Annotated in this window: 51 protein-coding genes and 1 pseudogene (1 of these 52 only partly in view); 29 read left to right on the top strand and 23 right to left on the bottom strand. The window is 71.3% G+C overall.

The genetic code is table 11. The features are described 5' to 3' along the window. The 3 genes from ACA514_RS30100 to ACA514_RS30090 form a co-directional block, all read right to left on the bottom strand. A protein-coding gene (locus tag ACA514_RS30100) for a family 78 glycoside hydrolase catalytic domain (protein WP_375044635.1) crosses the window boundary here: on the bottom strand, positions 1-1749 show its 5' portion. Its footprint begins 972 nt before the window's first position; 1749 of the gene's 2721 nt are visible here — the first part of the coding sequence; its start codon is at positions 1747-1749; the stop codon falls past the left edge of the window. Positions 1750-2117: 368 nt separating this feature from the next. Beyond that, positions 2118-2906 (bottom strand): DeoR/GlpR family DNA-binding transcription regulator, encoded by a 789-nt coding sequence (locus ACA514_RS30095; protein ID WP_375044634.1) that lies wholly within the window; start codon positions 2904-2906, stop codon positions 2118-2120. 182 nt (positions 2907-3088) lie between these two features. Next, entirely contained in the window at positions 3089-4564 is a 1476-nt protein-coding gene (locus ACA514_RS30090; RefSeq protein ID WP_375044633.1) for a carotenoid oxygenase family protein, read from the bottom strand. A gap of 109 nt (positions 4565-4673) precedes the next feature. Here ACA514_RS30090 and ACA514_RS30085 point away from each other — a divergent pair, with 109 nt between their 5' ends. Further along, entirely contained in the window at positions 4674-5285 is a 612-nt protein-coding gene (locus ACA514_RS30085) for a TetR/AcrR family transcriptional regulator (protein WP_375044632.1), read from the top strand. A gap of 117 nt (positions 5286-5402) precedes the next feature. Here the strand turns inward: ACA514_RS30085 and ACA514_RS30080 are convergent, their stop codons facing one another. Then, the gene (locus ACA514_RS30080; protein ID WP_375044631.1) at positions 5403-6533 is read right to left on the bottom strand and encodes a sugar ABC transporter substrate-binding protein; all 1131 of its coding nucleotides are present in this window, start codon (positions 6531-6533) and stop codon (positions 5403-5405) included. A 152-nt stretch (positions 6534-6685) separates the two neighbouring features. Between ACA514_RS30080 and ACA514_RS30075 the strand changes: the two genes are divergently transcribed. The 3 genes and pseudogenes from ACA514_RS30075 to ACA514_RS30065 form a co-directional block, all read left to right on the top strand. Further along, the gene (locus ACA514_RS30075; RefSeq protein WP_375044630.1) at positions 6686-7924 is read left to right on the top strand and encodes an ROK family transcriptional regulator; all 1239 of its coding nucleotides are present in this window, start codon (positions 6686-6688) and stop codon (positions 7922-7924) included. A 103-nt stretch (positions 7925-8027) separates the two neighbouring features. Next, a complete protein-coding gene (locus tag ACA514_RS30070) occupies positions 8028-8675 on the top strand; it encodes a class I SAM-dependent methyltransferase (RefSeq protein WP_375044629.1) in 648 nt (215 codons plus the stop codon). 215 nt (positions 8676-8890) lie between these two features. Further along, a pseudogene (locus ACA514_RS30065) lies at positions 8891-9184 on the top strand (SAM-dependent methyltransferase); the annotation flags it as partial. A gap of 263 nt (positions 9185-9447) precedes the next feature. On the opposite strand, the gene ACA514_RS30060 reads toward ACA514_RS30065, so the two are convergent. Next, positions 9448-10023 (bottom strand): helix-turn-helix domain-containing protein, encoded by a 576-nt coding sequence (locus ACA514_RS30060; RefSeq protein ID WP_375044628.1) that lies wholly within the window; start codon positions 10021-10023, stop codon positions 9448-9450. A 166-nt stretch (positions 10024-10189) separates the two neighbouring features. On the opposite strand from ACA514_RS30060, the gene ACA514_RS30055 reads away from it, so the two are divergent. Then, entirely contained in the window at positions 10190-10879 is a 690-nt protein-coding gene (locus tag ACA514_RS30055; protein ID WP_375044627.1) for a Clp protease N-terminal domain-containing protein, read from the top strand. An 82-nt stretch (positions 10880-10961) separates the two neighbouring features. Here the strand turns inward: ACA514_RS30055 and ACA514_RS30050 are convergent, their stop codons facing one another. Next, entirely contained in the window at positions 10962-11888 is a 927-nt protein-coding gene (locus tag ACA514_RS30050; RefSeq protein ID WP_375044626.1) for an alpha/beta fold hydrolase, read from the bottom strand. Between the two features lie 220 nt (positions 11889-12108). Between ACA514_RS30050 and ACA514_RS30045 the strand changes: the two genes are divergently transcribed. The 3 genes from ACA514_RS30045 (at position 12109) to ACA514_RS30035 (ending at position 14002) form a co-directional block, all read left to right on the top strand. Then, positions 12109-12699 carry a TetR/AcrR family transcriptional regulator gene (locus tag ACA514_RS30045; protein ID WP_375044625.1) on the top strand — a complete coding sequence of 197 codons (591 nt, stop codon included), beginning with the start codon at positions 12109-12111 and terminating at the stop codon, positions 12697-12699. 86 nt (positions 12700-12785) lie between these two features. After that, positions 12786-13130 (top strand): PadR family transcriptional regulator, encoded by a 345-nt coding sequence (locus ACA514_RS30040; RefSeq protein WP_375044624.1) that lies wholly within the window; start codon positions 12786-12788, stop codon positions 13128-13130. Beyond that, positions 13127-14002, top strand: coding sequence for a hypothetical protein (locus ACA514_RS30035; protein ID WP_375044623.1), 876 nt, complete (start codon positions 13127-13129; stop codon positions 14000-14002). The genes ACA514_RS30040 and ACA514_RS30035 overlap by 4 nt, the downstream gene beginning before the upstream one ends. An 83-nt stretch (positions 14003-14085) precedes the next feature. Here ACA514_RS30035 and ACA514_RS30030 read toward each other — a convergent pair whose 3' ends face one another. Continuing rightward, positions 14086-15795: a SulP family inorganic anion transporter gene (locus ACA514_RS30030; RefSeq protein WP_375044715.1), complete on the bottom strand. Its 1710-nt coding sequence runs from the start codon at positions 15793-15795 to the stop codon at positions 14086-14088. Between the two features lie 256 nt (positions 15796-16051). On the opposite strand from ACA514_RS30030, the gene ACA514_RS30025 reads away from it, so the two are divergent. The 3 genes from ACA514_RS30025 to ACA514_RS30015 are packed head-to-tail and all read left to right on the top strand — an operon-like array spanning position 16052 to position 20155. Beyond that, positions 16052-17329, top strand: coding sequence for a cation:proton antiporter (locus ACA514_RS30025; RefSeq protein WP_375044622.1), 1278 nt, complete (start codon positions 16052-16054; stop codon positions 17327-17329). 57 nt (positions 17330-17386) lie between these two features. After that, positions 17387-19744: an arylsulfatase gene (locus ACA514_RS30020; protein WP_375044621.1), complete on the top strand. Its 2358-nt coding sequence runs from the start codon at positions 17387-17389 to the stop codon at positions 19742-19744. 12 nt (positions 19745-19756) lie between these two features. Then, a complete protein-coding gene (locus tag ACA514_RS30015) occupies positions 19757-20155 on the top strand; it encodes an SHOCT domain-containing protein (protein WP_375044620.1) in 399 nt (132 codons plus the stop codon). A 238-nt stretch (positions 20156-20393) separates the two neighbouring features. On the opposite strand, the gene ACA514_RS30010 is transcribed toward ACA514_RS30015, so the two are convergent. Beyond that, a complete protein-coding gene (locus ACA514_RS30010; protein ID WP_375044619.1) occupies positions 20394-20942 on the bottom strand; it encodes a hypothetical protein in 549 nt (182 codons plus the stop codon). 84 nt (positions 20943-21026) lie between these two features. Then, positions 21027-22037, bottom strand: coding sequence for a formylglycine-generating enzyme family protein (locus ACA514_RS30005; protein WP_375044618.1), 1011 nt, complete (start codon positions 22035-22037; stop codon positions 21027-21029). A 151-nt stretch (positions 22038-22188) separates the two neighbouring features. Here ACA514_RS30005 and ACA514_RS30000 point away from each other — a divergent pair, with 151 nt between their 5' ends. The 7 genes from ACA514_RS30000 to ACA514_RS29970 all read left to right on the top strand — a co-directional run bounded on the left by ACA514_RS30000 (position 22189) and on the right by ACA514_RS29970 (position 31251). Continuing rightward, entirely contained in the window at positions 22189-24858 is a 2670-nt protein-coding gene (locus tag ACA514_RS30000) for a hypothetical protein (protein WP_375044617.1), read from the top strand. Further along, the gene (locus ACA514_RS29995) at positions 24855-25106 is read left to right on the top strand and encodes a hypothetical protein (RefSeq protein ID WP_375044616.1); all 252 of its coding nucleotides are present in this window, start codon (positions 24855-24857) and stop codon (positions 25104-25106) included. The genes ACA514_RS30000 and ACA514_RS29995 overlap by 4 nt, the downstream gene beginning before the upstream one ends. After that, positions 25103-25705, top strand: a complete 603-nt coding sequence (locus ACA514_RS29990; protein WP_375044615.1) for a potassium channel family protein — start codon at positions 25103-25105, stop codon at positions 25703-25705. Before ACA514_RS29995 ends, ACA514_RS29990 begins: the two co-directional genes overlap by 4 nt. Further along, positions 25695-26783, top strand: a complete 1089-nt coding sequence (locus tag ACA514_RS29985) for a YbhN family protein (RefSeq protein WP_375044614.1) — start codon at positions 25695-25697, stop codon at positions 26781-26783. The genes ACA514_RS29990 and ACA514_RS29985 overlap by 11 nt, the downstream gene beginning before the upstream one ends. Before the next feature lie 49 nt (positions 26784-26832). Next, positions 26833-28248 (top strand): DUF2252 domain-containing protein, encoded by a 1416-nt coding sequence (locus tag ACA514_RS29980; protein WP_375044613.1) that lies wholly within the window; start codon positions 26833-26835, stop codon positions 28246-28248. 97 nt (positions 28249-28345) lie between these two features. Beyond that, entirely contained in the window at positions 28346-29353 is a 1008-nt protein-coding gene (locus ACA514_RS29975) for a hypothetical protein (protein WP_375044612.1), read from the top strand. 11 nt (positions 29354-29364) lie between these two features. Continuing rightward, positions 29365-31251, top strand: a complete 1887-nt coding sequence (locus tag ACA514_RS29970; protein WP_375044611.1) for a glycoside hydrolase family 15 protein — start codon at positions 29365-29367, stop codon at positions 31249-31251. Here the strand turns inward: ACA514_RS29970 and ACA514_RS29965 are convergent. Next, complete coding sequence (locus ACA514_RS29965; protein WP_375044610.1) at positions 31244-32770, bottom strand: MFS transporter; 1527 nt, start codon at positions 32768-32770, stop codon at positions 31244-31246. The two genes, ACA514_RS29970 and ACA514_RS29965, sit on opposite strands and share 8 nt — an antisense overlap. Positions 32771-32839: 69 nt before the next feature. Beyond that, positions 32840-34174 (bottom strand): diacylglycerol/lipid kinase family protein, encoded by a 1335-nt coding sequence (locus tag ACA514_RS29960; RefSeq protein ID WP_375044609.1) that lies wholly within the window; start codon positions 34172-34174, stop codon positions 32840-32842. A 119-nt stretch (positions 34175-34293) separates the two neighbouring features. Between ACA514_RS29960 and ACA514_RS29955 the strand changes: the two genes are divergently transcribed. Both ACA514_RS29955 and ACA514_RS29950 read left to right on the top strand, forming a co-directional pair. Next, the gene (locus ACA514_RS29955) at positions 34294-34797 is read left to right on the top strand and encodes a DUF6069 family protein (protein WP_375044608.1); all 504 of its coding nucleotides are present in this window, start codon (positions 34294-34296) and stop codon (positions 34795-34797) included. Then, positions 34794-36239 (top strand): hypothetical protein, encoded by a 1446-nt coding sequence (locus ACA514_RS29950; protein ID WP_375044607.1) that lies wholly within the window; start codon positions 34794-34796, stop codon positions 36237-36239. The genes ACA514_RS29955 and ACA514_RS29950 overlap by 4 nt, the downstream gene beginning before the upstream one ends. Here the strand turns inward: ACA514_RS29950 and ACA514_RS29945 are convergent. Next, the gene (locus tag ACA514_RS29945; RefSeq protein WP_375044606.1) at positions 36217-36693 is read right to left on the bottom strand and encodes a hypothetical protein; all 477 of its coding nucleotides are present in this window, start codon (positions 36691-36693) and stop codon (positions 36217-36219) included. The genes ACA514_RS29950 and ACA514_RS29945 overlap by 23 nt on opposite strands. Positions 36694-36726: 33 nt before the next feature. Further along, positions 36727-37164, bottom strand: coding sequence for a hypothetical protein (locus tag ACA514_RS29940; protein WP_375044605.1), 438 nt, complete (start codon positions 37162-37164; stop codon positions 36727-36729). 270 nt (positions 37165-37434) lie between these two features. On the opposite strand from ACA514_RS29940, the gene ACA514_RS29935 reads away from it, so the two are divergent. The 3 genes from ACA514_RS29935 to ACA514_RS29925 are packed head-to-tail and all read left to right on the top strand — an operon-like array spanning position 37435 to position 40618. Beyond that, positions 37435-38049: an HdeD family acid-resistance protein gene (locus tag ACA514_RS29935; protein WP_375044604.1), complete on the top strand. Its 615-nt coding sequence runs from the start codon at positions 37435-37437 to the stop codon at positions 38047-38049. Further along, on the top strand, positions 38046-38276 hold the full coding sequence (locus tag ACA514_RS29930; RefSeq protein WP_375044603.1) for a hypothetical protein: 231 nt from the start codon (positions 38046-38048) through the stop codon (positions 38274-38276). Before ACA514_RS29935 ends, ACA514_RS29930 begins: the two co-directional genes overlap by 4 nt. A 53-nt stretch (positions 38277-38329) precedes the next feature. After that, entirely contained in the window at positions 38330-40618 is a 2289-nt protein-coding gene (locus ACA514_RS29925) for a LuxR C-terminal-related transcriptional regulator (RefSeq protein ID WP_375044602.1), read from the top strand. 18 nt (positions 40619-40636) lie between these two features. Here the strand turns inward: ACA514_RS29925 and ACA514_RS29920 are convergent, their stop codons facing one another. From ACA514_RS29920 to ACA514_RS29910, 3 genes are all read right to left on the bottom strand, one after another. Then, the gene (locus tag ACA514_RS29920; RefSeq protein WP_375044601.1) at positions 40637-42943 is read right to left on the bottom strand and encodes a LuxR C-terminal-related transcriptional regulator; all 2307 of its coding nucleotides are present in this window, start codon (positions 42941-42943) and stop codon (positions 40637-40639) included. Positions 42944-43371: 428 nt separating this feature from the next. Beyond that, complete coding sequence (locus tag ACA514_RS29915) at positions 43372-44313, bottom strand: universal stress protein (protein WP_375044600.1); 942 nt, start codon at positions 44311-44313, stop codon at positions 43372-43374. Between the two features lie 154 nt (positions 44314-44467). Continuing rightward, on the bottom strand, positions 44468-44857 hold the full coding sequence (locus ACA514_RS29910; protein WP_375044599.1) for an SHOCT domain-containing protein: 390 nt from the start codon (positions 44855-44857) through the stop codon (positions 44468-44470). 357 nt (positions 44858-45214) lie between these two features. On the opposite strand from ACA514_RS29910, the gene ACA514_RS29905 reads away from it, so the two are divergent. The 3 genes from ACA514_RS29905 (at position 45215) to ACA514_RS29895 (ending at position 46433) form a co-directional block, all read left to right on the top strand. After that, the gene (locus tag ACA514_RS29905; protein WP_375044598.1) at positions 45215-45487 is read left to right on the top strand and encodes a hypothetical protein; all 273 of its coding nucleotides are present in this window, start codon (positions 45215-45217) and stop codon (positions 45485-45487) included. A gap of 259 nt (positions 45488-45746) precedes the next feature. Further along, positions 45747-46190 (top strand): universal stress protein, encoded by a 444-nt coding sequence (locus ACA514_RS29900; protein WP_375044597.1) that lies wholly within the window; start codon positions 45747-45749, stop codon positions 46188-46190. Positions 46191-46202: 12 nt separating this feature from the next. Beyond that, positions 46203-46433, top strand: a complete 231-nt coding sequence (locus tag ACA514_RS29895; RefSeq protein WP_375044596.1) for a hypothetical protein — start codon at positions 46203-46205, stop codon at positions 46431-46433. 204 nt (positions 46434-46637) lie between these two features. Here the strand turns inward: ACA514_RS29895 and ACA514_RS29890 are convergent, their stop codons facing one another. The 6 genes from ACA514_RS29890 to ACA514_RS29865 all read right to left on the bottom strand — a co-directional run bounded on the left by ACA514_RS29890 (position 46638) and on the right by ACA514_RS29865 (position 53041). Continuing rightward, positions 46638-47630, bottom strand: coding sequence for a tetratricopeptide repeat protein (locus tag ACA514_RS29890; protein WP_375044595.1), 993 nt, complete (start codon positions 47628-47630; stop codon positions 46638-46640). Next, positions 47627-48931, bottom strand: a complete 1305-nt coding sequence (locus tag ACA514_RS29885) for an MFS transporter (protein ID WP_375044594.1) — start codon at positions 48929-48931, stop codon at positions 47627-47629. The genes ACA514_RS29890 and ACA514_RS29885 overlap by 4 nt, the downstream gene beginning before the upstream one ends. Before the next feature lie 40 nt (positions 48932-48971). Then, positions 48972-49187 carry a hypothetical protein gene (locus tag ACA514_RS29880; protein ID WP_375044593.1) on the bottom strand — a complete coding sequence of 72 codons (216 nt, stop codon included), beginning with the start codon at positions 49185-49187 and terminating at the stop codon, positions 48972-48974. 280 nt (positions 49188-49467) lie between these two features. Then, on the bottom strand, positions 49468-50037 hold the full coding sequence (locus ACA514_RS29875) for a hypothetical protein (RefSeq protein WP_375044592.1): 570 nt from the start codon (positions 50035-50037) through the stop codon (positions 49468-49470). Positions 50038-50286: 249 nt separating this feature from the next. After that, positions 50287-52005 (bottom strand): GAF domain-containing sensor histidine kinase, encoded by a 1719-nt coding sequence (locus tag ACA514_RS29870; protein WP_375044591.1) that lies wholly within the window; start codon positions 52003-52005, stop codon positions 50287-50289. A 28-nt stretch (positions 52006-52033) separates the two neighbouring features. After that, positions 52034-53041 carry an Acg family FMN-binding oxidoreductase gene (locus tag ACA514_RS29865; protein WP_375044590.1) on the bottom strand — a complete coding sequence of 336 codons (1008 nt, stop codon included), beginning with the start codon at positions 53039-53041 and terminating at the stop codon, positions 52034-52036. A 196-nt stretch (positions 53042-53237) separates the two neighbouring features. Between ACA514_RS29865 and ACA514_RS29860 the strand changes: the two genes are divergently transcribed. The 3 genes from ACA514_RS29860 to ppk2 all read left to right on the top strand — a co-directional run bounded on the left by ACA514_RS29860 (position 53238) and on the right by ppk2 (position 55500). Continuing rightward, the gene (locus ACA514_RS29860) at positions 53238-53939 is read left to right on the top strand and encodes a response regulator (RefSeq protein WP_375044589.1); all 702 of its coding nucleotides are present in this window, start codon (positions 53238-53240) and stop codon (positions 53937-53939) included. An 89-nt stretch (positions 53940-54028) separates the two neighbouring features. Further along, positions 54029-54430, top strand: coding sequence for a hypothetical protein (locus ACA514_RS29855; RefSeq protein WP_375044588.1), 402 nt, complete (start codon positions 54029-54031; stop codon positions 54428-54430). A gap of 248 nt (positions 54431-54678) precedes the next feature. Further along, on the top strand, positions 54679-55500 hold the full coding sequence (gene ppk2, locus ACA514_RS29850) for a polyphosphate kinase 2 (RefSeq protein WP_375044587.1): 822 nt from the start codon (positions 54679-54681) through the stop codon (positions 55498-55500). A 342-nt stretch (positions 55501-55842) separates the two neighbouring features. On the opposite strand, the gene ACA514_RS29845 is transcribed toward ppk2, so the two are convergent. Next, positions 55843-56328: a pyridoxamine 5'-phosphate oxidase family protein gene (locus ACA514_RS29845; protein WP_375044586.1), complete on the bottom strand. Its 486-nt coding sequence runs from the start codon at positions 56326-56328 to the stop codon at positions 55843-55845. Positions 56329-56724: the final 396 nt, after the last annotated feature.

Below are 56724 nucleotides of genomic sequence, written 5' to 3'. Positions count from 1 at the left end.
CATGGCGTCGAGGTTGCGTTCGAGGAAGCGCTCGTCCCCGTACACCCGGTAGAGATGCCAGGGCACGAGGACCCCCGCGTCGCCCCAGCCGGGAGCGCCGTCGTCGGCGACCCCCGCGAGCCTCGGCGCCACGTTGCCGAACGCGCCGTCCGGCGACTGCGCGCCCCGCACCTCGCGCAGCCAGCCGTCGAAGAACGCGGCGACGTCGGCGTTGAGGCACGCGGTGGGCAGGAAGACCTGCGCGTCGGCCAGCCAGCCGAGCCGCTCGTCGCGCTGCGGGCAGTCGGTCGGGACGCTGACGAAGTTGGAGCGCTGTCCCCAGCCGATGGCCTCGTGCAGGCGGTCGACGTCCGGGTCCGAGCACGTGAACTCGCCCGCCCAGGGGGTGTCGCTGTGCAGCACCACGCCGGTGATGTCGCCGGTTCCGAGCGTGCTCAGCCCGGTCACCTCGGCGTACCGGAAACCGTGGTAGGTGAAGCGGGGCTCGAAGACGGACTCGGCGGGCCCGGCCGCGATCAGCACGTCCGTGGCCGCGGCGGTGCGCAGGTTCGCCGTGTACAGCGCGCCGTCGTCGTCCAGGGTCTCGCCATGCCGGATGACGACCCGGTCGCCCCGGGACGCGCCGCGCACCGTCAACCGGACCCGGCCGGCGAAGTTCTGCCCGAAGTCGACCAGGAACCGGTCCGCGCCGACGCGGGTCACCGACCTCGGCGCCAACTCCCGGACGGCGCGGACCGGCTGCGCGACCGACGCGGTGAGGCGGCTCCGATCCGAACCGGTCACCCGGACGGGCCGCCACGGCCCGGCCCCCGGAACGTCCGCGCCGGCCCCTTCGTCGCCGGCGCCACCGCTCGGCAGGTCCCAGCCCGGCGTCTCGCGGCGGAGGTCATGGCACTCCCCCATGAGCAGGTCGGCGTACCGGATGGGCGAGCGGGCGCTCTGCCAGTCGCCGCCGGTCGCGACGACGTCGCTGGTCCCGTCGGCGTGGAAGAGGTGCAGCTCGGCCAGTAGCTGCGGGAACGTGCCGTAATGGGCGCCCGAGCGGCGCGGATCGAAACCGACGAATCCGCTCCACCAGCCGTCCGCGATCGTGACGGCGAGGACGTTCCCGCCCGTCCGCAGCAGGTCGGTCACGTCGTAGACCTGGTAGTCGATGCGGTCGCGGTAGTCCGTCCAGCCGGGGGCGAGTTCGGCGTCACCGGCGCGCACGCCGTTGACGCGCGCCTCGTAAAGGCCGCGGGCGGTGACGTACAACCGGGCGCGGACCGGGGCGGCGGGGACCGCGAACGCCCGGCGCAGCCGGACGGCCGGCTGGAGCCCGTGGTCGGTGAGGGCGAGCGCGCCCTCCTCGGGAGCGTCGACCACGTCGAGATCGGACGGGTCGTGGGCGATCCAGGCGGCCGTCCACGCCGCCGGGCCCATCATCCCCGTCTCGAACCAGGACTCCCGTTCGGCGGAGGCGCCGTCCTCGCCGGTGACCGTGACCGTCCAGCGATAGCGGGTGCGGGGCCGCAACCGGCGCCCCTGGTAGCGTGCGCCGACCGCCGCCGGGTCGGCCACGTCCCCGGTGTCCCAGACCTGCTCGCCGTCCTCCGCCCGTACGCGCACCCGGTACGCCGCGGGTGCGTCGCCGCGCCGGCCAGACGCCAGCCGCCACGACAGCAGCGGCGCGGCCTCGTCGATGCCCAGCGGCCGGACCCGGTGATCGCAGCGGAGGCCGTACGGCGCCACACCCTGGGACTCGGCCACTGACCCACTCCGATCACGATCTCAACAACAAAACTGTGAAGATAACGCCCAAAAATGTGAGCTTGAGCGTAAGAGGCCGCTGATCGGGGTGTCAAGATGTCGGCTGGGTCACTTCCGACGTCCTGCGGCGAACGCCGCCGCGGGGCGCCGTCGCACCCTCGAGTCGGCCCACTTTTACCGGACTGACCACACCACTCGTGGTCAAGACGCATGAGAAGACGCTCGGCGGCCGACCCGGACGACCCCAGGCCCCACGCGGGCTCACGGAACGTGAGATAAGAACAACCGAAAACGTTAACAAGCTCCGGGCCACGGTACGGCCGAGGCGGCGAGCAGCGCGCCGCTCAGGTCGCCGCTCAGGTCGCCCCTCAGGTCGCCGCCACCTCGTAGGCCGCCTTCTCCTCCGCGAGATCCCGCAAGGCCTCGGCGTCGGCACCGTCGTCGACGATGACACGGTCGAACGCCGACAGCGGCGCCACCCGATGCAGCGCCACCCGGTTGAGCTTGGAATGGTCGACGAGGAGCACGCTGCGCGCCGCGGCACGGAGCATGGCCCGCTTCACCGGCACGATGCGTTGCTCCTGGTGGTAGGCGAAACCACCGCCGACCGCGGAGGTGGACACGAAGCAAAGGTCCACGTTCAGCGCCTCGATCGCGTCGACGCACGAGACACCGAGGAAGGAGTCGTGCAGCGGATCATAGTCGCCGCCGAGCGCCATCAACCGGATCTCCTGCTCGCGGGCGAGCAGGTTGACCGCCTGCAGAAAGTTCGTGACGACCGTCAACGGGACGATGCCCACCAGCCGGCGGGCCAGCGCCAGCGCCGTGGTGGAGTCGTCCAGCATCACCGCCATCCCGGGCTCGACCAGCTCGGCGGCCCTCCCGGCGATGGCGTCCTTCGCGGTCCGCATCGAGTTCAGGCGGTAGGCCACACTGCTCTCGAACACCCCCGACGGCTGGGCGGTGACCCCGCCGCGATACTTGCGGACGATGCCCTGGCGGGCGAGTTCGTCCAGGTCACGGTGGATCGTCATGAGGCTGACGGCGAAACGCTCGGCCAGTTCCGCCGCGGTGACCGAGCCGACCGACAACACGACACCGGCGATGTCCTGCCGGCGCCGCTCCGGACCGCGCGGGCCCCCGCCGTCCTCGCTCATGGTCGATCCCCCCGTGGCCCGCACCGCGCGACCGGCTGCCGGCAGAGACGGGACGGCACCGAAGATAACAGCCTCAGCTGCGCTCTTAACAAGAAGTACCGGGGCGCCCGCACCCGCCCGCCGTCCAGTACGGGGACGGCAGCGACGGGTTCGCGGCGTGCTTTGCCCCGGGCACGGGCGTGTCAGGTGCCGGCGATCCAGCTTCCGTGCAACCCGAGCGGGATCCGGCTCGGCAGGTGGATCTGGGCGATCGGCTTGCCGGTGAAGTCCTGCGCCGCAAGGATCACCAGGTCGGAGGCGTTCCGCTCGGGATTGTGGACGTACGACAGGACGTAGCCGTCGTCCTCGGCGCGGGCGCCGGAACGCGGGACGAAGACCGCCTCACTCGCGCTCGCGTGCTTCGGGAACCGGTGGAACTGGGACCGTCCGGTGGCGAGGTCGTGCTTGACCAGGCCGTTGCTGAACGCCGAGTCGGGGGTCGAGCCGTGCCCGTAGGCCTTCAGGAAGTCGGCGGTCGCGGCGGTGTAGCCGTACCGGTGCCTGCGGCCGACCCGCGCGTCCGGAACCCGGGGGAACTCCTGCGGCCGGTCGTCGAGCAGGGTCCGGCGGACGCCGCCGCGGGCGCGGTCGATCGTCCAGCGCACCAGTGCGGGCGGCGCGCTGGTCGACAGCCGGTCGGCGCTGAACGGCGCGGGGAACTCCACGAAGTCGACCACGATGTCGCCGCCGTCGTCGTAGGAGTTGAGCGTGTGCGAGATGTAGGAGGGGGGCACGGTGATCCAGGTGACCGCTCCCCCGGCGCGCGGGAAGTATCCGACCCGGTTGGGGCGCTTGGTGTCCCAGACCCAGGGGATCTTCTGGCCGTGCTCCATGGCGTCCAGGTCGAACAGGATCGGCTGGTCGTAGAGGACGACGTATTTCTCGGTGAGGGCGAAGTCGTGCATCAGGAGCGTCCCGCCCATGGGGATCTTGCGGGCCGACCTCACCTCGCCGGCCGCGCTGATCACGACGTACTGGACGTAGTCGGTGCTCTCGTCGTAGCTCACCGAGTGCAGCTCGCCGGTGCCGGGATCGAGCTTGGTGTGGGCCGACATGGTTCCGGCCCATGTGCCGTTGAAGTCGCACGGTCCGACCGTGTAGAGCTCGTCGGTGAGTTCTTGCGGACGGGCGGTTCCCTCCTGTAGCGCGAGGGTCTTGCCGCGGAATCCGATCACGTTGATGTTCGAGGCGAAGTCGGTTTCGGCGGGGACTCCGCGTACCGGCTCGCCGAGTTTTTCGGCGGTCCCCTTCGCGCGGACCCAGCGGCTGCGGTACCACTCGGCCTTGCCGTCGCGGAGCTGGACGCCGTGGACCATCCCGTCGCCGACCAGCCAGTGGTGGGCGAGCGGGTCCTCCAGCCCGAGCACGTTGGGGCCGTTGCGCAGCAGGCGGCCGGTCAGGTCCTTGGGGACCGTGCCGGTGACCGTCAGGTCGAACTCGGTCACCTCGAACGGGACCGGCGCGAACTCGCCTTCGAGGAAGGGGTTTCCGCTGTCGCGTCTGCGCGGGGCGGGCTGGGCCGCCATGGCCGGCGCCACGCCGATCGCGGTGGCTCCGAGCGCCGTGCCGGCGGCGAGGCCGGCGGCCAGCGCGTGGCGGCGGGACATCTGCTGGGACATCGTTCACCTCCGAGAGGGACGAGACAAGACGTCTCGTTCCTGCGAACGCTAGGCCCAGGACGGCCCCCGGTCAAGACGAGCCGTCTCGTTCCCTATAGACTCACTGGTCATGGCCACCGAATCCGCGAACCCGCGCTACCGGAGCGAGCGCTCCCACAAGGCGATCCTCGATGCCGCGCTGAAGCTGTGCCTGGAGCAGGGTTTCGCCAGGACGAGCGTCGACGCGATCGCCAAGGAAGCCGGGGTGGGCAAGCAGACGATCTACCGGTGGTGGCCGTCCAAGGCCGCGGTGCTGGTCGAGGCGATCGACCGGCAGAGCGCATCGTCCGTCGAGTTCCCCGACACCGGCGACATCCACGCCGACCTGCGCGGCCAGATGGTCGCCGTCGCCGAGTACTTCCATACGACGCAGTCCTCGACCTACCGGGAGGTCATCGGTGCTGCGCAGTCCGACCCGGCGGCGGCGAAGGCCATCCTGGACACGCTGGTCAATCCCCGTGTCCAGAGCTGTCGGCGTCGGCTGGAACGGGCGCAGCAGCAGGGTCAGATCCGGGCCGACGTCGTGCTGGACGACGTCGTCGAACTCATCTACGCCCCGCTCTACTACCGCCTGCTGCTGGGGACCCGTCCGAACACGCCCAGGCAGGTCGAGGACATCCTGAACCTGGTGTTCGACGGCCTCCGCCCGCGAACCCCGAGCCCCCCGTCCGCCGACGACTGACAGTGATGACGCAGGCGTCCGATCCAGGGCAGCGCGTCACTGCCGGCCAACTCCCTGCGGAGGGAGGCCTCCACCTCGTCGTACACGGCCTTGAGGAATGGCACTCAAGGCCTCACCTCATCCGGCGGTGATGCCGGCGTCCTTGCACTTGGCCGCGTAGGCCCCCTTGCACAGGTCCGCGGCCTTGACGAAGTCGTCGTCGAGGACCTTCTTGACGTTGTCCTTGAAGATCCCGATCGGGATCAGCAGCACCGACGGCACGTCCCGCTTGCCCTGCGGGTCGTTCACGGTGGCACTCGTCTCGCCCTTCTGCCCCTTCAACAAGGAGATGGCGAGCTTGGAGGCGGCGTCCGCCTCCTGCTTGACGGGCTTGTAGACGGTCATGCACTGCGAGCCGTCCAGGATGTTCTGCAACCCCTGCAAGGTCGCGTCCTGGCCGGTGATGGCGACCTTTCCGCCCTGCCTGTTCTTCTTGACCACCGCCACCGCGGCGTTCCCGAGGTTGTCGTTGGCGGCCAGCACACCGTCGATCTTGCCGTGCTGCTCGGTGTACATCTGCTCGAAGATGGTCGCCGCCTTCTCCGGCTTCCAGTCCGGGACCGGCTGCTCGGCCACCTTCTTGTAGCTGGAGACCTTGTCCAGGATGTTGTGCGCGCCCTGGGCGAACAGCGTGGCGTTGTTGTCCGTCGGCGAGCCGTCCAGATAGGCGATGTTGGCCGCCTTGTCACCCAGGCACTTCTGCAGCCCCTTGCCCAGTTCCTCGCCGACCTTCACGTTGTCGAAGGAGACGTAGTAGTCGGACACTCCGCCCAGAGTCAGCCGGTCGTAGTCGATCGTCTTGACGCCCTGCGACTGGGCCTTGCGCTGCACCGCCGCCGCGGAGTTGGAATCGAGCCCGGTCACGAGCAGGACGCTGACCCCGCTCGTGAGCATCTGGTCGGCGATCGTCTGGAACCGCTGGGTCGAGCCTTCCGCGTTCTGGATGTCGTACTGGACACCCGCCGCCTTGAACGCCTGCTCCAGGTACGGCCGGTCGAAACTCTCCCACCGGGTGGACGAGGTCGTGTCGGGCAGGATCACGCCGACCTTGCCCTTCACCGCCGAACTCGACGAGCCTTTCGAGTCGTCGGATCCGTCCCCGCACGCGGAAAGGGTGAGCGCCGCGGCCGCCGTCAGAGCGGTCAGGCAGACGATCCCTTTGCGGAGAACGGTTTCTTTGGCGACCAGCGCCGATGTCTTCTTGCGCACGCCAACTCCAAGGGGGGTGGGAGACCAGGCCCCGCCTGGCCGCCGGCTTCGCTGAACTGTAGGAACGCCGGTTAATCAGCGTCAAGGACAAAAGAGACCACAAACGGCCATAGTTTGAACGGAATGCGGATAAACCCCATAGGGTCGCGGCCATGGACGACGCGCCCGGATCCCTCACCTCCCTGCGGTCGCGCAACCGGCTGCTGGTCATCGACGCCGTCCGGCGGCACGGCCGGATCAGCAGAGTGGACATCGCCCGGGCGACCGGACTGTCGCGGACCACCGTCTCCGGGCTGGTCACCGCCCTCCTGGACGAAGGCGTGCTGACCGAGTCGGCGGAGGGCTCGGTGCCGTCCGCGCCTCGCGGAGGCCGTCCCGCGACCCCGCTCACGCTGAACCCGGAGGGCGGCGGGCTGCTCGGCGTGCACCTGCGCCACACCGACATCCGCGTGCTCCTGGCCGACCTGTCCGGCGGCGTGCTCGGCGAGCGCTACCACGAGATCGACGTCGACCACCGGCCGGACGAGGCCCTGGACTTCATCGCCGGCACCGCGCTCGACCTGGTCGCCACCGTCGGGCGGGGCGCCGGGCGCATCTTCGGCATGGGCGTCGCGGTGTCGGCCCCCGTCCGGTCGCGGTCGCACACGCTCAGCCTGCCCTCCATGCTGTCCGACTGGACCGATGTCGACATCGCGGAACGCCTGAGGGAACGCATCGGACTGCCCGTCCACGTGGGCAACGACGCCAACCTGGGCGCCCTCGCCGAGTGGACCTTCGGCGCCGGGCATGGCGTCGACGACCTGATCTACGTCATGCTGTCCGACGGCGTGGGCGCCGGGCTGATCCTGGACGGCCGCCCCTACCAGGGCGCCACCGGGGCCGCGGGCGAGCTCGGCCACATCGCCGTGGTCGACGGAGGCTACGTCTGCCGCTGCGGGAACCGCGGCTGCCTGGAGACCGTCGTCGGGGCGCAGGCGCTCACCGCGGCGTTCACCCGCACCCGCGGCCCGGACACCACCATCGCCGATCTGGTGGCCCTGCTCGCCGCCGACGATCCGGGGGCGCGGCGGGTGGTCACTGATGCCGGTCACATGATCGGACGGGCGCTGGCGGACATCTGCGCGATGCTCGAACCGCAGATGGTGATCGTCGGCGGCGAGGTCGCCGCGGTCGGCCGCCCGCTGCTGGACGGGATCCGCGACGTGCTGCTCCACCGCCTGCCCTCGCCCCTCGACCAGGGCATCACCGTCACCGGCAGCCGCCTCGCCCACCGCGCCGAGGTGTTCGGCGCGATCGTCCTCGCGACCCGTCAGACGTCGGCCCACTTGCTGGACCCGCGCTTCGCCCGGGGACCCGGGAGCCCGTCCTCCAAGGAAGCGCCGGCCCGATGAACGGGCCAACGGTGCACGGCAGTCCGACCCGCGTCCGCGCAAACGGCCCGGCCCTCGGGCGCACGACCTGTCGGCGCCCGGCCGAAGAAGCTACGGTCCTTTGATGACCTGGTTGACCGATACCCGCAATTCCTACGACGCCGTCGCGGCCGACTACGCCGAGGAGACCCGCGACCTGCTCGACAGGCTGCTCCACGTCCGCGCGGGGGTCGTGCTGTTCGCCGACCTGGTCCGCGCGATCGGCGGCGGGCCCGTCGCCGACGTGGGCTGCGGGCCGGGGCACACCACCGCCCTGCTGCGGGAGTTGGGCGCGGACGCGTTCGGCATCGACCTGTCACCCGCGATGATCGCCATCGCCCGCCGCGAGCACCCCGGCGCGCGGTTCGAGGTCGGTTCGATGACCGACCTGGAGTTCGCCGACGACTCCCTCGCCGGTGTGCTCGCATGGTGGTCGCTGATCTACATCCCGGACGAGGCGGTACCGGGCGTGCTCGAAGAATTCCACCGGGTACTGCGGCCGGGTGGGGTGCTGGCCGTGGGATTCCACGTCGGTGACGAGTCAAAAATCGAGACGACCGGTGACGGCGACCAGCCCATCCAGACGTACGTCCACCACCGCCAACCGTCCCGCGTAGCCGACTGGCTCCGCGAGGCGGGCTTCACCGTGGAGGCCCAGCACCTGCTGGATCCGGACGAGCCGAAGCCGGGCGCGATCCTGTTCGCCCGCCGCCCCGCAGCGCCGCCTCGGTAAGCCTCCGACAGCGGGTGGCGGCGGCGCACTTCCGAGCGGTCCGTCGTCCGCACCCCAGAGCCTGTCCGCACGGGGCGGCGCTAAGCGAACCTGGTGCCAGGAGTGCGCGGGCGGAGGAGACCGGTCCGGTGAGTGTGAAGGAGAACGTGAAGCTGGCCCTCGTGCGCCAGTTCGGCCGACCGCGTGGGGCGGCCGGGAACATCGCGGGCTGGGTCATGGCGCATCGCAGTTCCAACGTCGAGCGCAATCGGTGGGTCGTCTCCCTGCTGGATGTTCAGCCGGGGCAGCGGATCCTCGAAGTCGGCTTCGGTCCGGGCGTGGCCCTCGCCGAGGCAGCGCGGCGGGTGGGGGCCGCCGGGCACGTCTACGGCATCGACCGCTCCGAGGTGATGCTCCGGCAGGCGTCCCGGCGCAATGCCGCCGCCGTCCAGGCCGGTCGGATCACGCTCGCTCAGGCATCGGTGGAGGCGCTGCCCGCCGGCTTCGAGGGGCCCTTCGACGCCATCTACGCGGTCAATTCCATGGGCGACGGTGGTCAACAAGGTCCTCGTCATCGAGGAGGGCGCCTACTTCAGCGACACGTCGAGCGCCGTCCTGTACTGGGAGGATGGGCGTCCAAGAATGTCTCGAGAAATGGCGACCGGACCTACGGACAACGTGCCGAGAACGCACCGTCGCGGGCAAGGCTCGACGGTGCGGACCATGCGCCACACGAAAGTGCGGACGATGGCGCGCGCCGGCGTCCGCCCCGGCCGTCGCCGCCGACCGGCCGCTACCGGGGGACGGAGCGCGCGCGGACGTGGACCCGTTCGCCCTGGTGGCCGAACAGGATGAGCACCTCGACCGGGGTGGAGTCGGCGCTGTCGAACCAGTGCGGCACGCGGGTGTCGAACTCGGCCGCCTCGCCCTCGGTCAGCACCATCTCCTCGTCGCCCAGGACCAGCCGGAGGCGGCCGCTGAGCACGTACATCCACTCGTAGCCCTCGTGGGCCTTCTGCTCGGGCGCGCGGCGCTGCGGCGGAATGATCACCTTGTGCGCCTGCACTCCCCCGGGCTGGCGGGTCAGCGGGATGAACGTCATGCCCTTGTGCCGCACCGGACGCAGGTTGACCCGCGGGTCGCCGGTCGGCGGCGCACCGATCAGCTCGTCGATCTGCACGCCGTACGCCTGCGCCAGCGGCAGCAGGAGCTCCAGCGTGGGACGGCGGCGGCCGGCCTCCAGCCGCGACAGCGTGGACACCGAGATCCCCGTCTCGGCCGCCACGTCGGCGAGGGTCGTCTCACGACGCTTGCGGATCGCGCGCAGCCGCGACCCGACCATGGCGAGGACCTCGTCCGTGTTTGCCATTCCCGCAAGTTTAGTGGCCTCTGCCGCCGGAGGGCCGGATCGTGGATGCCATGACGCGGTACTTCGTCGTCTCGGTGCAGGGCTCTTGATCGCCCCGCGGTCGTGTCCTCTCATGGTTGTCAAACCTAAGTTGACTCACCTTGACTGTCAACCTAAGGTTGACAGCATGAGCGAACCAGTGCGACTCGACGACCTGATCGACCGCGTGACCGCGGGTCACCCGGAGGGCGACTCGCTCGCGCACCTCGCCGACGCGATGGCCATGTCCGAACGGCTCGACGACGTCTCCGACCAACTCGTCGGGCATTTCGTGAACGCGGCGCGCGACGCGGGCGCGACCTGGGCCGAGATCGGCGGGACGATCGGAGTGACCAGGCAGGCAGCCCAGAAGCGGTTCGTCACCAAACCCGCGGACGTCGCCGCGCTCACGGGGGCCGGGCCCCAATGGACCCCCCGCGCGCGGGCGGTCCTGGACGCCTGCCAGGACGAGGCGCGCGCGGCCGGGCACGACTACGTGGGCACCGAGCACATCGTCCTGGCCCTGCTGAGCCAGCCGCAGGGCCTCGCCGCGAAGGCCATCGCCGAGAAGACCACGCCGGAACGGTTGCGCGAAGCGATGAGCGAGGTCTTCGGGCCGCGTTCCGACGACCTGCCGGCAGAGTTCCCCTACACCCCGCGAGGCACGAGGGCCATCGAACTGACCGCGCGGGAGGCACAACGGCTCGGCCACGGCTATGTCGGCACCGAGCACATCCTGCTCGGGGTCCTTGCCGAAGGGCATGGGGTCGGCGCCCAGGTCCTCCACCGTCTGGGCATCGACCAACGCGGCGTCGAGGAGTGGCTGGCCGCCCAATAACAATGGGCGCACGCCAAGAACACGGCGTCCGCGCGCGCCGCCTGAAATGCGGTAGGGCACGCCAGGAAGGATCGGGCGGCTGTCAGTCGTCGTCGAGGATGAAATCGGCTATCGCGGCGGCGACGGCTTCGGGTTGCTCATCGGGGATGAAGTGACCGGCGTCGGGCACGACGACTCCGGTGGTGTCGTGGGCCCATGGGCTGATGGAGGCCGCCATGTCCGGGATGGAGCCGTGGCTGCTGGAGATTCCGAGGATGGGCACGGTGAGGTGCTGCCGCTTGAGCGCCTCGTGATTCTTACGGGCCGACTCGGCGGCGTCTCGATAGTAGGCGAGGGAAGCGCGGAGACCACCGTCGACGGCGACGGCCGCTGCGTAGTGGTCGATCTCGGCGTCGTCGAACGTGTCGGGAGAGAGGGTCTTCATTTTCAGGAACCAGCCGACGTAGTCCCGTTCGCGGCCGGCGAGCAGCGTCTCGGGAAGGTCGGGCACAAGGTGGAACGCGAAATGCCAGGTCTTCCACGCCCGATCCGGGTCGGTGGGAATCGCTTCCGGAAGGGTGACGCCGGGGATCCCGGCGTCCAGCAGAGCGACCCCGCGCAGTCGGCTCTCGAATTGAAGTGCTAGAGAGAAGGCGACCCAGGCGCCGATGTCGTGGGCGACCAGCCAGTAAGTCGACACTCCGAGAGCCTTCACGGCGGCGTGGACGTGCGCGGCCACCGTGTGCGTGTCGTAACTGCGCTCCGGACGCTCGGAGTGGCCCTGGCCCGGCAGGTCGATCGCGATGACGTGGAACCGGCCGGCGAGGCTGGGCATCACCTTTCGCCAAGCCCACCAGGTCTGCGGGAATCCGGCGAGCAGGACAACAGCCGGACCGGTCGGCCGGCCGCCCTCGACAGCATGAAGGCGGACGCCGTCCGCGTCGACCCAGCGGTGATTGAATCCCGCCAGGTCGTGCAGGGGCAGGTCGCGGACAGGGTTACTTTCGCGAACGTGCCGAGCGCTGGTCACGGGGACCCTCCATCGGTGTCAGGTGTGCTGGTTCAGTGCTTCGGCAGAGGCTGGGCCCACGAGCGAACCCGGCTCGCGCCGGAGGAGTGCCGGTCGGCAAATGCGGGGCTACCCCGCCAAGACCATGCTCGGAGGCTAACACATCTTGAACTGGTTAGTTCAAGATAGGATGGTGCGCAGTGCGGCCCGAGACATCGACACACCGGCTAGGAAGTGCCACGTGGCAGGCAGGAAGCAGTTCGACATGGACACGGCGCTCGACGCCGCGATGATCCAGTTCTGGCGCGCCGGCTACGCCGACACCTCACTGGACGATCTGTCCCGGGCGACCGGCCTGAACCGCAGCTCCATCTACTCCTCGCTCGGCGACAAGGACACGCTCTTCCTGCGCTGCCTGGATCGCTACGCCGCGCGCTACGGCGGCAAGTACGACGCCGCCCTGTCGCGTGCAGCCTCGGAGCCTCTTACGGCCGTTCGTGCGTTCTTCGACGTCACCCTCGATCGCATCGCCGATCCGGAACTTCCGGATGGATGCCTGGTTGCCCAGTCGGCCATGGCAATCCCGGTGCTCAGCCCGAGCGTCGCGGCGCACGCGAAGGAGGCGCTGGGCTTCCAGCGCTCGCGTCTACGCGCCGCACTGAAGGCCGGCCGGTTGACCGACCAGGACGCCGAGGCCTTCGCCGAACACGTGGCGGCCGTGAACCAGTCTCTCGCCGTCATGAGCAGGGCCGGAGCGAGCCCGGCGCAGCTCCTGACCATTGTGGGCGTAACCGTCGACGCGCTCTCGCAGGCGTTGCGCACACGCGACTAGCACCCAGGGCAATCCGTCGTTCACGGTCCTGCCGACTTGATCGAACATGCTTGTGATACCTCGGCAGCCGATATATCGTCGCCCGTATGGTGAAACGAAGCACGGTGATGAGCGAGCCCACGTACTTCGTGCTGGCCGCGCTGCTGGACGGGCCCGTGCACGGCTACGGGATCATCAAGAGGGCGCAGGAGCAGTCGGGCGGGCGGGTCCGGCTGGCCGTCGGCACCCTCTACGGAGCTCTGGACCGCCTGGCGGGCGACGGGCTGATCGTCGTCGACCGCGAGGAGACCGTCCAGGGCCGTCCGCGTCGTTACTACCGGCTGACCGAAGACGGGCGCCTGGCGGTCACCCGCGAGGCTCTGCGGTTGGAGCAGGCCGCCCGGGTCGTCACGGGCCGCGCCTCCCTGCTGACGGGGGACGCCGGAGCATGAGCGGAGCATTCACCGAAGCCTGGTATCGGCTGTTCCTGCGGGCGTTCCCGCCCGCTTGCCGCGTCGAGTACGAGGCTGAGATCGTCGGCACATTGCTGAACGACACCTCACGCCGCGGCCCCTCTCTCCGGGAGACGGCCGGGCTGCTCACCGCGGGCTTCGCCGCCCGGACCCGTGCAGCCACCAACGTGCCCTGGTGGGCGGACGGGCTGCACCTCGGCTTACTGACGCTGGCCTCGGCGAATCTGGCCTACGGCATCGCCGACCATTCGTCTCTCTGGTGGCTGGCCGTTTCGGCCGTGCTGGTAGTGGCGTTGCTGCGCGGCCGGGCGCTGGTGGCCCTGCCCTTCGCCCTGGCGGTGGCGCTCTCGACCGGCCGGGCCATGCTGCTGGGAACCCAGGCGACATCCTCGCCGTCGCAGATCCTCGGACCGGCCTACCACAACTGGGTCTCCCTGGCCCCCTACGGTGTGCTGGCGATCGGGGCCGTGGCACTCGCGACCGGTCGACCGGCCAGGTCGCGGCGTCTGCGTGCGCGGCCGTTGTGGTGGCTTGTGATCCCCGCAGCCTCCTTGACGCTCACCTACATGCCCGGGAACCAGGAGTACGGCGAGACCTGGCAACTGGTCAGGGCCGGCACCGAGGCCGTCCTCCTGCTCGCCGGGGTGCTGGCCACCGCGACCGCGCGCAGCCCGCGCTGGGCACTGGCGGCGGCGATCTACGTCCTGCCCGGCGTGACCTCCCCACTGATCAACCCGCCGTCGAACGCACAGGACATCGGCTACTGGTCGTCCCTCACCGGGCTCCTGCTGGCCATGGCCGCAACAGCATGGCGACCCCAGCCCCTCCTCGAACGTCGCCATCCGCGATAGCCGAACCATCGAGACGGAACTCATCGACATCCCGGAGTTAGCACGAGCCGCCAACGCCGCCCCAAACCGTCCTGAACCCTCCGTCAGGCGTTGGACGGGTCGGGGCGGCGGTGCTGTACTCCCCATGCTTCGGCGTCCGCGTAGGCGGCTCGGCTTGACTCCCCGAGCATGGGGGTGGCCTCGAATATCTTCACCGGACCCGACAGGTCGACGCGTCCTGTCCGATGCAGACGCTGGGCCATGTCGTGGTCGAGGCCGCTGAGGTAGAGCCGTCCGCCGATTCTGGCCAGGCTCTCGGCATAGTCGGCGATGACGAGGAAGAAGGTGGCCCCGAGCGAGGTACGGCCCCTCAACCGCAGGATGACGACCGGGGAGTCGGTTCCCGCCGGTTCGGGGAGGCGTGCCCGCAGGGTGCGGACTCCGGCATAGAAGAGGCTGCCGTACACGTTCAGCATGGTCACCTTGTGGCCGGTCAGCGACTTCGGCGCGGGACGTTCGCGCCATGCCCGGTCCCCGTCGGGCACCAGCTCCACCACCTTCAGGTCGATGGCCTCCTGGTTGAGTTGCATGAGCAGCGAGAGCGCCACTCCAACGCCGACGGCCACCGCTACCGGCAAGAACAGGGTGGCGGTGAACGTGGCGGTGACCGCGATCTGGGACGTGGGGCCGGTGCGCAAGATCGTGATCACCTCGGCGGGCCGCAGAGCGCCGAAGGCGGCGAAGACGAGCACCGCCGCGAGCGTCGGCATGGCGACCTTTCCCACCACTCCGGACAACGCTACGAGGATCAGCAGCATCCAGATCCCGCACCACATGGGCCCCCACCTGCTACGGGCGCCGTTCGCGACGCACAGCGCGGTCTGCCCCACCGAGCCGCCGACGGGCTGGCCGCGAAAGAGGCCGGCCGCCACGTTGCCCACGCCCTGGGCGATGAAGTCCCGGTTGGTGTCGGAGGGCGTTCCGTCCTTGCTGGAGACGGACTCGGCGACGCCGGCCCCCTGGACGAGCACGATCACCGCGATCGCCAGCGCCCCGCCCACCAGGTTCAACGAGAGGGGGGCGAGTTCCGGAAGGTGCGGCGAGGGGAGGCCGCCGGGGATGGCGCCGACGTCCTCGACCTGGGCGACGCCGCCGGCTCCGGCCAGCATGACCACCGCCGTCGGGACCGCCAGCGCCAGCATGGTGCCGGCGATCGCCCAACGCGTCCTTTTGAGCCCGGCCAGGATGGCCAGGGCGGTCAGTCCGGTGAGCAGGGAGGCGAGATCGATGCCCGCCGGGTCGGTCACCACCGCGAAGGCCTTCGCCAGGGACGTGGATCCTCGAGCGGACGAACCGGTGAGGTCGGGGAGCTGGCCGCAGATGATGTTCACCGCGATCCCGGTCAGGAAGCCGATCATCACCGAATGCGAAACGAACCGGATGTACCGCCCGAGTCGCAGCACGCCCGCGGTGATGGTCACGGCCCCCACGAGCACCGTGAGCAGGAGCAGCGCCGCCGGCCTCTCAGCCGGATCGGTGTCTTGCAAGGTCGAGCCCGCCGCCAGCGCGGCGGCACTGGTGGTGTTGATGACCATCAGCCGGGTGCTGGTGGACATGCCGCCGAAGAGCGGCCCCGCGAAGTTCGCGAAGAGGCCGTGTGCCGGGCTCACCCCTACCAGGACCGACGTGGCCATCCCTTCGGGCACGCCGCTGACCGCGCCCGGCACCCCTGCCGACGCGTCCGCGCGCACATTGCGCCATTCGGGTCGCACTGAGCGAAGCCGCCTGCCGGCCGAGCCGAGCGCGCGGCCCATCATCGTGTCGCGTGTAGCCATCTCGGAAACCGCCAAGGGATGTGGCCCAACGCAACCGAACCAGTCCGACCGTGACGCTGGGTGAGTCGCCGGGGGGTGGCCACCACCGTCGCGGATCGAGGAGCAGGAACCATCACCCACCCGGGGTGAGGGACCAGGGGGACTCCACCGGCAACATCACCAAGGATCACGTGATCGATCTACCGGCCGGCGGAGCCGCGGGCCGGAGACGGCCACGGGGGAAGGGGTGCGGACCATGGGCGCCACCGACTTCGCCGTCATCGCGGGGACGGTCTTCGCCTGGGGCGTCTTCTCGGCCAGGCTGCAGCGTCTCGACCTGACGGCCGCCATCCTGTTCATCGCGGCCGGGGTCCTGCTCGCGCACGCGCCCGGGCCGATGGAGGATCTCCGGCCCGGGCCGGAGACGATCAAGGTGATGGCCGAGGTGACGCTCGTCCTGGTCCTGTTCTCGGACGCGACGCGGGTGAGGATCGCCGATTTCCGCGCCGACCTCGGGCTCTATGCCCGGCTGCTCGGTGCCGGACTGCCACTGACCATCGCCCTCGGAACGGGAGTGGCGTACGCGCTGTTCCCTGGGGGCGGTGTGTGGCAGGCGCTTCTCATCGGCGCCGCGCTGGCCCCGACGGACGCGGCTCTCGGTGCCGCCCTGATGTCCAACCCCGCCGTGCCGGCGCGGATCCGGCGCCTGATCAATGTCGAGAGCGGTCTGAACGACGGAATCGCCACGCCGTTCGTCATGCTCGCCATCGCGGGCCTCTCGACCGCCGAGAAGGCCGGGCACGGTGGTCTCCTCGACGCGCTGACCGAGCTGGCGCTGGGTGCCCTGGTCGGAGGCGGGGTGGGCGGACTGGGTGGTGAGCTGCTCCGTCGCGCGCGGGGACGTGGCTGGGCGGCCGAGGGTTTCGCCGGACCCGCGGTGCTGGGCTTGGCGCTGTGCACCTATGCGACCGCCGTCGCGGTGCACGGGAACGGCTTCATCGCCGCCTTCGTCGGGGGAACCGCATTCGGCAATCTGTCCGGGAGAGAGAACGAGCGGCTCGTACCGTTCGTGGAGGAGTCCGGCGGGCTGGCCTCGCTGCTCGTCTGGATGCTGTTCGGTGCCGTGGCCGTGGTGCCCGCCATCGAGGGGCTGACGTGGCAGGTGGCGATTTACGCCCTGCTCAGTCTGACCGCGTTGCGGATGGTCCCGGTCGCCTTGGTGTGCGTGGGCTCGGGACTGGGCCGCGCGACGGTCGCCTTCACGGGCTGGTTCGGCCCGCGGGGGCTGGCCTCCGTGATCTTCGCCCTGCTGGCGTTGGAGGAACTCGGCGCGGCCGCCGGTCCGGCGCTGCAGGTCATCACGGTCACGGTGCTGCTCAGCGTGTTCGCCCACGGCGTCACGGCCGGACCCTTGGCCGGGGTCTACGCCGCCCACATGCGCGCGCAGCCGACGGCACAGGAGCATGTGCCCGTGCCCGACCTGCCTCCGCGCGCCCTGACCCGCCAGCAGGCGTTCCTCGCCCGTGGCGGGTGATGCCCTGCGTCCCCGGCGGACCGACCCTGGGGTTCTTCCCCCACAAGGAGGACTGCCATGACCAGGCCGTTCCGCGGCATCGTCAACCTGGACATCCGTGATTCGGTTCCGGACTGGGGACCGTACGAGCAGCCCAAGGCGCCTCCCGGTTCGCCCAACATCGTGTACATCGTCCTCGACGACGTCGGGTTCGGCGCACTGAGCTGTTACGGCGGGCCGATCGAGACGCCGAACATCGACCGGATCGCGTCACAGGGCCTCCGGTACGGACAGTGGCACACCACCGCGCTGTGCTCCCCCACCCGGTCCTGCCTGCTGACCGGACGCAACCACACCGTCAACGGCATGGCGTGCATCAGCGAGGCCGCCGTCGGCTTCCCCGGCGCCAACGGGCACATCCCGCCGGAGTGCGCCAACCTGGCGGAGATCCTGGTCGAGAAGGGCTTCCGCACCGCCATGGTCGGCAAGTGGCACCTGTGCGCCGAGGACGAGATGAACCTGGCTTCGACCAAGCAGAACTGGCCGGTCGGCCGCGGATTCGAGCGGTTCTACGGGTTCCTGGGCGCCGAGACCAGCCAGTGGTATCCCGACCTGGTGCACGACAACCATCCGGTGGATCCGCCCTCGACTCCCGAGGAGGGCTACCACTTCGGCGTCGACATCACCGACAGGGCCATCCAGTTCATGGACGACGTGAAGGCCATCGCCCCGGACCACCCGGTCTTCCTGTACTACGCGCCAGGCTGCGCCCACGCCCCGCACCAGGTCCCGCGCGAGTGGGCCGAACGCTACAGAGGGCACTTCGACGCGGGCTACGAGGTGATGCGCGAGCAGACCCTCGCCAAGCAGAAGAAGCTGGGCCTGGTCCCCGAGAACACCGAACTGCCGCCCCTCAACCCGATCGGCACGCCGGAGACCCGCAAGGGCCCGGACGGCCTGCCGTTCCCGGAGATGGACTACACCCGTCCCTGGAGCAGCCTGTCCGTCGAGGAGCAGCGGCTCTTCGCGCGCATGGCCGAGGTCTACGCGGGGTTCCTCACCCACTGCGACGACCAGATCGGCCGGCTGCTCGGCTACCTGGAGGAGATCGGGCAGCTCGACGACACCATCATCGTGGTGGTCTCCGACAACGGGGCCAGCGGCGAAGGCGGCCCCAACGGGTCCGTGAACGAGAACAAGGTCTTCAACGGCGTCGCCGACGACCTGGCCGAGAACATGACGCTCCTGGACGATCTGGGCGGCACCAAGACCTACAACCACTACCCGAACGGCTGGGCGATGGCCTTCAACGCCCCGTTCAAGATGTGGAAGCGGTACTCCTTCAACGGCGGCACCTCCGACCCCTGCATCATCTCCTGGCCGGCCGGCATCGAGGCCCGCGGCGAGGTCCGGGACCAGTACCACCACGCCATCGACGTGGTCCCGACGCTGCTGGACTGCCTCGGCGTCGAGCTCCCCGACGCGGTCCACGGCCACACGCAGCACCCGATCCAGGGTGTGAGCATGCGCTACACCTTCGACGCGCCGCACGTCCCCAGCGCCAAGAGCACCCAGTTCTTCTCCATGCTCGGCACCCGGGGGATCTGGCACGACGGCTGGAAGGCGGTCACCACCCACCCCGCCATCAGCGGCTGGAGCCACTTCAACGAGGACGCCTGGGAGCTCTACCACACCCAGGACGACCGGTCCGAGCTCCACGACCTCGCCGGCGAGCAGCCGACCAAGCTCGCCGAACTCGTCGGCCTGTGGTTCCACGAGGCCGGCGCCAACCAGGCCTACCCGCTCGACGACCGCGGTCCGGTGGAGATCCTCACCACTCCGCGGCCCCAGCTGGCGCCGCCGCGCAACCGCTACATCTACCGGCCCGGCGGCGCCGAGGTCCCGGAATCGGTGGCGGTGAGCGTCCGGAACCGCTCGTACTCGATCGGCGCGCTCGTCGACATCCCGGCGCCGGGGGCAAAGGGGGTGCTGTTCTCGCACGGAGGTCGTTTCGGCGGCCACGCGCTCTATGTCAGGGACGACCGGCTGCACTACGTCTACAACTTCCTCGGCAGCGAGGAGCAGCGCGTCGACGCGACCGAGAACCTGCCGTCCGGCGAGCGTCTCATCCTGGCCGCCTCGTTCGACAAGGACGGCGAGGACCCGGCCGGCACCGCCCACGGCGTCCTCAGCCTCTTCTACGGCGACCGCAAGGTCGGCGAGGGGCGGATCCGGACGCAGCCCGGCAAGTTCGGGATCGGCGGCGAGGGGCTCAACGCCGGCCGAGACAGTGGCGAGCCCGTCACCGACGACTACCCCGGCGCGGCGCCCTGGACGTTCACCGGCGGAACGCTGAACCGGGTGGTGATCGACGTCAGCGGCGAGCCGTACGTCGACCTGGAGCGCGAGGCCGCGGCCATGCTGTCCCGCGAGTAGAGGAGACCGACCATGGATGACTATCCGCTGCTGAACGTGTTCTGGACCATGATGTGGTTCTTCATCTGGGTCCTCTGGCTCATGCTGCTCTTCCGGGTCATCGCCGACGTCTTCCGCGACGACTCTTCCAGCGGCTGGGCCAAGGCCGGCTGGACGATCCTCGTGGTCGTCGTCCCGTTCCTCGGCGTCTTCGCGTACCTGGTCGCGCGAGGCGAGGGAATGGGCCGCCGGGAAAGCGCCGGCATCAGGCGGCGTGAACAGGCCTACCGCTACAACGGGGCCGCGGAAGGCGGGCCCGCCGGGAACACCGGACATGCCGATGAGCTCGGACGGCTCGCCGACCTCAAGGGCCAAGGCGAGCTCACCGCCGACGAGTACGAGCGGGCCAAGGCCAAGGTCCTGGCCATCTGAGCGTGCCGGGGCGGGGGCGCGGCCCCCCCCCCGGCACGGCGGTCCGGCACGGGGCCTGGCGCATGGAAACCCCGGCAGCCCATATTCGGCTGCCGGGGTCGCTGCCCTTTCGCGGCGCCAATAGCGGTACCGCCTATCGGGCGCTAGGCCCGACGACGGGCAACGCGGCGAGCGGTGCGGCGGCTGGTGCGGCAGGCGACTCTACGGCTGGCGAACATCTTCGGTTTCCCTTCTCCGATCACTTTCCACGAGTTCCGGCCGTCATTTCCAGGGCGTGCAGTTCCCTTGCCTCCTCGGCGGTGTGCAGCCCGATCGCGACGAGGTCGAGGGGGCTGATGAACCCGTCGTCGACCCGGAAGCCGCCGGCGCGCATGACCGCGTCGCGCAGCGGCACGGCCCAGTGGTGCTCCAGCAGGATGAGCGCGGCGGCGGAGTCGTCGGGGAGGTCGGCGAGAACGTCCCACGCCGCCTCGTGGTCGAACATCCCGAGGCCCTCGGCCCCCGCCTCGGCACCCACGGCCGCCCCGGCCTCCATGCCCTCCTCCCCCTCGATGCCGAGGCCGATCAGTGCGCCGATCTTGCTGCCCAGCTCGACGGCCTCGTCCCGGGACAGGTTGCTGAGGTGCTCCACCTCCAGATCCCCGTTCTTGTCCTTGTAGACGGCCAGCGAGTCGATCACCCGCACCGTGTCGCTCTGCCGGAGCCGCTCCAGTTCGGCGATGATCTCGCCGCGGAACCGGGGATGGGCGAAGCCCAGGACGATGAGCTGGACAGGTCCGATCGCCATGACGATCCCTTCTCGGTGGTCACGACCACCTTGAGCGTCTCTTGTCCTCAGGGGCAGCGTGCTCCGGCGGGCGTCCGCCGCGCATCACCTGCTGAGGGTGGTGTCGCGCTCACGGGCGGGCGCACGGTCGCGGACGATGCAGCGGAAGCCGATGTGGCAGGTCGAGGTGTCGACGGCCTCGCCCTGCCGGGCGGCGGGGCGGTAGCGCAGGCAGTAGTTCGGGGCGCAGAGATGCGAGCCCCCCTTGATGACCTTGCGTGGCAGGTTTCCCGCTCCGTCGTCCGAGGTGACGGCGGTCCTCGATACGTCGACTCGTGGATTGCGCGGGACGCAGCAGGACTTCGCCGCCTCGCCGGGGTGACGCGGCGTGTGGAAGTCACAGGTCCACTCCCAGACGTTGCCCGCCATGTCGTAGAGGCCGTAGCCGTTCGGCCGGAAGGACCGTACGGGGGAGGTTCCGGCGCTGCCACCTGGGGCGAGGTTCTGCCAGGGGAACTCCCCCTGCCAGGTATTCGCCATTTTCCGGCCCCTGGGTGCGAACTCGTCGCCCCAGACGAACGCCGCGCCTTCCAGCCCGCCTCGGGCGGCGAATTCCCATTCGGCCTCGGTGGGAAGCTCTTTTCCGGCCCAGGCCGCGTACGCCTCGGCGTCCTCAGGGGTGACGTGGACGACGGGATGATATTCGCGGCCGCCCAGGTTGCTGCGCGCACCTCCCGGACGGAACCAGCAGGCACCGGGCGCGTACGACCACCAGTTCCGGTAATCGCCCAGATCGACCGGGCCTTTGGTCGGCTGGAAGACCAGTGAGCCCGGCACCAGCACAGCGGGGTCCGCGCCGGGATAAGCGGCGGGATCAAGTGGACGCTCGGCCACGGTCACGTAGCCGGTCGCCTGGACGAAGCGGCGGAACTCGGCGTTGGTCACCAAATGCTCGTCCATCCAGAACCCGTCCACGAAGACCTGGTGAACCGGCCGTTCCTCCGGATAGAAGCGTTCGTCGCCCATCAGGAACGTCCCGCCCGGCACGCGGACCATGTTCTTGTACGGTCGCGGGCCCGCTGCGGTGACGTCGCCGGTGGTCGCGCGCAGAACCATGTGGTTCCCTTCCCACGAAAGGAAGTCAGCATCTCTCCCCGCTGCGGTCGACGTATCACCCGGCAGGGATGAGATGCCGCCGTCCCGCCGCGAATCTGTCACCCGGTCCGGGTGATCCGGGGACGCCTCATCCGGTGAAGGGTGCCGGGCCATGGACGTCGAACGAGAGCGGCTCGGGCGGTCCGCGGCGCCGGACGCGCCGTGGCGGCTGTGGGGCCCGTACCTGAGCGAGCGGCAGTGGGGGACGGTCCGCGAGGACTACAGCGTCGACGGGGAGGCGTGGTCGTACTTCACCCACGACCATGCCCGTTCGCGGGCCTATCGCTGGGGTGAGGACGGCCTGGGCGGCATCTGCGATGCCAAGCAGCGGCTGTGCCTGTCCGTCGCCCTGTGGAACGGCCGGGACCCGATCCTCAAGGAGCGGCCGTTCGGTCTCACCAACGGGGAGGGCAACCACGGCGAGGATGTGAAGGAGTACTACTTCTATCTCGACAACACGCCGACGCACTCGTACATGCGGTTCCTGTACAAGTACCCGCAGGGCGAGTTTCCCTATAACGACTTGGTGGCCACCAACGGCGCCCGGGACAAGAGTGCCTTCGAGTACGAGCTGCTCGACACCGGCGTCTTCGACGAGAGCCGGTACTTCGACGTGTTCGTCGAGTACGCCAAGGCCGGGCCCGAGGATCTGGTCGTCCAGGTGACGCTGGCCAATCGCGGCCCGGACGAGGCGGTGTGCCATGTGCTGCCGACGCTGTGGTTCCGCAACACCTGGTCCTGGCGCAACGGTACGTCCAAGCCCGTGCTGCTGGCGGACGGTCCGGCCACGGTCGCCGCCGAACATCCGGACCTCGGTGTCTACCGCCTGTACTGCGACGGGGAGCCGCCGCTGCTCTTCACCGAGAACGAGACGAACAACGAGCGGATGTTCGGCACGCCGAACGCCTCGCCCTACGTCAAGGACGGCATCGGCAGATACGTCGTCCACGGCGACGGGGACGCGGTCGACCCCGCGCGCACCGGGACGAAGGCGGCCGCTCACTACACACTGACGGTTCCCGCCGGGGGTGAGAGGACGGTCCGTCTACGGCTTTGCGCCGCGGCGGCCGCGAACCCGTTCGGGCGCGGCTTCGACGAGGTGCTGCGCGACCGGCGCGCGGAGGCGGACGCCTTCTACGCCGCGCTGATCCCCGCCGGGACGGGCGAGGACGAGGCGCTCGTGCTCCGCCAGGCGCTGGCGGGCCTGCTGTGGAGCAAGCAGTACTACCGCTTCGACGTCGAGACGTGGCTCGCCGAGCACGGCCTCGACGCGTGGACGCCCTCGGACCGGCGCGACCACGGCTGGTTCGACATGACGGCCGACGACATATTCGTGATGCCGGACAAGTGGGAGTATCCCTGGTTCGCCGCCTGGGACCTGGCCTTCCACGCGGTCGCGCTCGCCGCCGTCGACCTGGAGTACGCCAAGCACCAGGTGGAAGTACTGCTCGGGGACCGCTACCTGCACGCCAACGGGCAGATCCCCGCCTACGAGTGGAACTTCGGTGATGTGAACCCGCCGGTGCACGCGTGGGCGGCGCGTTTCATCCACACGCTGGAACTGCGCATGACCGGGCGTTCCGACCTGGACTTCCTCGAGCGGGTGTTCCACAAGCTGCTGCTGAACTTCACCTGGTGGGTCAACCGCAAGGATCCCGACGGCCGCAACGTGTTCCAGGGCGGCTTCCTCGGGCTGGACAACATCGGCGTGTTCGACCGCAGTGCGCCCCTGCCGACCGGCGGGACGCTCGACCAGGCCGACGGAACCGCCTGGATGGCGTTCTACGCGCAGACGATGCTGCAGATCGCCGCCGTCCTGTCCGACCGGGACCCCGCCTACGAGGATCTGGCGGTCAGGTTCGCCGAGCACTTCCTGCGCATGTCCGCTTCCGTCGACCGCATCGGCGACGTCAAGGGCGAGATGTGGGACGAGGAGGACGGCTTCTTCTACGACGTGCTGCGCTTCCCCGACGGGAGCGCCACGCGGCTGAAGGTGCGGTCGCTGGTGGGGCTGCTGCCGCTGTGCGCCTCGACCGTCTTCCAGCCCCGCCCGCGCGCCGAGGACGCGCGCCTGCTCGCCCGGGTCCGCGAGTTCGCGCGCCGCCATCCCGGGCTGACCGAGGGGATGTCGGCGGCCGGACGCGAGGGCGCCGGCGGGCGCCGGCTGCTGTCGCTGGTGGACGAGCGGAAGCTCAGGCGGGTCCTGGCGCACATGCTGGACGAGAACGAGTTCCTCGGCCCGTACGGCGTCCGGTCGCTGTCGCGCCACCACGCCGACCGGCCGTACGAGTTCTGGGTGGGGCGGGACCGCTACCAGGTGGCCTACCTGCCGGCCGAGTCCGACACCGGCATGTTCGGAGGCAACTCCAACTGGCGCGGCCCCGTCTGGTTCCCCGCCAACGCCCTGATCGTCCGGGGGCTGCTGAACCTGCACGCGTTCTACGGCGACGGGTTCACCGTCGAGTGCCCCACCGGATCGGGACGGCAGGCGACCCTGTACGAGGTCGGCCGGGAGATCACCTCGCGGCTGACGGGCATCTTCCTGAGGGGGGAGGACGGCCGGCGTCCCGTCTACGGCGGCCAGCGCCTCTTCCAGGAGGATCCGTACTGGCGCGACCTGATCAGCTTCCACGAGTACTTCCACGGCGACAACGGCGCCGGAATCGGCGCGTCGCACCAGACCGGCTGGACGGCGGTCGTCGCCGTCCTGATGCTCCTCCAGGACGGTTTCACCGCCGCGGACCTGGAGACCGGGCCCGCGCAGGGCCAGGCGCCGTCATGACCGAGCCCGTCGTCTACGAGGTCAACACCCTGGTGTGGCGGCGGAGCGCGGCCGGGCGCGCGCCGGTGTTCCCGGCTGCCCGCCGCCCGGACGAGACGCCCGACCCCGCGCTGGCCGCCTACTACCGGCGGCTCCTGGAGGCAGTCCACGACCACGGCGTTCGCGCCGGGGACTGGCGGCTGCTCCACCACCTCTTCGCCTTGACGGCCGGCGAGGCGAGCGAGGGGCGGACGGAACACTCGCCGTGACGCGGCGGGCGGTGGCGCGCCGGCTGCGCCGCGGCTTCGTCGTGCGGCCGGCGCTGAGCATCACCTCCATCCTGGTGGTGTACTTCACGGTGCCCCTGCACGGGGAGTTCCGTCCCCTCACCGTGGTGGTGCTCGCCTGCGGCCTGGCGGCGCTCGGCGCCGTGGTCACCTGGCAGGCGCGCTCCATCGCGCGGGACGACCGTCCCCGGTTGCGGGCCCTGGAGGCGCTCGCGACGTCGGTGCCCTTGTTCCTCGTCATGTTCGCCATGGCCTACCTGCTGATGGGCAACGGCGGGCCGGACGCGTTCTCCGAGCCCCTGTCCCGGGTCGACGCCCTGTACTTCACGGTCACCGTGTTCGCCACGGTCGGCTTCGGCGACATCGCCCCCCGCTCGCAACCGGCCAGGCTCCTGACCATGGTGCAGATGCTCGCCGACCTCGCCATCATCGGGCTCGTCGCCAGGGTCTTCCTCGCGGCCGTCCAGCGTGGCCTGCAACGGCCGGGCCGCGAGACGCCCGCCCGCGAGACGCAGGAGAACGGTCCCCGGCCGGACGGCCCCGGATCCGGACGAGCGCGGGAGGCGCGCCATGGCGAATGAGCCGGTCACTCCGCCGGAGATCCTGGAGACGAAGAGGGCGTCGCCGGTCCAGATCTTCGTCCGGGCGGCGCTCACCCTCGTGCTGCTGTACCTGGTGTTCGGCGTGCTGATCCCGGGCTTCGCACCCTACTCCGAGATCTGGGACTCCATCCAGCGGCTGGACATGCGGGCGGTGCTGTTCCTGACGGCGCTGACGCTGCTGGCCGAGGTCATGAAGTCGCTGGGGCCGGTCGTCCTGCTGGAGCGCCTGAGCCCGCCCCGGTCCTTCCTCGCTCAGGAGACCTCGGCCACGGTGTCCTACACCGTCCCCGGCCCGTCCGGGACGGCGATGCGCTACGTCACCTACCGGCGGTACGGGCTCAGCGCCGAGGACTTCGGCCGTTCCACCGTCACCAACGGCCTGTGGACCAACCTGGTCGCCCTGATACTGCCGACCCTGGCGATCGGCCTCCTCGCGTTGCAGGACGAGGTGCCCCGCCACGTCCTCTGGCTCACCCTGATCGCGCTGGGCGCCGCCGTGTCCGGCATCGTCATCGCCGTGCTCATCCTGCGCAGCGAGCGGTTCGCCCGCGGCTTCGGGATGCGCCTCGGCCGGCTCGTCACCTGGGCCCGCGGCGTCGTGCGGCGGCCCAGGCCGCAGGACTATGCCGACATGGTGGTCAGGTTCCGCCTCGACCTGGGCGATTCGGCGCGGCGGCACTGGCGCGGCCTGTCCGGCGCGATCCTGGGCAAGGAGTTCACCCTCTACGTCATCCTGCTCGTGTCGCTCCGCGCGGTCGGCACGGGACGGATCTCCCTGACCGCGATCGAGATCTTCGCGGTGTACGCCGTGGTACGGGTCGCGACCATGGTCCAGATCACGCCTGGCGGCGTCGGCGTCACCGAGACCCTGTACATCTCCGCGCTGCTGCTGGCGTCGGACGGCGAGGCCGAGGAGGCGATCGTCGGCGGCGTCTTCGTCTTCCGGATGTTCACCTACCTCGGGCCGATCCTTCTCGGCCTCGTCTGCTGGCCGATCCTCGGCCGGGTGCTGCGGCGCGGTACCGGACGGCCGGGCGGGATCACCTCGTCCGGGTGATGCCGCCCGGGGGCGGGACGGCGATCGTGAACGGCGAGGAGGTCCGCTCATGACCACGAAGAGCACAGCCCCGACCCCGTCCGAGCGCGCCGCCCTCGGCCGGGACGCGCGCACCCGCGTGCCGCGTTCCGGCCACGGCCGGTACGAGCCGGACGAGAAGCGGCCGGATCCCGTCGACGTCATCGAACGGCAGTCCGCCGCCCGGGTGCCCGAGCTCGTGCCGATCCGCTACGGACGCATGCTGGAGTCGCCGTTCCGCTTCTACCGGGGCGCCGCGGCGATCATGGCCGCGGACCTCGGCGCCGCCCCGGACACGGGGATCACCGCGCAGCTCTGCGGTGACGCCCACATGCTGAACTTCCGGCTGCTGGCCTCGCCGGAGCGGCATCTGGTGTTCGACGTCAACGACTTCGACGAGACCCTCCCCGGCCCGTGGGAGTGGGACGTCAAGCGGCTCGCCGCGAGCCTGGAGATCGCGGGGCGCGAGAACGGCTTCGGCGGCGAGGAGCGCGGCACCGTCGTGCGGCGCTGCGTGCGCGGGTACCGGGAGCGGATGCACGAGCTCGCCGCCATGCGGACGCTCGACGTCTGGTACGCGCTGGACGACGCCGACCGGCTGGCCGCGCTCGGCTCGAGGCGAGCGGGCGGCGAGGCCCGCCGCCGGGCGGCCGGGGCCGCCGCCAAGGCCCGCACCCGCACCGGGATGCAGGCGTACGCCAAGCTCACGCACGTGACCGGCGGAGTGCGCCGGATCGCGCCGGATCCGCCGCTGATCACGCCCATCCGCGACCTGCTCCCGGGCGCCGAAGGCCACGACGTCGAGGCGATGCTGCTGAGCCTCGTCGAGGACTACGGCCGCAGCCTCTCCTCCGAGCACCGCCACCTGCTGAGCCGCTACCGGGTGGCCGACATGGCGCGCAAGGTGGTGGGGGTCGGCAGCGTGGGCACGCGCTGCTGGATCATCCTGCTGCTGGGCAAGGACGACGGCGACCCGCTGCTGCTGCAGGCCAAGGAGGCGGGCGAGTCGGTCCTCGCGGCCCACGCGGGCGCGAGCGCGTACCCCCGCCAGGGGGAGCGCGTCGTCAGCGGGCAGCGGCTGATGCAGGCGGCCGGCGACATCCTCCTCGGCTGGGAGACGGCCACGGGGCTGGACGGCCGCGAGCGCGACTTCTACGTGCGGCAGCTGCGCGACTGGAAGGGCGTCGCCCGGCCCGAGACCATGTCGCCCGCCGTCATGGCGCTCTTCGGCCACCAGTGCGGCGCGTCGCTGGCCCGCGCCCACGCCCGTTCCGGCGACTCGATCGCCATCGCCGCGTACCTGGGCCGCGGCGACGGTTTCGACCGGGCGCTGGTGACCTTCGCCGACGCCTACGCGAACCAGAACGAACGCGACTTCCAGGCCCTCGCCGCCGCGGTGCGCGAAGGCCGCGTGACCGCCGAGACGGATCCCGACCACCGCAGGTGACCGGGACATCGCGAGTGGCCGGGCCATGGAGACGCTGAGCGCCCCGGCCGCCGGGGGCCGGGGCGGCGGGCCGCGCTGGGTCCCGGCGGGAGGCCCGGTGCTCCCCCTCCCCCGCGGCGGCTCCGGGTCGGCGGGCGGCAGGCTGGAACGCCGGCTGCGCCTGGTGTTCGAGTCGCGGCGGGAACCGGTGACGATCACCTGGCTCGAGGGCGCCTCGGCGCGGCCGCACCCGGACCGCCTGCGCCGCGCGCTGGACCTCACCGAACGGTGCCGTCCGCCCGGCGTGGAGACGAACCACGTGCTGCGGACGAGCGGCCATCTGCTCGACGACGACCGGTGCGCCTTCCTCGGCGCGAACAACGTCCTCGTCGGCCTCCTCTGGGACGGGCCGGACCGCGACCGGGTGCCGGCGGCGGCCCGGCTGCTGCGGCGGCACGGTGCCGACTGCAATCTCATCTGCCCCGTCCGGGCGCACGACGCCGATCGTCCGCTGGAGCTGTACCGGTACCTCCGCGACGAGGTCGGCGTGCGGTGCCTCCAGTTCGTCCCCGTCGTGGAGCAGGCGGCCGGCACCGGGCCGGCGGGGGCCGTCACCGGACGGACGGTCCGGCCACGGCAGTGGGGCGACTTCCTCATCGCGGTGTTCGACGAGTGGGTGCGCCGCGACGTGGGGACGCAGTTCGTCCGGACGTTCGAGGCGGCGCTGGCGTCCTGGCTCCAACCGGCACGGCGGGCGAGGGCTCCGGACGCGGGCCGGCCCGGGGCGCTGCCCGTCCACTGCCGCTGCTGTTCCGTCCTGTTCGCCTGCGAGGCCGGGCACCCCGGCGACCGTTTCGCCGTCGCGCCGGACGGCGAGCCCGGCCTGAACCACCTGTGCGGCGGATACCGGGCCTTCTTCCAGCACATCGACCAGCCGATGCGGGTCATGGCCGCCCTGAAGCGTCTCGGGCACGACGCGGGCGAGGTCATGAGGATCACCGCCCGGTACGAGCGCGACAACCGGGCGGAGCGCCCTCCCGGACTCTCATCCGGAACGGGTGATCCCCGTGCCCGCTCCGCCGGGCGACGCTCGATGGTCCACCCGGCTCCACTCCGACCGTCATGAGGTGACCCGCCATGAAGACGCATCCGGCCATCGAGCGGCACGGCCTGATCGGTGACCTGCAGACCGCCGCGCTGGTGGCGGACGACGGCACGGTCGACTGGTTCTGCAGTCCGCGCTTCGACTCCCCCAGCCTGTTCGCCGCCCTCCTCGACCCCGGGCGCGGCGGCCGGCTCCGCATCACGCCCGACACCGGCGACTACGTCGCGAGGCAGCTCTACCTGCCCGGCACCGCCGTGCTGATCACCCGGTTCATGACGCCCGACGGCGTCGGCGAGGTCACCGACTTCATGCCGGTGCGCGGCACCGAGGCCACCGACCGCCACCTGCTGGTCCGGCTCGTCCGGGTCGTCCGCGGCCAGATGCGGTTCGTCGTCGAGTGCAGCCCCGCGTTCGACTACGGGCGGGTGGACCACAAGTACGAGATCGGCGAGCACGGCGTGGCGTTCCGCAGCGCCCGCGGGGACGCCAACCTGTCGATCGTGCGCGCGCCGGGCGCGCCGCCGGCCGCCGACGGGGGCCTGCGGCCCGACGGGAACGGGGGCGTGCGGGCCGTCGTGACCGCGTCGGCGGGCCAGTCCGGCGGCGTGGTCCTGGAGACGGCCCCGGACGGCCCGCCGCGGCTGTGGCCGCCGGACGCGGTCCTCGGCCTCCTCGACGAGACGCGCGACTTCTGGCGCGGCTGGATCGGCCGGTCCCGCTACCGGGGCCGCTGGCGCGAGATGGTCGAGCGCGCCGCCATCACGCTCAAGCTGATGACGTACGCCCCGACGGGCGCGCTGGTCGCCGCGCCGACGGCCGGCCTCCCCGAGATGGTCGGCGGCGAGCGCAACTGGGACTACCGCTACACATGGGTGCGGGACGGCTCGTTCTCGGTGTACGCGCTGCTCGGGCTGGGTTTCGAGGAGGAGGCGGCGGCGTTCCTGCGCTGGCTCGGCGACCGGGTCCGCGAGGCGGGCGAGCGGCGGTCGCCCCTGCAGATCATGTACCGGATCGACGGTTCCGGCGACCTGCACGAGGAGACGCTCACCCATCTGGAGGGCTACCGCGGCTCGCGCCCGGTCCGGGTCGGCAACGGCGCCGCGGCGCAGCTCCAGCTCGACATCTACGGCGAGGCCATGGACTCGATCCACCTCGCCGACCGGCACGGGCTCCGGATCGGCCACGCCGGCTGGACGCACGTCCGCGGCATGGTCGACTGGCTGTGCGAGAACTGGGACCGGCGCGACGCCGGGCTGTGGGAGACGCGGGGCGGCCCCAAGGACTTCGTGTACGGCCGCCTGATGTCGTGGGTCGCGTTCGACCGGGCGATCCGGCTCGCCCGGGACCGGGCGCTCCCCGCCGACCTCGACCGCTGGACGGGCATGCGCGACGCCGTCCGCGAGCAGATCATGGACCGCGGCTGGGACCCGGGGCGCGCGGCGTTCGTCCAGCACTACGGCGGCACGGTGCTGGACGCCTCGCTGCTGTACATGCCGCTGGTCGGCTTCACCGCGCCCGGCGATCCGATGTGGCAGTCGACGCTGGACGCCATGGAGACCGAACTCGTCTCCGACAGCCTCGTCTACCGGTACGACCCGGGCGCGTCGCCCGACGGGCTCCGGGGTGCCGAAGGCACGTTCTCCATGTGCACCTTCTGGTACGTCGACGCCCTGGCGCGCTCGGGGCGGCTGGAGCAGGCGCGCGTCACGTTCGAGAAGATGCTCACCTACAGCAGCCCCCTCGGCCTGTACGCGGAGGAGATCGGGCCCACGGGCGAGCAGCTCGGCAACTTCCCCCAGGCGTTCAGCCACCTGGCCCTCATCACCTCCGCCATGGCGCTCGACGAGCGCCTCGATCACGGCCCGGCCGGGCGCCGCGGGCGGCGCCCGGATGGTTCGAGCGGCGGAGCGTTCAGCTGACGCTGGGCGCCTCCGTCGGCGGAGCCGGCTCCGCGGGTGGGGCCGGCTCCGCGGGCGCCTGCTTCCGCGGCAGGAAGAGCGCGACGACCCATCCGACGGCCGCGAGGGTCCCCAGGATCGTGAGGGCGAGGACGAAGGGGCGGCCGCCCGGGTGGGACGCCGCGACCAGCACCGAGCCGGCGAGGGCGACGCCCAGCGATGATCCGAGGTTGGAGACGCTCCGCGACAGGCCCGAGATGTCGCCCTGGTCGGATTCGGCGAAGCTGGACTGGACGACGTTGACCGAGGCCGTCAGCATCACCCCGAACCCGATGCCCATGAGCAGCAGTCCCGGGACGAAGGGGAGCACCCGCGTGGTGTCGTGCGCCAGCACGAGCAGCAGGCCGAGGCCGGCGACCGTCGCGCCGAACCCGGCGCGGATCAGCCGCCGTTGCGGGTGGCGGTCGGCCATCCGCCCGGCGACCGCCGAGGCCAGCAGGATGCCGGCGGTCGCGGGCGTGAGCATCAGGCCGGTCTGGACGGCGTTGTAGTCGCGCTCCTGCTGCAGGTAGACGGAGACCACGAAGAAGATGCCCTGCAGGGTGAGCCACTGGAGGGTCTGCGTCACCAGCCCGAGGTCGGACGTCCGGCTGCGGAACAGCCGGACCGCCAGCAAGGGGTCCTTCCCCACCCGCTCCCGCCTCCGGATGTGGAGGGCGAACCATGCCAGCACCAGGGCACCGGCCACCACGAAGATCCACACCGGGGAGACGCCGCCCTTCGGGACCACGTCGACGCCGCCGACGGTGAAGGCCTTGCGGGACTCGAACCACCCGTAGGTGCTCGACAGCAGCACGCCGAGGACCACCAGGAACAGCCCGGCCCCCGACAGCACCGCCCCGGTCAGGTCGAAGCGCGGCCGCCGGCCGGTGCGCGGCGGGTCGGTGATCCGGCGCGCGAGGAACACGATCCAGGCGACGGCCAGGACCTGGGCGACGAAGGAGGCCCGCCAGCTGATCGCGCTGGTGATGAGGCCGCCGATGAGGGGCCCGGCCGCCGCGCCGAGCCCGGCGGCGGCGCTGACGACGCCGAAGTACTTCGCCCGCGTCCGCAGGTCGGGGAAGGCGACGGTGATCAGGATGTAGATGGGCGGTATCAGCAGCGCCGATCCGATGCCCTCCAGCACCGAGTAGCCGAAGACCATCAGCCCGAGTCCGGGGGCCAGCGCCGCCAGCAGGGCGCCCGTGCCGTAGACGGCGAGGCCGGCGACGAAGCACCGCTTGCGGCCCCAGATGTCGGTGAGCTTGCTGCCCGCCACCATCAGGGCGGCCATCGTCAGGGTGAACAGGGTGATCGTCGTCTGGATGCCGACCACCGTGGTGTCCAGGTCGGCGGCGATCGTGCTGATGGCCACGTTCATGTTCGTGGCGGCGTAGCTGGCCACGAACTGGGCGAAGGCCAGCGGGAAGACGATCGCCCGTACCGGCCGCGGGTCGTGTTCCCCCGGGGAGGGCGTTCGTTCGCGTGGAGGACCCGTCATCGTGAGCTTCCCTTCGAGGGTGCCGCGGACGCTTCCGCCCAGCGTCCGCCGGCGGGCCGCCCGCGCGGGTCATCCCCCGCGGGTGATTCCCCCTCGGGCGAACGCCAGCCGGAACAGCCCGCGCAGGTCGAGAGGCGGCTTCGCCCGGGGCGCGGTACGGCGGTGGCGCGGGACGCGCACCCGCAGGGCACCGGGCCGGATCGTGCAGATGACCGGGCTCGGCAGGGTGAGCGCCTCGCCGTCCACGCCGACCGGGACCTCCTGGGCGTCGGCCCGGACGACGACCTCGGCGGCCGTCATCGCGGTGAGGCCGGCGCCCCGGCGGCCGCGGAGCATTCCCGCGGCCTGGACGGCGTTGTCGACGGTGACGCCCAGGACCCCCAGGGCGCCGGTGTCCAGCCGCTCACGGCGCCCGAGGCCGGCGGGGTCGCCTCCCTGGTAGGGGTTGTTGCTCACGAGAACGGCCTGGGGGGCGGAGATGACGACGTTCCCGGTGTGGACGGTCAGCCGCGGGCCGCGGTGGTGGGCCAGCAGTTCCGGGAGCATCTCCAGCGTGGTGCGCATCTTGTCGGCGCGGTAGGCGGGGCTCTGGACGACGGCCGCGTAGGCGCCGAAGGAGGCGTTGTTGACGAAGACGCGGTCGCCGATGAAGCCGAGGTCGACGCGGAGTTCGACCCCGTCGGTGAGGGCGTCGAGGCAGCGGGACGGGTCGTCCCGGTCGAGGCCGAGGTCCAGCGCGAAGTGGTTGCGGGTCCCGGCGGAGATGACCATGAACGGTACGCCGTGCCGCGCGGCGACGCCCGCCACCAGCGCCTGCGTGCCGTCGCCGCCCGCCACCCCGAGCAGGTCCGCGCCGTCCGCCACGGCCAGGCGCGCCAGCTCGGCGACGTCCTGGTGATGGGCGGGATCGAGGACGACGACGTCCGCGCCCAGCTCGCGGGCCCTCCCCGCCAGCCGGAACCGCTCCACCTTCCCGCCGCCCGAGCGCGGATTCATGATCAGGAAGGGGTGCTCGGGAGGCGGGGCGGGATACTCCGCGGGGCCGGACGGCCGGTCCCGCCATCGGAGTGCGGCCCTCCCGGTCAGCATCGCCGGCATCCACAGGGCGAGGAACAGCAGCACCGCCCAGAGCAGGCCCACCGCGACATAGAACGCCAGGACGGCGATGGGCGCGGCAAGGGCGAGCGCGACGGCGAGCACGCGGACCACGCCCCGGTGGGTCAGCGCCCACCAGATCGCCGCCGCGGCGGTGGCCAGTCCGGCGGCGCCGGCGGCCAGCAGGGCGATGCCCGCGAAACCGGCGGACAGCAGGAGGCTCAGCACGGCCGCGGCCCCGGCCGCGAGCGAGAGGCGCGCGATCCGGCCTTGGCCGCGCCCGCTGGCCGCGTTCGTCAGGTCCGACACGGCCCCATCCCACCGGGTGCGTCCCGGGCGCACATCACCTTGCGAGGGTGATGCCGCCCGGTTCGCGCACCGGGATGGTCCAGGGAGGAGTCGTACGCGACCACGCTGAGGAGCCGATGATGGCAGGTCCGGTCTACCGCGGCGGCCTTCCGCCGACAGAGCGGGACGAGAACACTCCCGCGATCAACATGGGCCGCCTCTGGGGAGGGGGGATCGCCACCGCGGTGGTGGCCGCGCTGTTCGCCGCCGCGGGCGTCCTCATCATGCGGGGCGTCCTCGACATTCCGATCATGGCCCCGAAGTCGCAGGGGACGTTCGGCGACTCGACCACGGCCGCCTACATGGTGATGGCGGGCGTCGGCGGGATCCTCGCCACGCTGCTGCTCCACCTGCTCATCCTGATGGCCCCGGCCCCGCTGAGCTTCTACTCCTGGATCGCGGGCCTGGCCACCTTGATGATCACCGTGCTGCCCTTCGCCGCCGGCACGACCCTGTCGGTCAAGGTCGCCACCGCTTTGATCAACTTCGTGGTCGGCATGGTCTACGTCGCGCTGCTGCCCCAGGTCGCCGCGGCGAGCCTCCGGTCCGCGCCCGCCCGTCCCGAGGTGCGGGGACCGCGGTGAGCGACGCCGGCCACCGGGCGGACGGAGTTCCCGGCACGCGCGCGCCGGCACCGGCCCTCGCCGAGACCGCGGGCACGGCCACCGCGGACGCCGCCGAACTGAAGCGGCTGCGCGCGGAGGTGACGGAGTTGCGCGCCCGTCTCGCCGGGGCGCCGCCGGCCCGGCACCGGGCCCGGCCGGCCCTGCTGAACGTACGGCAGGCGATCGCCACGGTGCTGGTCGCCCTGGCGGCCATCGGCGCCGTCGTCTCCGTCGTCGGCGTCTGGGGCGCGCGCACCACGCTCAACACGGACCGCTGGGTCGCCACCGTGGGGCCGCTGCCCGAGCACCCGGAGGTCAATGCGGCAATGGCGACCTATCTCACCGACCAGGTCTTCCGCGAACTCAACGTCCAGCAGCGGATCTCCCAGGCGCTGCCGCCGAAGGCCGGCTTCCTGGCAGGTCCGACGACCGACGCCGTGCAGAGCTACGTGCGGGACACGATCCAGAAGTTCATGGCGACCGCGCAGTTCCGGGCGCTCTGGGACGACGCCGATCGCCAGGCCCATGCCACCATCGTGGCGATCCTGGAGAAACGCAGTGAGACCGTGTCGGTCAGCGGCGGGACCGTGACGCTGAACCTGCTGCCCATCGTCAACAACATCCTGGTCGCCCTCGAGAGCCGGCTGCCCACCATGTTCGGCAAGCGACTCGACCTCCCCGCCCTGACGTCCGGCGAGGTCCCTCCCGGCCTGCGGCAACGCGTCGAGACCGCGCTGGGCGTCGCGCTGCCCGCCGACTTCGCCCAGATCAAGCTGTACAACCGCGACACGCTCGGCGAGCTGCAGCAGGCGGTGCTGGTCTTCAAGCGCTCCGTGGCCCTCCTGATCACCGGGACCCTGCTGCTCCTGGCGACGGCCCTGGCGATCGCCCCGCACCGCCGCCGGACGCTCCTGCAGTTCGGTGTGGGGCTGGCGCTGTCGGTGGTGGTGCTGTCGGCCGTGCTCCGGGCGGTCCGGGACCAGCTGCTCGCCCACGTGCCGGAGGGGCTGTACCGCCAGGCCGCCTCGGTGGCGATGCACGAGGTGTTCACCACCCTGCGGGTGCGCGGCGACCAGCTGCTCTGGCTCGGAATCGTCATCGCCGCCCTTGCCTACCTCGTGGGCCCCGGACGGCTGCCCGTCGCCCTGCGGCGCGCGTCCGTCGAGTACGGGCGCAAGGGCGTGCGGACGGCACGCGACGTCGGCACGAGCGACGAACTCCGCCGGTGGACGGCGCGCCACCTCGACCCGCTGCGGCTCGGCGGAGCCGTGGCGGCCGCGATCGTCGCCCTGCTGTTCTCCTCCTGGACGGCGCTCCTCGCCATCGCGGTCCTGCTGGCCGGCTTCGAAGGGCTGGTCACGCTGCTCGCCCGATGGGGCCGCGCCGAGGGCGGATCCGTCAGTGGGCCAGCAGGACTTTGAGGGCGACGATGACCAGGCCGAGGAAGAGGTTGACCAGCCCCGCCAGGAGCATCCGCCGCCGCGGGGCCCCGGCCTGGTAGGAGGCCGCCAGCGCCCAGCCCACCTGGCCGCCCAACGCCACCAGGAGCGCCAGCCAGGCGGTCGTCGCGTCATCCAGCCCCGCCAGCCGGCCGGCGACCGCCACCGCGGCCGGGGGAAGCGCCGCCTCGGCGAGCGGCCGCTCGGCGGCGGCCACCGATCTCACGGCGGGCCAGTCCACCGCCGTTCCGGGCGAACGTTCGCCCGCGAGGCGGGCGTAGGCGTGCGCTAGCCAGAACACCAGCCCGGTGGCCAGCAGGAGGATCGCGAGTGAGGAGGCCGGGACCGGGTCCTCGCGCGGGCTGGTGCCGGCGACGACGGAGGCCGCCAGCAGCGAGCCGTACACCGCGCCCGCGAAGTCCGCGCGAGGGGACACGCCGGCCTCCCGGCCTCCGTCCGCCGTCATCGGTCAGTCCGAGGCGGTGTCCGCGGACCGCTTGGAGTACACGGCCAGGGCCCAGATCGTCGCGACGTCCAGCGCGATGATCAGCAGGGACCAGACGGGGTAGTAGGGGATGAACATGAAGTTCGCGATGGCGTTCAGCACGGCCAGGAAGATGCCCAGCGCGCGGGCCCATGTCCGCCCCGCGAGCACGAAGAATCCGGCCACCCCGACCACGATCCCCACCGCCAGGTGGATCCAGCCCCAGGCCGTGACGTCGAACTTGAACACGTAGTCGGCGTGGACGACGTAGAACTGGTCCTTGAGGATGGCGGAGAGCCCCGCGATCGCTCCGAAAAGCCCGACCAGCATCATCACGCATCCGGCGAACAGGGTGAGCCCTACGGCCCATTCGCTCACCGGCTCGCCGGTGCCGCGTCCCCGGGGGTGCGCTCCTTCTGCCATTTCTGGTCCTCCTGCCACGGAATGAATCGACTCGGTCGAGAACACCGTCGGCCGTGGAGGCGCAGCCCGTATCACCCGCAGCGGATGAGACGCGCGCACAGGTGGGCCAGGCCGCTCGGAGGGCCCGGCCCGGCTGAACCGGGGGCCGCTCACCCGCCACGGAGGATGCGTCGGCAGCTCGGCCGCGGTGCGCTTGACGCCGCACCGCGCACGGCGCGGTGACCATTTGCCCGGCCCCCTGCGGGGCACGGGCAAGACCGAGGAGGGTCCATGACCTCAGCGACATCTCCGCAGGCAGCCGGTCAGGTGGCCCCACCCGACGACAAGCTCATGATGCGGCTGGGGGCGAACGCGTGGGGATTCGCCGTCGCCGCCGGGCTCGCCTCTCTGGGGCTCGGGCTCGCCATCGTGGCGTGGCCGGACGCCACCATCAAGGTCGTGGCCATCCTGTTCGGCCTGAAGTTGATAGGCCACGGCGTGTACCGGATCGTCCTGGCCGTCACCGCGGGGGAGGGGACTTCCGCCCGCGTCCTGTTCACCCTGCTCGGCGTGTTCTCCATCGCCGTCGGCGTGATCGTCCTGCGCCACCAGTTCCAGACCGTCACGGCCCTGGCCCTGCTGTTCGGCCTGTTCTGGCTGATCGCCGGCATCGTCGAACTCGTCACCGCGGTGAGCGACCGGGGCCTGCGGGGACGCGGCCCGCAGGCGGCCGCCGGCGGCCTGTCGATCGCCGCGGGACTGGTCATGCTGCTGTACCCCGAGATCACCCTCACCGCGCTGACCTGGCTGCTCGGTCTGTGGCTCATCACCTGGGGCCTGCTGACCGCCGGGGTCGCGCTGTGGATCCGGCACGCGGTCCGGCGGCAGGCCAGCCCGGGCCGGTGACCGGCCCCGAGCCGCGCTGCGGCTATGAGATCAGGATCAAGGGCCGGCTCCGCGGCTCGCTGCAGGGCGCCTTCGCGGGCCTCAACGTCACCGTCAAACCGGTCGAAACCGTGGTGTGGGGGCCGGATCTGGACCAGGCGGCCCTGTACGGCGTGTTGGAGCAGGTCCACGCCCTGGGGCTGGACCTCATCGAGGTGCGCCGGCTTCCCGATCCGAACACACGTTGACGAGGGAAGATCCCGGACGGAGAATCGCCAGGGGGTGACAAGGGGCGCCGGCCATGCCGCGAAATCATCGGATCAGACGGCGGCGGAGTTCCGCCGCGGAGGTTCCGTCCACGGTCGACGGCATCGCCGTCACGAAGCTGCGCGCTCCCGAGCCGCGCGACGAGTGGATCAGCCGGTCGGCGCTGGTGCGTTCGCTGACGAACGCGCGAACCGAAAGGCTGTTCGTCATCGCCGCACCCGCGGGCTACGGCAAGTCGACGCTCGCGGCGCAGTGGCGCACGGACCCCGCCGAGACCCGGGCGTTCGCCTGGGTCTCCCTGGACCGCGGCGACAACGTTCCCGCGATCCTCTGGACCTCGATCCTCAGAGCCCTGGAGGACGCCGGGGCCATGCCGGATGCGGCCGGCGTGATCCAGGGGTTCGCGGACGAGCCGTCGGCCTTCGGCGACGCGTTCCCGCTGGAGATCGTCAACCGTCTCGTCAGGCACGACGGCCGCGTGGTGCTCGTCCTCGACAACTGCCACCGCGTTCAGAACGCCGACTGCCGCCGGCAGCTCGAGTCCTTCATCGACTGGCTGCCGGCCAACGTCCAGCTCGCCATCCTGAGCCGCGCGGAGCCGCAGCTGCCGCTGGCGCGGTTCCGGGCGTCCGGTGACGTCCTGGAGCTGGGCGCCCGGCAGCTGAGCTTCACCACCGAGGAGACGGACCGGTTCGTCCGCCGGTTGAGCAATGTCCAGTTGTCCAAGGCCGAGCTCGACGGCCTCGTGGAGCGGACCGAGGGGTGGGCGGCAGGCGTCCACCTCGCCGCGCTGGGCATGCGGGAGCACCCGGATCCGGCGGCGTTCGTCCGCGATTTCGACGGCGCCAACCGGCACGTCGTGGACTACTTCTCGGAGGAGGTGTTCGCACCCTTCCAGGACGAGATGTACAGCTTCCTCGCCAGGACGTCCATCCTGACGGCCTTCACCGCTCCGCTGTGCGCCGCGGTGGCCCACAGCCAGAACTCCGGTGCCATCGTCGCCGGGCTGGCACAGTCCAACCTGTTCGTCATACCGCTCGACGAAGAGCGGAACTGGTACAGATACCACCCGCTCTTCCGGGGCGCCCTGCACCGGCTGCTGCTCGCGCACGAACCGGAAATGGTCACCGTGCTGCACGAGCGTGCCGGCTCCTGGCTTGAGCGGCACGGCCGGATCGGCGATGCCGTACGGCACGCCCTGGGCGCGGACGATCCCGACCACGCCATCCGCCTCATCGCCCGCAACTGGCCGTTCTTCGCGCTATCCGGCACGGCACAGCTGGCGACGATCGCGAGCTGGGTGGCGTCGGTGGACATCCGCCGCTTCGATCGCGACCCGGTGGCCGCCGTGTGCGCGGCCTGGATCACGGCCCTGTCCGGGGACGAGGCGTCCGGCCGGCGCTGGCTGGATACGGCCCGCTGGCTCGGGCACACCGGGCCCCTGCCCGACGGCGCGGCCTCCCTGGAGTCGTCGGCGGCGTTGCTGGAGAGCATCATGGGGACCGGAGGCGTCCACGACATGATCGCGTCGGCGCGCACCGCCGTCGCCCTCGAGAGCGACCCCGCGTCCCGCTGGTACGCCATGGCGCGCTGCAGCCTGGGCTGCGCCCACTATCTCGCCGGCGAGTACTCGGCCGCCATCACGCCGCTGAGGGACGCCGCGGAGAACATCGCCGCCTTCCCGGCCACCAAGGTGCAGGCGCTCGCGGTCCTCTCCCTCACGACGGCCGAACTCGGACGGGAAACGCAGGCGGCCGAACTCGCCGCCGCTTCGCTCGCACTCGCCGAAACGCACGAGCTCACCGGCTCCGCCCAGATGGACATCGCCCGCATGGCGATGGGCGCCTCGCTCACGCGGCACGGCCATACCGCCGAGGCGCGGGCCCTCCTGGAACGCGTCCAGGAGGCCCGCAGAAGTTCCCCGCGGTTCGCCACGTGGCCCACGCTGGAGAACCTGCACCTGCTCATCAGCGTGCAGCTCGACCTCGGGGAGACCGCCGAGGCCCGGGCGCTGGCCGAGGAGGCCGCGGAGCTGCTGGCCTCGCTGCCGGCCGACTCCGGCCGCCTGCGGGTCCGCCATGCGCAGCTCCAGCGGCAGCTGAACACCCTGGCCAAGGCGACCGTGCAGCTGGAGCCGCTGACCGACCGCGAGTTCGCCGTCCTGCGCCTGCTGCGCAGCGAGATGTCGTTGCGCGAGGTGGGCGCCGAGCTGTTCGTCACCCAGAACACCGTCAAGACGCACGCCCGTGCGATCTACCGCAAACTCGAAGTCTCCTCCCGGGACGAGGCACTGCGGCGCGCTCAGGACGTCGGAATCCTCTGACCGGCCCGCCGGGACGGCTCAGTCGCGCAGCAACGCGAGCGTCCGGGCGCGCCGCACCGCCTCTCCCCTCCTCGTCACCCCGAGCTTCCGATAGATGCTCTTGAGGTGCGTCTTGACCGTGTTGATCGACAGGCACAGATCCGCGGCGATCTCCTCGGTGGTCAGCATCCGGGCCAGCCGCAGCAGGACATCGAGTTCCCGCGGGCTCAGGCTCTCGACGGCGGCCGTCTTCTCCCGCTCCGGTCCGCCCGGGGACCGAGGTGCCCGGACGCCCATGCCGAGCGGGCCGAGCAGCCGCTGGTACGGCCGTCCCAGTTCCGGATCATGTCGCAGTACGGGACCCAGCCATTCCCTGGCCAGCGCGAACGGGAGCCGGATCTGCTCGCGATCGGCGAGCCGGAACGCGCGGTCGAGGGAGCGGCGGCCACGCGGCGATTCCTGTCCGCCGTAGGCGAGACACGCGTCCAGGAGCCAGGCCTCGACGCGGACGTCGGCCGGCACGGCCGGCGGTCCGGCCAGGACCTGCCGCACCAGGTCGGCCGCGGCCCCGTGCTCGCCACCGCACATCTCCGCGCGCGCCAACGCCACGGCCGAACCGGGCATGCCCGCGCCGCCGGCCAGCACCGCGGCGGCCCGGGCCTCGTCCACCGCTCCGCGGGCCGCGTGGGCCTGCACGGCCACCAGGCGCAGCCTGCGATCGAGCCAGGGCACCCGCCGCGGCTCCCGGCCGATCACGCCGAGCACCTCGAGGGCACGTGCGGGCCGTCCTCGCGCGACCTCCGCGCGGGCGGCGAAGAGGCGATGCACGACGGACAGGAACGCGTCGGGGCAGTCGAGGAGCGCCGACTCCGCCTTGCCCAGCTCCTCACATGCCGCGGCAGGCTCGCAGCGTTCGAGTTCCACGGCGGCGCTCGCCAGGTGCGCGGCCGCCGACCGCCTGCCGGGCGGAGACGTCGACACCTCTGGCAGCCGGGCGGCACGGCCGGTGAGCTCCGCGGCACGAGTCACCCTGCCGAGCAGGACCTCGACGAGCGCCAGGTATCCGAGGGAGGACCGGCGCTGGAAGTCACCGCCCGCCTGCGTCGCGGCCTCCACGGCCACCTCGAAGAGCCCGGCCGCCTCGTCCAGCCGGCCGTCCCGCAGGACGGCGGCCGCCTGCACCGAGGTGAGCAGCGACCGCAGGCCCGGATTCTCGCCCAGCAGCCGTTCCGGGAATCTGAGCGGGCGGCCCCGGGCCTCAACGGCCGGCCCCTCGGCCGCGATGGAGTCGAGGGACCGGTCCCGGGCGAAACGGACCGCGCTGGCGCAGAGCCGCGCCGCGGGCGCCTGCCCGATCGGAAGACGCCCGAGAAGACGCTCGGCGTGCTGGAGGGCGACGGCACAGGCCCGTTCGTCGCCACGGGACACCGCCACGGCGGCCGCCACGATGGCCGGCTCCGGCTCCGAGCCGGAGAAGGCGGGCTCGCCCGGCATGTCGCGGAAGACCTCGGCGAGCGGGTCGGCCACGCGGAAGCCGAGCACCCGCCCGACGGCGAGCCGGTCGACGACCAGCCAGGCCGCGTACCGCCAGTCCCCCGCGCACGCGGCCTGCTGGACGGCCTCGGTCAGCCGGCCCGCGCGGTCGAACCAGGAGGCCGCCCGGCGGTTCAGGACGGCTTCCTCCCCAGGCGTCTCATGACGAAGGACGAGACGCAACGCCTCGCGGAACATCGCGTGGTACCGATACCAGCCATGGCCGAGCGGCTCGACGAACGAGTTCCGCTCCGTCATCGCGGCGAAGGCCACGGCGGCTCCGGGACCCGCCAGTTCCGCCGCCAGCTCGGCGTTGACGCCGTCCACGACGCTCGTGGCCAGCAGCAGGCGCCTGACGGCCGGCGGTTGCGCGTCGAGCACCTCCTCCAGCAGGTAGCCGACCACCGCCTGGTCGTCGCCGGCGAACTGCTCGACGAACGCCTCGGGATCGGGATGAGCCTCCATCGACATCGCGGCGAGGCGCACGCCCGCCGCCCACCCTTCCGTCCTCGCGCCGAGCGCCCGCAGTGCGGACGCGCTGAGCCGCACGCCGTGCTGGGCGAGAACGGCCGCGATCTCCGGCTCGCCGAACGCCAGATCGCCGGCGCGGATCTGGGTGACCCGACCGGCCAGCGAGTACCGGCGCAGCGGGAGCGGCGGATCGCTCCGGCACATGATGACGATGTGGAGGGCCGGCCCCGCGTACGCCATCAGCTGGACGACACAGTCGGCCGGCACCGAGTCCGGCTCCGGCGGGAAGTCGTCCAGCACCAGCACCACCCGGGTGCCCAATCCGGCCAGATGCGCCGCCACCTCCGTCAGAACATCATCGTCATCGCCGCTCCGGGAGAGCCCCGTCCACCCCGCGACCCCTGACTCGGACAGACTCCCGGCAAGGCGTGCGCAGAACCCTTCGATCGTGTGCACAGGCCGTTCCCCGGAAATCCAGAGGACGGGTCCCGCCGCTCGCGGTTCCAGGGCCGCCCAGGACGCGACGGCGATGGTCTTTCCCGCTCCCGGTGGACCGGTGACCACCGTGAGCGGACCGCGAACGCCCTTCCTCAGATGCTCCAGCAACCGGGCCCGGACCACGACACGCTCGGACATGAACGGGAGCGTCGCCTTGTAGTCCTCCGTGCCCATCGGCACGGCCGCGTGGGCGGCCGCACCAGGTGGTCGTGCGATGTCCTCGACAGGCTGAACAGTCATCATCGTCGGGCTCCGTCCGAAGGGGGAGGGCCTTAGGTAAGGTGTCCCTCTCCGTGGGGTGACCCGACAACCACCCCTGTGGCCGCCTCACCCGGGTGAGGCGGCCTCACCCGGGTGAGCGAATCCCCGTTCCGGTGCACGATCGCGACGGGGCACGGCGCGTACAGGAGCATCGCCTGGCTGGTCGAGCCCAGCAGGAGCGGCGGGTCCCCCTCCGCCACCCGGTCCCCCATCGCGAGCATCTGGGCTCCCGCCGCCGCTCCGGCGAGCGCGCGGCGCGGTGGCTCGGGAGTGATCGAAATCCGTGCGTCGACGTTCGGGTGCCTGGCCCTGTGCGGCGCGATCAAGCGTTCGAGCCTGGCGCCCGCCGCCCGCCCGAGCTCCGCCATGTCCGCCCGCCCGCCGCTCCCGGCGCCGGGCGGCGCCCGTTCCGCTCCGTAACCGTGCACCAGGTGAACCCGCCAGCCCTGCAGCGCCGCCTCGGCGAAGCCGAACGCGAGGACCCTGCTGCAGGACACCGCGTCGGCGTACCCGACGACGATCCGCCCGTCCCCCGGGCCCACATCCCGTACGACGATCACCGGGCAGGGCGCGCGGGCCGCCACCCGGGACGCCGTGGCCCCCAGCGGCATCTCGTCATGGCCGTTCGCGCCCAGCACGACCAGCTCGGCACGCGCGCTCTCGTGCAGAAGCACCGAGGCCACCGGCCCTTCCACGAGCCGGCCGGTGACCGCGGTCCTGGGCGCGAGCCCACTGGCGAGGCCGACTCCGTGCTCGAGCACCCTCTCCGCCAGCGTCCTGATGACCCGCTTCGCGGAAGGGTCGACCTCGCGCTCCAGATACGGCCAGGACCACGCGTGGCAGACCGTCAGCCCGATGCGCCGGCGCCGCGCCTCGTCCACCGACCAGCGCAGTGCCCTTTCCCCCTCGCGTAACCCGTCGTATCCGACGACCACATGCGAGTACCAAGCCATGGGAGCTCCAGTGTCAGCCTCGTCCAGTATGCGATCCCGGATGCGGGCCGGCTCGGAGCCGTCGGCGGAGTGCCCCTTGACAAGGTCGGTCAAGTTTCGTATACGTCCCGTCCGGCGCGGCGGAGGGATTCACACCGCGCCGGAGGCGTTCCACTCAACCGGCCAGAACCTTGGCCTTCGCGCGCTCGTACTCGTCGGCACTGAGGTCGCCATGGTTCTTGAGGTCGACGAGCCGCTCCAGTGCGCCGGCCTGACCGGCGGGCACGCTGCCAGGGAGCATGTTGTGCCGATGGTCCATCCCGCGCCGCCGGTGCCAGTTGGTCTCCCTGTCGCCCATCCCGCCGCCTCGCACGGCCAGGTACGCGAAGACCCCGATGAACGGCAGGACGATGACGAGGACGGACCAGCCGGCCTTGGCCCCGCCGCTCAGCGAGTCGTCACGGAAGAGGTCGGCGATGACGCGGAACAGCAGCGCGAACCAGAGAATCCAGAGGAAGAACCACATCGTGGTCCAGAACACGCCCAGCAGAGGGTAGTCGTCCATGGTCGATCTCCTGTCGGTCGTGAGGGATGTGGCGGCCGCGTGGTGGTGTCGGCTGGGAGCCGCCGCGCAGTCATGTGCCACCGACCATGACGCAGGCTCCAGTGGACTGATCTGGAGACAGGTTCGTCCCGCCCGGCATGGACGTCATCACCCGCAGCGGGCGAGCAACGTCCCATGGAGAGGCCAGGGCGCGTGGTCGCCGGCTCGGGCGCCAGAGCATGCTCGGCTGCCACCGGACCAGCGCGGGCAATCACCCTGGCCGGGTGATGGCCCGCCCATCACCCGGCCCCATGCTGATCGCACCGAAGTACTGCGGCCCGAGGCCGCCGACGACCGTCCGGATGAGGAGACCGCGAGATGACCGATCAGACCGTCACGCCGCCGCGCCAGTTGAACACGGGCTCGCTTCTCGCCGGTGCCGCCTTCATCGGAGCGGGGACGCTCCTCAGCCTGACCGGCGTCGCGCTCAGCGGCTCGGCGCTGCTCGCGGGCACCCGGCGGTGGGTCCAGCAGATGGACGTGCCGCCCCGCGAACTCGCCATGCAGAAGCTGTCCCAGGCCAGGGCCGCCACCACAGCAGGCGTCGCGGCCTGGCAGAACGCCCCCGTCCACCAGGGCCGACCCACGTGAATGAACTGCCCCCGCTCCGCGACCATGTGACCAGATTTGGTCGCGGAACGGGGCCGTTCATACGTTCACCGCCCCGCAGGTCTTCGGCGATGCCGTCCGCCCATGCGCGGCGGGCGAAATGACGCGCCTCCCGATGCCAGCGCCCCCCGTAAGCGGACACTGATTCGAGCGGGTCGAAGGTCCCGGACGTACGGGACGCTCGGCACTGATCTCCCGGCCGGCCGGTTGCGACGCTGGAAGCGACCGAGGGAGGTCATCAATGCAGATCCTGCTCGAACACCGCGCCGTCGTGGTCGGCGTGGACGGATCCCCCAACTCCCTGGCCGCGCTCCGCCGCGCCGCCCGGGAGGCCGTGGAGCGGCGCGCGCGCCTGGACGTCATCCGGGTGGTGAACCCCGGCGCCGACGCCATGCCCCGCCCGCTGCGCACCGCCAAGGAGTGGCTGCGGCTGCGCGACCTGGTCGCCCACGCCGTCCCCCGCACCCAGCACCTCACGACCCGCCTCAAGATCGCTCATGGCAGGCCCGGCGAGGTTCTGGCCAAGGCCGCCGAGCACGCCGAGCTGCTGGTGATCGGCGCGCGGGTGAACTCCGAGCACGGCAACCCCTTCGGCGGCGACACCGTGCCCGTCGCCCGCGAGCTGGCGCGCTGCCCGGTGGTCATCTGCGCCGACCAGACCGCCGCGTCCCAGGAAACCTCGTAGCCCTTCAGCGCCGTGCCCGTCCTCGACGACGACGGACGCCTCGCCGGAATCGTCACCGAAGCCGACCCGCTCCGCAAGGAGGAGTTCAAGCCCGACGACGCCGGAGAACGCCCGCTGTGGGGCCGCCGCCGGCACCACGCACTCAGCAAGGCCCTCGCGATCGACGCCGGCGGCCTGATGACCTCGCCCGCCGTCGACGCGAGCGGAGCCTGTGCGGCATCGTCGCCCAGCGCGACCTGCTAAGCGTGTTCCACCGCAGCGGCCGAAGGCGTCGTGGACGTCGTCAGCGACCTCGCCTACGAGCGCGACGACACCCGCCCGACCGCCTATCCGAGAGCGTGAGAGGTCCGGCTGGGACGACGGCTCCGAGCAGGCCGAATCCTTTTAAGGCCGTGGGGACGTGCTGACCGACCGATGGACCTCGCACGATCGTCGCCGAACGGTTCATCAGCCGGTGCCCGCATCCCTGCCGTCTGCGCGCGGGGGTTCGAGGGACAGCGCCGCCAGCCCGTCCCGGCAGGACCGCAGAACTGGGTGATCAGCCGCAACCTCGGGTCCGAGGATGCCAATGGCACGCCGGTAGAGCGGCTCGGCCGCCACGGCGTCGCCACGGTCTTCGCACAGCCGCGCGAGGTTGTGCAGGACGGTCGCGAGGTCCGGGTGCCCGGGTCCCTGGGTCCTCTCCCGAAGCACCAGGGACCTGCGGTACAGCCTCTCGGCCCGGGCCGTCTCCCCACGCCGGTGGAGCAGGGCCGCCAGGTTGCCCTGGGTGATCGCCACCTCGAGGTGATCGGGTCCGAGGGCGCGGGTGAAGACGTCCAGGGCGTCCGTGAGCAGCGCTTCGGCCTCGGCGTCCTCTCCGAGGGCGTCGAGGATCGCCGCGAGCGCGGCCCGGTCCGCGGCCACGTCGACATGGCCGTCGCCCAGCGCGCGGATGCGCAGCTCGACCGAACGCCGGGCATGCCCGGCCGCCTCGGCGTAGTTCCCTCGGGCGTGTTCGAGGCCGCCGAGGTTGTGGCAGAGGCCGGCGACGTCGTTCGGGTCGGATCCGCCCGTCCGCTCGATGATGGCCAGGGCGTCCAGGTAGAGCCGGGACGCCTCCTCGAACCGACCCGCGTACTTGAAGGTGACGGCAAGCTCGTTCAGCAGGTAGGCGGTCTCGGCAGCGTCCGGTCCGTACGCCTGCTCGGCGTGCCGGATGCCGCGCCGGAGCAGCGACGCGGCCTCGCCGTAGCCGCCCCGGAGGCGTGCCAGCTTGCCCAGCGCGTGGAGGGCATCGGCCCGCCATGCGTCCGCCCGCGCCCCGGCCGCGTCGCCGGCCAGCCCCAGGATCCGCTGGTAGGGCACCTCGGCGGCGTCTTGATCGCCTGACTCCTCGAACGCCCGGCCGGCCGCGAACAGCGACCTGACCTCGTCCGCAACGGCGTCCGGCCGTTTCATGCCGCTCCCTCTTCCGGTCGGGCGGTGCCGGGCCGTCCGAGATCGAGGCCCGCGGGCAGAAGACGCTCGACGCGCCTGGTCAGCGCGGCCGCCACGGCGAGCACCGCGACGCATCCGCCGAGGAACGCCGCCGCGGCGCCGCCGGCGAAGGCCAGGCCGCACGCCGCCGGGCCGACAATGAAGCCGGTGGTGTACGCCAGCGCGTGCAGGCCGTTGTACCGGCCCCGGGAATGCGCCGGGGCCAGGTCGTTCACCAGCGGCGCCACGGTCGGCGCCAGGAACGTCTCGCCGACCGCGAAGACGACCATCGCCAACGCGAAAACGATGAGGCGGCCATCGGCCAAGAGGGTCAGTCCCCAGGACACCGCCCAGCAGAGGCAGACCAGCGCCATGCCGTGGGTCCGCCGCCGTCCGGCCATGACCTTCAGGACGGGCAATTGGACGGCCAGCACGGTGACGCAGTTCGCCGCGTAGACGATGCCGAGCCCGCCCGCGGTGAGGCCGCCCTCGCCGGTGGCGTACGCGGGAAAAGCGGCGTGGAACTGCGCGGCGCCGGCGGCCACGGCCAGCGACAGCCAGACCCAGATCCAGCGGAACGGCTTGTCGGCGATGGCGTGCCGGAATCCGCGCGGGCCGTCGTCGGCCGCGCCGTCGTCCGCGGGCGGCCTGCGGCCGAGGCCCCGGCACAGCATCAGCACCGGGATCAGGAGCAGGAAGCTCAGCGCGTCCAGGAGGTACAGGCGCTGGAAGCTCGCCGCCGAGGACAGGTCGGCCAGCAGCCCGGACGCGGCCGCGCCCATCGCGAGCCCGAAGTTCATGGTCGCGTGGCGCACCGCGAAGACCGTCGATCGCTGTGCCGGACCGGCCAGCGAGCCGAGCAGCGCGTCCTGCGCCGGCCAGATGATCGCCGCGCCCAGACCGAGCAGCCCGCACGCGACGAACGCCGCGGGCACCGACCCGGCGCCGACCAGCGCGGCCGATCCCACGGCCGCGACCACCAGACCGGCCACCAGGGCGTTGCGGGCCCCCGCGCGGTCCGCCAGCTGACCGCCGGCCGGGTTGCCCAGAAGGCCGGCGAAGGCCACCGCGGACACCGCGAGGCCCGCCCAGCGCACGTCGAGACCGCGCACCGTGTGCAGGTAGACCAGGAGGAAGGGAAGGGTGAGACCACTGCCCGCGGCCGAGGCCGCGTCCGCGGCGAGCACCACCCAGACCTGCCGCGGCAGGTCGGGGACGAACCGAGGGATCCGGAAGGTGCCACCCGCAGCGCCACGGACGAGCCGCTTCGCCGACATGTTCATGACCGACCTTTCGGATCCCCCAGCCCGAGACGGGCCGTTCCTACCGCCGCGCGACCAGGATCTCGTTGTGGTTGATCGAGATGCCCTTGCACTTCGCCCCGACGACGGTCTCGTTGTGGTTCACCGAGATACCCCTGCGCTTCGCCCCGACGACGGTCTCGTTGTGGTTCACCGAGATACCCCTGCGCTTCGCCGCCACCACGGTCTCGTTGTGGTTCAGCGAGATTCCGCGGGAACGCCGTTCCGTAGCAGTCATTTCGCGGCCCCCTTTCCGGTTTCTGATCGGTGTCTTGAAACCAGAATCACTCTCGGAGATGAATGAGGGGAGAGGCCAAGGTCCCGCTACTTTCACCAGAGGTCCCGAATCCGACATTCGGGGGCGCCGCCCCACCGGCCCGGGCACTCCCGTCTTTCGCGGCCACCGCGGGGCCCGAGGGGCGCGTTTCCGTGACATGCGATGCGCCTGTGTCCCGCTGCCGCACGCCGAATAGGCGCTCACCGAAGTGAGCGCCTCTCGGGTGTCTTCGTCTATCGGGTCACTTGAGAATCGGAAGGCGCTGGACCAGGGGCATCTTGGCCCACCAGCGGCCGAGGCCGAGGGTGTCGCCGGCGCTGACCAGGGCCAGGCCGATGATCAGGATCGCGTAGATCAGGTGGTCGTCCATGAAGAGGTTGTTGGCCGGCGGCAGGGTCGCCGACCACATCATGACCAGCAGCGCCGCGCCGCCGGCCGCCGCGATCCGCATGCCGACGCCCAGGATCAGGGCGGCGCCGACGCCGCCGAGACCGATCATGAACAGCCAGTCGGCCCAGGCCGCGCCGGCGATGTCGTGGTAGAACCCGGCGAACGGGCCCTTCGGCGAGAACTTCAGGAATCCTTCGGTGGGGCTACCGCCCTTGGTCCACGCCTTGGCGGCGGGGGTCTCGTGCCCCAGCCCGAACAGCTTGTCCAGGAACGCCCACAGGAACACCCACCCCAGCGCCAGCCGCGCGGCCGCCCACATGTACCGGGCGGCGGGCGACTCGGTCAGCGGTTTGGGGGCCACCACCCGCACCAGCGCGCGGTGTCCGTGCCGGGTGGTCATCTTGTGCTCGGAGACCGCCATCGTGTCTCACCTTCCATCGCATCGCCTTTTCTTTTGCCACCTCGAATTCAACTTCATGGGCAGCGCGTGCTGTAGGTCCGTTCGGGTCATGATGGACGGGACCTACGTCCCGTTACCCAGCCGTTTTCCCGTGCTTGCAGACCGACTGTTCTCAGTCGGGACGTCCCTGGTGTCTTAACCTCGCCAGGAAGGACTCGGGAGGGAAATAGTGAGCGGATCTGGACCCGGCGACAATCGGACCGTGAACGGTCATCCGTCCTTGAGCGGCACGCGCCAGACCAGGATCGTGCCGCCACCCGGCCGCCGCTTGATATCGAAGGAGCCGCCGCAGGTCTCGGCGCGTTCGCTCATGTTGCGAAGGCCGCTACGGCGGCCGCCCTCGGGAATGCCCACACCGTCGTCCTCGACGCGCACCGTCAACTCGTCGCCGACATCGATGACGACGGCCGCTTCACTGGCCCGGGCGTGCCGCGCCACGTTCGACAGCGCCTCGCGCACGATCGCCAGCAAGTGCTCGCCGGTCTCATCGTCGACGGAGATGTCGAGCAGGCCGTCGAGCCTCACCGACGGGGAGAACCCCAGTTGCTCGGCGGCGTTTTCGACGAGGGCGTGGACGCGGCCGCGCAGGGACTCCTCGTCGCCCGCCGCCTGCAGCGCGAAGATCGACGAGCGGATCTGGCGGATGGTGTCGTCGAGGTCGTCCACGGCGCGCTGGACCCGGACCGCGACCTCCCGCTTCTGGGTGATCTTGATGGCGGCCATCAGCGTCATCGCGGTCGCGAACAGCCGCTGGATGACGGTGTCGTGCAGGTCCTTGGCGATCCGGTCGCGGTCCTCCAGCAGCGCCAGCCGTTCGGCGTCGCGGCGCCGGTCGGCCAATTCCAGGGCCACCGCCGCCTGCCCGGCGAACGCCTCCAGCAGCCGCTGCGTCCCCTCGGAGAAGGCCGGTCCGCCGGGTCCGTTGACGACCGAGAGGAGACCGCGGGCCGAGGAGCCCACGCCCAGCGGCACCACCAGGAGCGGACCGATCTCCAAGTCGACCGGCGTGCCGGCCTCGCTGACCGCCGCGGCACCGTCGGTCAGGCGCAGCGTCGTCCCCTTCCCGAAGACGTTCCCGGCGATCGAATGGTCCCCGGGGATCCGCAACCCGCGCATCCGATCGGCCTCGGTGCCGTCGGCGGCCTCCACCACGAACTCACCGCCCGCCTCGTCGACCAACGCGACGGTGGCCAGTTCCGCGTCGGCGATCTCGCGCGCCCGCTCGGCGACCACGGCGGTGACCTGGTGCGGATCGGTCCCCGACAGCAACGCCGTGGTGATCTCCGCGGAAGCCTCCAGCCAGCGCTCCCGCCGTCTGGCCTCCTGATACAGCCGGGCGTTCTCGATCGCCACACCCGCGGCCGTCGCCAGCGCGGTGACGACGACCTCGTCCTCCTCCTCGAAGTGACCGCCGCCGGCCTTCTCCGTCAGGTAGAGGTTGCCGAAGACCTCGTCCCTGACCCGGATGGGGACGCCCAGGAACGTGCGCATCGGCGGATGGTTGGCCGGGAAACCGTACGACTCGGCGTGCTCGGGCAGGTCCGGCAGCCGCAGCGACTGCGGCTCCTTGATCAGCAGCCCCAGGATGCCGAGGCCGTGCGGCCAGTGGCCGATCGCCGCGATCTCGTCCTCGGTGACCCCGACGGTGACGAACTGGACGAGGTGCTCTCCCTCTTCGTCGATCACACCGAGCGCACCGTAGCGGGCGTCGACGAGCGTGGTGGCGGCTTCGGTGATGCGCCTCAGCACCGTCTCCAGGTCCAGCTCGCCGCCGATGGAGACCACGGCCTCCAGCAGGGCGTGCACCCGGTCACGGGTCGACCGCGCCGCCGCCAGCCTGGTCTGGAGTTCGGCCAGGAGATCGTCCAACTGCAATTGAGGAAGAATCAGCCGTGCCTTGTCCTCGCCCGCCCCGGGCTCATCGGTCACGCCCCCAGTATCGCCGATCCCATCCCGATCAGGGCTCCTCGAGCATGACGTCCTCGACCGGCCGCCGCACGGTCGCCAACTCCTCCCCCGCCGGCACTCCGATCCGCAGGAGCATTTGCGGGTGGGCGTCGCCGCAGAAATGCGTGCGGATGAACGCCCGCAGCTCGGGAACCTGCATTGCCTGCGTGTGGAATGCGGCAGACAAATCGTCCTGGGCGGCGCGCAATAGCATGCGCTCCAGCGCCTGGCCCGCGTGCAGCCACGCGGCCGGAGTGTCCTCGGCCGTGACGAGCAGCACGGCGATGCCCGTGAGAGCGATCCCGTCGTCGTCTGCGGGCTCGACGCCCCACCCCTGTCCGCGGGCGAAGTCTCGCGGTGGGAAGTGCGGTTCGGTCCTGGGGGTCCGCCTCGGATAGGAGACGGGCTGCACGCCGTCCTTACGCGCCGTGGTCGGCGACGGCGCCCAGCGGGCGATCTCCGTCGAGTAGGCGGACGTGCGGCGCTGGACGTGCTCGGCCGCGTCGGTCAGCGCGGCCAGCGCGCCCTTGACATGGACGTCGACGGCCTGGACGACCCGAGCTCCTTCCTGCTCGGCCGCGAGCCTCAGGGCCGCCGGCAGACCGGGCGGCACCGGGCCCGGCCGGAATCCGCCGCGGTGGCTGTGCCGCCGCTCGATCTGGGCGTACTCTCCGTCGATCTCCCTGGTGACCGGCTCCCGATCGGGTTCCACCTCGACATCGGCCAGCAGGTTCGGGCGATCCACGTCGGGCAGCAGCCGCACGTCCGGTTCGTAGCCGCGCTTCCGCAGTGACAGCCGCAGGTTGTACAGGGCCGCCCCGCAGCTGATCAGCATTTCCCTGCCCTGCGGGTCGGCGACGTCCAGGCGGCGATCGGGGTCGGCGCGCAGGCTGATCCGCGACCCGCGCGCGCTGAAGCGCCATGGCTGGGTGTTGTGCACCGACGGTGCCCGGATCGCGTCCTCCACTGCGCCGCGGAGGACGTCACGCCCGATCGCGGCGCTGTCGCTGGTATGCATCGATCGCTCCTTCCGCTCTCTACTTCCAGCCCATCACCCGGCCTCACCCGCCGAAAGGGCCGAAGGTCCGCGACAAGACCGCATCTGCTCGATGGGACGTTCGTCCCGGGGATCGAGGGACTTCCGGCGCCTGTGAGAGGCCCCGCGCGCCGGGTAGCGTCCGTGCCATCACCACTGACTCAAGGGAACGATCACTATGAACGGGCCGGACGATCAGAACGCTCCGCAGGACACGAAGACGATCCGGGTGTTCCTGATGGACGATCACGAGGTCGTCCGCCGCGGCGTCGCCGCCCTGCTGTCCGCCGAGGACGACATCGAGATCGTCGGCGAAGCCGGCACCGCACAACACGCCCTGGCACGGATCCCCGCCGCCCGGCCCGACGTCGCCGTCCTGGACGTCCGCCTCCCCGACGGCGACGGCGTCACCGTCTGCCGCGAAATCCGCTCCCAGATGCCCGACCTGGCCTGCCTGATGCTGACCTCCTTCGACGACGAGGACGCCCTCTTCGAAGCCGTCATGGCCGGCGCCTCCGGCTACGTCCTCAAACAGATCCACGGCTCCGACCTCGTCGGCGCCGTCCGCACCGTCGCCTCCGGCCAGTCGCTCCTCGACCCCCGCAGCACCGCCCGCATGCTCCAGCGGATCCGCGCCCGCCAAGAGAAGAAGGACCCCCTCAAAGGCCTCACTGAACAGGAACGCCACATCCTGGAACTCATCGGCGAAGGCCTCACCAACCGGCAGATCGGCGAACGCCTCTTCCTGGCGGAAAAGACCGTCAAGAACTACATCTCCAGCATCTTCAGCAAACTCGGCATGAGCCGCCGCACCCAGGCCGCCGCCCTCGCCGCGCAACTCAAGGCCGACGCTCCCAAGGACCGCGGCCGCTCCGAGTGATCAGCGACGAGTGATCAGGCCGGTCGCTGCGCCGACCTTCGCCTCTGTCTGCGGTGGGCCGCGGCGTGTCGCTGGCTTACCGGTCCGGTATGAGGGCCGAGGCGGCGCAGACGGCCACGCATCGTCTGGTGGACGCCCGCGTCGCCCGCACCGAGCCCGCGAGCACCGGCCAAGTGCGCTACTTCCACACCGTGCTGACCTGGACGAGCCCGGACGGCCGGACGCACTGGACAACCGTCCCGGCAAGGAAGTCGATGAGCCCCGGCACGGTACGACGGGTCTGGGTGGACGCCTCGGGAGAGCCCGCCCAGCGGCCGCAGAGCCGCGCCGCCATCGTCACCGCCACCGCGTTCGCCGGCGCCGCAGCGTTGGGCTTCGCGGGAGCACCGCCGCTGGCGGTCTACTTGCTGGTCCGCCGGCGTTGCGAGCGCCGCCGCGCACGGATGTGGGACGCCGACTGGTCCCGCCTGGACCGGCGCCAGGTGAACTGATCCTCGAGGGACTTTGGTCCCGGCGTCACGTGACCGATGGCCCTGGGAACGGAACGCCCGCGGAGAAACGATGTAATCGGCACCCGCCGATGGGAGGCAGGGCACCGAGCCCGGAGCAGCGGACCAGGCGGCCCTTCTCCCATCGGCGGGTGCCCCAGGCCCGGTCCGAGGAAGGCACCAATGTTCGCGCTGGAGCGCCGCGAGTCCCGCATCTTGCCCAACCTGCTCGACTGGCGTGCAGGGCGGCTATGAGCAAGGCGCCGGGAAAGGTCAAGCGGCTGCGCCGCGCGGTGTACGAACGGGAACTCCTCCGCCTGCAGGCGGAGCTGGTGAAGCTCCAGGAATGGGTGCGCGCCGAAGGCGCCCGCGTCGTCGTGGTCTTCGAGGGCCGGGACGCGGCCGGGAAGGGCAGCACCATCAAGCGGGTCTCCGAGTACCTCAACCCCCGGGTGGCCCGCATCGTGGCGCTCCCCGCGCCGACCGACCGGGAACGCACGCAGTGGTACTTCCAGCGCTACGTCGAGCATCTGCCCGCGGCCGGCGAGCTCGTGCTGTTCGACCGGTCCTGGTACAACCGGGCGGGCGTCGAGCGGGTCATGGGCTTCTGCACACAGCAGGAGTACACCCGTTTCCTCCACCAGTGCCCGATCTTCGAGCGCCTCCTCGTCGAGGACGGCATCATGCTGCGCAAGTACTGGTTCTCGGTCAGCGACGCCGAGCAGGAACGACGCTTCCGCAGCCGGCTCGACGACCCGATGCGGCGATGGAAACTCTCCCCCATGGACCTGGAGTCGATCATGAGGTGGGAGGACTACTCGCGGGCCAAGGACGAGATGTTCGTCCACACCGACATCCCCGAAGCACCGTGGTACGTCGTCGAGAGCGAGGACAAGCGACGGGCGCGGATCAACATGATCGCCCACCTGCTGTCGACCGTTCCCTACGCGGAGGTGGAGCGCCCGCCGCTCGAACTGCCTCCGCGGCCCGCCCCGAAGGGATACGAGCGGCCGCCTCGCGAGATGCAGACCCAGGTCCCCGACCACTGCGCGACCCTCGGGCCCGGGCGCTGACCGTCCGGAGCGGTCACGGCGTCCGCTCCCATCCCCGCAGGGGTGGGACCCGTCGCCAACCGAACGTCGCGGCTGCGGTAGACGATGTAGGGGCGGGCCAGGTAGCCACGCCGGTCATGTCGGCGACGACTGCCCACGGTGCCGTCCAAGACCGCGAAACCCACCTCAACGGGGGTCTGTGAGAAGCGCCCGGCATACATGACCCGCAGCGAAGCGCCGCGCGGCCAACTGCAGGTTGACGGACCTAGCATGAGGCCGGCGGGCCCGCCGAGACCGCGATGGCCCACGACGACCGCGACAGCGTCTCATGCAACTACCGTCCGCTGGGCACAGCGCGCCCGGTCAACCAAGCACAGTGCCCTTGCCGCGCTCGCGGCACAGGTCGACGGCCTGAGCCTCGTCCTCCACGGCAACGCCAGGACCATCCGGTATGCGACGTCCGGAAAGCATCTCGGGACGGATCCTGACGAACTGGTCCCGTTGTCCCGGCGCCCATGTCCGCAGTTCGGCCTTCTCCAGCGCGGCGATCTCGCCAGGCGCGGAAACGCGGCGAGCCGGACCGACGGCGACCACCGACCAGCCCGTCCGCGCGTCGGTGTCGAAGGTGTCTATCTCGAAGGCGACGATGGTTCCGGTCGCAGCGGTGGCCAGCCGGGAACTCCCCGAGGTGCGGAACACGATGTCGTCGCCGTCGAGGACGTAGTTGACCGGTTGGACCGCCGGCAGGGCATTGTGGGTGAAGACGATCCGGCCGACATCGGCATGCCGCAGCAGGTCCCGGCATTCTTCGGGGGCGAGGACCTCCAGCCCACTGCGATCAAGCTCCATGTCTCCAGCATGCAAGGCGTGCGTACACCCTGTTAGGGCCCAAGGTCCCGACTCAAGCATCCTGGACGGCACAGGCGCCATACCGCCCGACCACGGTCACAGTGATCTTTCCCCGTTTTACGTCCACCTGTCGCGTCCGCCTGCGTTCCCGTCCCCGGACGCGACGGACCCCGCTCTCGTCCGGGGACGGGAGCGGGGTCCGTGTTCGGGGGGATCAGGGGGATCGGGGGGGGCGCCTCGGTGGGGGCCAGCCGGATGGGCCGGATCAGCCGAGGGGCTTGGGGGTGCCCTTCTTGCCGGCGCCGTGGCCCCAGGACAGGACCTGGTACTTGACGCCCTTGAGGTGGCCGACCGAGGTGCCGGTGTCGTACTTGCTGCTCGGCTTGTGGCCGTCGA

The organism is Actinomadura sp. NTSP31 (assembly GCF_041951385.1).
GTDB classification, from domain to species: Bacteria; Actinomycetota; Actinomycetes; order Streptosporangiales; family Streptosporangiaceae; genus Spirillospora; species Spirillospora napierensis.
Note: the sequence above shows the minus strand (reverse complement) of the source record. Positions and strands in the feature narration are given on the sequence as shown.

Excerpts from the sequence above, each read along its gene's own strand:
- ACA514_RS30095 (WP_375044634.1), bottom strand. The coding sequence starts at position 2,906 with ATGAGCGAGGACGGCGGGGGCCCGCGCGGTCCGGAGCGGCGCCGGCAG.
- ACA514_RS30090 (WP_375044633.1), bottom strand. The coding sequence starts at position 4,564 with ATGTCCCAGCAGATGTCCCGCCGCCACGCGCTGGCCGCCGGCCTCGCC.
- ACA514_RS30085 (WP_375044632.1), top strand. The coding sequence starts at position 4,674 with ATGGCCACCGAATCCGCGAACCCGCGCTACCGGAGCGAGCGCTCCCAC.
- ACA514_RS30075 (WP_375044630.1), top strand. The coding sequence starts at position 6,686 with ATGGACGACGCGCCCGGATCCCTCACCTCCCTGCGGTCGCGCAACCGG.
- ACA514_RS30070 (WP_375044629.1), top strand. The coding sequence starts at position 8,028 with ATGACCTGGTTGACCGATACCCGCAATTCCTACGACGCCGTCGCGGCC.
- ACA514_RS30060 (WP_375044628.1), bottom strand. The coding sequence starts at position 10,023 with ATGGCAAACACGGACGAGGTCCTCGCCATGGTCGGGTCGCGGCTGCGC.
- ACA514_RS30055 (WP_375044627.1), top strand. The coding sequence starts at position 10,190 with ATGAGCGAACCAGTGCGACTCGACGACCTGATCGACCGCGTGACCGCG.
- ACA514_RS30040 (WP_375044624.1), top strand. The coding sequence starts at position 12,786 with ATGGTGAAACGAAGCACGGTGATGAGCGAGCCCACGTACTTCGTGCTG.
- ACA514_RS30035 (WP_375044623.1), top strand. The coding sequence starts at position 13,127 with ATGAGCGGAGCATTCACCGAAGCCTGGTATCGGCTGTTCCTGCGGGCG.
- ACA514_RS30030 (WP_375044715.1), bottom strand. The coding sequence starts at position 15,795 with ATGGGCCGCGCGCTCGGCTCGGCCGGCAGGCGGCTTCGCTCAGTGCGA.
- ACA514_RS30025 (WP_375044622.1), top strand. The coding sequence starts at position 16,052 with ATGGGCGCCACCGACTTCGCCGTCATCGCGGGGACGGTCTTCGCCTGG.
- ACA514_RS30020 (WP_375044621.1), top strand. The coding sequence starts at position 17,387 with ATGACCAGGCCGTTCCGCGGCATCGTCAACCTGGACATCCGTGATTCG.
- ACA514_RS30015 (WP_375044620.1), top strand. The coding sequence starts at position 19,757 with ATGGATGACTATCCGCTGCTGAACGTGTTCTGGACCATGATGTGGTTC.
- ACA514_RS30010 (WP_375044619.1), bottom strand. The coding sequence starts at position 20,942 with ATGGCGATCGGACCTGTCCAGCTCATCGTCCTGGGCTTCGCCCATCCC.
- ACA514_RS30005 (WP_375044618.1), bottom strand. The coding sequence starts at position 22,037 with ATGGTTCTGCGCGCGACCACCGGCGACGTCACCGCAGCGGGCCCGCGA.
- ACA514_RS30000 (WP_375044617.1), top strand. The coding sequence starts at position 22,189 with ATGGACGTCGAACGAGAGCGGCTCGGGCGGTCCGCGGCGCCGGACGCG.
- ACA514_RS29995 (WP_375044616.1), top strand. The coding sequence starts at position 24,855 with ATGACCGAGCCCGTCGTCTACGAGGTCAACACCCTGGTGTGGCGGCGG.
- ACA514_RS29985 (WP_375044614.1), top strand. The coding sequence starts at position 25,695 with ATGGCGAATGAGCCGGTCACTCCGCCGGAGATCCTGGAGACGAAGAGG.
- ACA514_RS29980 (WP_375044613.1), top strand. The coding sequence starts at position 26,833 with ATGACCACGAAGAGCACAGCCCCGACCCCGTCCGAGCGCGCCGCCCTC.
- ACA514_RS29970 (WP_375044611.1), top strand. The coding sequence starts at position 29,365 with ATGAAGACGCATCCGGCCATCGAGCGGCACGGCCTGATCGGTGACCTG.
- ACA514_RS29965 (WP_375044610.1), bottom strand. The coding sequence starts at position 32,770 with ATGACGGGTCCTCCACGCGAACGAACGCCCTCCCCGGGGGAACACGAC.
- ACA514_RS29955 (WP_375044608.1), top strand. The coding sequence starts at position 34,294 with ATGGCAGGTCCGGTCTACCGCGGCGGCCTTCCGCCGACAGAGCGGGAC.
- ACA514_RS29940 (WP_375044605.1), bottom strand. The coding sequence starts at position 37,164 with ATGGCAGAAGGAGCGCACCCCCGGGGACGCGGCACCGGCGAGCCGGTG.
- ACA514_RS29935 (WP_375044604.1), top strand. The coding sequence starts at position 37,435 with ATGACCTCAGCGACATCTCCGCAGGCAGCCGGTCAGGTGGCCCCACCC.
- ACA514_RS29925 (WP_375044602.1), top strand. The coding sequence starts at position 38,330 with ATGCCGCGAAATCATCGGATCAGACGGCGGCGGAGTTCCGCCGCGGAG.
- ACA514_RS29915 (WP_375044600.1), bottom strand. The coding sequence starts at position 44,313 with ATGGCTTGGTACTCGCATGTGGTCGTCGGATACGACGGGTTACGCGAG.
- ACA514_RS29910 (WP_375044599.1), bottom strand. The coding sequence starts at position 44,857 with ATGGACGACTACCCTCTGCTGGGCGTGTTCTGGACCACGATGTGGTTC.
- ACA514_RS29905 (WP_375044598.1), top strand. The coding sequence starts at position 45,215 with ATGACCGATCAGACCGTCACGCCGCCGCGCCAGTTGAACACGGGCTCG.
- ACA514_RS29900 (WP_375044597.1), top strand. The coding sequence starts at position 45,747 with ATGCAGATCCTGCTCGAACACCGCGCCGTCGTGGTCGGCGTGGACGGA.
- ACA514_RS29890 (WP_375044595.1), bottom strand. The coding sequence starts at position 47,630 with ATGAAACGGCCGGACGCCGTTGCGGACGAGGTCAGGTCGCTGTTCGCG.
- ACA514_RS29885 (WP_375044594.1), bottom strand. The coding sequence starts at position 48,931 with ATGAACATGTCGGCGAAGCGGCTCGTCCGTGGCGCTGCGGGTGGCACC.
- ACA514_RS29880 (WP_375044593.1), bottom strand. The coding sequence starts at position 49,187 with ATGACTGCTACGGAACGGCGTTCCCGCGGAATCTCGCTGAACCACAAC.
- ACA514_RS29875 (WP_375044592.1), bottom strand. The coding sequence starts at position 50,037 with ATGGCGGTCTCCGAGCACAAGATGACCACCCGGCACGGACACCGCGCG.
- ACA514_RS29865 (WP_375044590.1), bottom strand. The coding sequence starts at position 53,041 with ATGCATACCAGCGACAGCGCCGCGATCGGGCGTGACGTCCTCCGCGGC.
- ACA514_RS29860 (WP_375044589.1), top strand. The coding sequence starts at position 53,238 with ATGAACGGGCCGGACGATCAGAACGCTCCGCAGGACACGAAGACGATC.
- ACA514_RS29855 (WP_375044588.1), top strand. The coding sequence starts at position 54,029 with ATGAGGGCCGAGGCGGCGCAGACGGCCACGCATCGTCTGGTGGACGCC.
- ppk2 (WP_375044587.1), top strand. The coding sequence starts at position 54,679 with ATGAGCAAGGCGCCGGGAAAGGTCAAGCGGCTGCGCCGCGCGGTGTAC.
- ACA514_RS29845 (WP_375044586.1), bottom strand. The coding sequence starts at position 56,328 with ATGGAGCTTGATCGCAGTGGGCTGGAGGTCCTCGCCCCCGAAGAATGC.